This is a genomic window from Providencia sp. PROV269, from assembly GCF_028477785.1.
GTDB classification, from domain to species: domain Bacteria; phylum Pseudomonadota; class Gammaproteobacteria; order Enterobacterales; family Enterobacteriaceae; genus Providencia; species Providencia rettgeri.
Genome location: NZ_JAMPLV010000003.1, coordinates 230,686 through 287,150 on the forward strand (window position 1 = coordinate 230,686; position 56,465 = coordinate 287,150).

The window sequence follows — 56,465 nt, forward strand, 5'->3', positions numbered from 1 at the left end:
AAAACTTCAATATCACCATCAGGCCTCACCTCGTAATCAATGAGAATCATGTTTTTACCGTTATGGTCTTGAGGAATGACAAAGCCGTTATTGATACCCCATGCACCATCTGCATTAAAGCCTACAACGCCTTTAATGAGGTAATGGCCAACACCAAGGTGCTCCATTTCAACGCCTTCAGATTCGTCGTTTAACTCAATGTCATCAGAGAAGAGTTTTACTACCGGGGAGGCTGCTTTTAAGTTGCCGTTTGAGTCTTTAGTTGTGTTTGCTGTGGTATAAAACATTTGAGTAAAAGGAACTGCCTCATTGCTCGTATACGACAGAGAATACCAATTCGGATATGCTGCACTTCCGCCTTCACACGCAAATACTTTATTCGCCCTCCCTGCCCCATTAGCAGCCCAAGATAAGGTAACGCCAATTAAATTTTTATTAATCGTATTCGTTAGTGATGCATCGAATGTACGAAAACCAGTAATGTAAGGTCTTGTATTGTCTATATTTGAATACATAGATTGGCTACCAACGCCATAATCACCAACTTGCATTAATGTTCCTGATTTGTCAGGAAAATTATGGTTAGTCCAGTTCGCATCATCTTTTTTCGCGCTTAGTTGAGGTATGTTTGTATTACTAATATTCAAAACTGCTGACGCGGTTGTTCCTTGTTTTTGCGCAACAAGCTCACCACCTAATGTTTTTAATTTACCCGTTAAAGTCAATTCACCGTTTACAGTGCCGCCATTTTTATCAAACTTCCCATCTAGCAGCCTATCCCTTTCTTTCTCCGTTCTCAGTTGCATTTCAGTGCCATCAGGTAACACCACTTTAATCACACCGGATTCGGTCATGAGTCGGTTCAATATCATCATCAATTGATAGCTTTCAGTAACCATCGCTGTTGCTTTGTTAACGCCGTCTGATACTGAACCAATCATCGTGATTGAAATAACGTATTTCACATCTGTTAGCGCCACTGGAACGGGAAAGCTTAACGTCATTTGTGTATCGCTTTCCACCGAGCGAATGCTGTTTTGATATATCGTATTGCCCGACTGGATAAGGATAATTTGCCCCACAGAGACTTTCGTCACGCTGTTTTTCCATAACGTGCTTTTACCTGTGATTCTCGGGTCGTTAGCCTTTGTTGAGATAGTGCCAATTTCATAAATCATGGTGTTTCCTTGAATTTTGAACGTAAAAAAACCGCAATTAAGCGGCTTATTTGTGATTGAGTGTTTTTAGAAGCTAAAAGTAATCATTAAAATCGATGCAATAGGAGCTGGAATACACGACTTGGTTATACATATAGTTAGCGTAACTTGGGTAAAAATCGATGGTCCACATCCGGTTTGCGATTAGCTTGTTATTTTCAACTCTAAACCCTGATAAATAACAGTTAACGTTTACCCTTTCATTTTCTAACCATGTATTGGGCATATCCATGCTGAACATCGGTTTTTCAAATGAGCTTGTGGCGACATTTCCACTCATTTTGATGGTGTGCCCATTATTAAAGAATGGAATGTAATCTGAGTTGAAAACCACTTTACCCTGTTTGTTCCAAATCGTTAATCCATCGGCGGGTTGTAGATTTAAGCCGTACGAAAAAACGACGACATACACCCAACCCGCCCCCCAAGATATAATCCGGTTGTTAGGTCGGTCATAGCGAAGTACTTGGCTTGTGCTTTCTGGCCGCAGGAAAACTAACGCAGAACTACGATTGGGTATATCGTTCGGTAAGCTCCAGTACCCTCGATTGTTATTGACGTCGATATAAATTTTCTTACGATAAACACAATAAGCCACTTCATTTTCTTGGGTGATACTTCGAAAGTTATCAATTGCTGCAGACGCCCCTGCATTCAAAAATAAACCATAAGTATCAGGTGGATTATCTTTTAGCGTGCCGTATAAGAAAAAATGCGACTCACCATCACTTCCCGGCAACCAACCATCAGGGCCACCGAACTCATCATAATAGCAGTGGAAAGTATCTCCTGAGGTCCAATAGCTACCGACTCTTACCATTTGTACCGAACCATAGGCTAGAAAATGACAAAGTGCTGAGGGAATAATCACCACGTTATACCGAGAGAGCCCGGGCACATTAACGGACTTGTTTCTGTTGTCTTTTTGTGGATATCTGGGGTGGGTGGTAATTTTAGTGATGAACGTGAGAGGGTAATTATCTTTTGTTAATTCAATGGATTTTCCTCCATCTTTAGGGTTAATAAATAAGCCCAGATCACTCATGGTTTCCTCCCAACTTTAACCGCCCATCGCCCTGATTGGTCATAAATCATCAGTCCCGTTGCATCTAAAATGACACGCCCAGCATCGCCACTCACTTTAAAATCGCCATAAACTTCCAATTTATTAAACTCCGCGCTACCTGTTTCCGCATCAAGCCGATACCCAGCCTTTCCTTTTTCATAGCGTTTTGACTTAATTTCTACACCAACCAGAAGCTTTTCAATTGTGGCCTTGTTAATAAACGCTTCATTGATGAACACCTGACCATTTTCTACAAAGAAAACAGGCTCCAACTTGCCGCTGGATGGATTGAAAATACCGAAGGTATCCGCACTGAAACCAATTTGTGTAACCACTTTTCCATTCTGAACAGTTGCGCCCATGAGAAACTTAGCGTCATAGTATTGGCCGTTCCAGTTAATACCCGTCTTAATTGTGTAGATAGCAGAGCCATTTCCTTTGTGATCGAAAACGGTTTGCCCACGCAATTCAATTGCTGCCTTATTATCACCAATTTCTGATTTAATTAGCTCATTTAATTCCGCTTGTGATTTCTCATTATCAGACACTGTTTTCTTAAGTGTTGTGATGGTTGCATTCACATCATTAAACTGCGTTTCTAGCTTTTCAATAGACTGTGCAAATGATTGGAATTTGTTAGCTGTAACAGTATCGAGTCGAGTAATAGACGCTTTTATTCTTAATTGCTCAACCGATTGGTTGCCATATTCCGCTGTCAGCTGCATCCCCATTTCTGCTAGTGAGCTTTCAGCATTGGCAATTGTGCGTGACAATTGATTAATTAACGCTTCATTATCACTAAATCGGGATTCTGCTGTTTCAATATGCTTCGTCTGTGTCTCATCGATTTTAGCAATCGCCTCTGACTGATCCGTAATACGGGCATCCATCGGCCCTAGCTTGTCATCAACTTGTTTAATCTCAGCTTTAACCTGTGAAATATCTTTCGCTGTTGACTCCTCAAGTGTTGATAATGACTCTTGTAATTTTAGAACAGCGGATGAGGTTTGCTCGTAGTCGGTTTTAACTTGTTGCTGCCAACGTGCTAGTGCCTCCTGGTCTGATACTCTCACTTGTTCAAGTCGGAATATTTCAGATTTACGCGTGCCCTCTTCTTCGAATAAGCGCCATGAGACTTGATTTAACATCATTGTGTTGTTAAGTGTCGCTTCGGCTGCTTGCTCAAGTTGCAGTTGAACATTTCCTTGATTGAAGTCGATTTGCTCCTGCATTTGCTGGCCAGCTTCGGTGGTGAGGAAATTATTACCTAATTCGTCAATCATATCCTTTGGCGTTCCGTCAGCCTTTCCTACAGCTTCAACAAACTGAGACTTTCCATAGCTGTTAACTGTTCGAACATAAAACCAATAATCAGTGCCGGCTTTTAAATTCTTCTTAGTCCAGAATTGCCCTTGGCCTTGGCGATTGGCTTTTGTAGTGACTTCAGTGTCATTCGTGCTGGCCAGTTTCTTGTCGCTGAACCAGAATTCAAACGTATATCCATGTTGTGCGGTTTCGCCGCCATGCGGGATACAGGTCAGTGAGAACATGCCGCCTACCATTTCAACACTAACCGGTTTAGGTGGGGCTTGGATATCAAAATCAACAATCGCAGGGGCAGACATCGCACCAGCCGCATTGATAGAACGGACTTCGGCACGATATGAGCCACGCACAAGGCCTGATAAATCTACTCTATCTTGTGGTACCTGAATGGACTGAATTACTTTGCCGCTTTCTATAATGTTTACCGTGTTATAGCGAACATCCGCAGCAGCGGATTGCCAGCTCAAATAACCCTGAACAACCTCACCAATATTCGTGGCCACAAAAGCAAGGTTAAGCGGTGGTGCCACGCCGCCAGTGGGTAAAACAGTGAATGGAGGCCGAACAAAAGGCTTTCCGATGATATCCTCATAGATATAAGCTCCGTCTTCCTCGAGGAGAATATCAACGCCCTCTTGCGGGTGAAATTTCCACTCAGCCACACGACACTCAAAGTTCTGTATGCCAATATGTGGTAAGTTCAGCAAGCAAACATCCCCTGGTCGATACGCATAACCATCCATGTCCATTTTTAATTGAATGCGACGACCTGCGCGTTTTTTGCGTAGATATAAATTAGAAAGGCGTGCTGCTTGGTATGGGCTAGTGACAAAGCGGTAATCGATATTTTCTTTAATCTCTAACCCGTCCTCTTCAACCCATTCATTAACAATAATGGGCTCAAAGTCAGTTTTAACATATTGCTGCTCTGCATCGACAAAGGTACCGTAAATCGCATTAGTTGCATCACGTAGCGCAAGTTCAGGTGTGATATTAACGTTGTCGATGATTTGATTCGGTTCAATGCGCAATACAGCTGGGCCATTGTATGCTTGCATTAGAATTCCGTGCTTGCCAGCAACATAAGTCGGCTCTGCAGCAATGCACCGGTGCATATGATCAAGTAGTGATGACGGCGATTCGGAAAGCTCATAAGCCCCATTGATGGTATAGCGGGGTTCCGTATTCCCTTCCGGGGTTACAATCGGCTCATAGCTTAAATCTGCTGCTGTTTTAAATTCATCAAAATTTATCTCTAAATCAGGCACATTGAGATAACTACGATAGTAATCAAGCGCAAGTAATACCCCATTGTCAGTCCAAATTTCCTTGCCAACTCTCGGGTCGTATACTTCCTTCCCCCACATTTCAACTTTGACATTAGGCACACCATAAGGGAATTTTTCAGCATCGTATTTCAGTGTTAACCGCAACCACGCTAAATTTTCGCCGATCATGTCATCTTTCCATGAGGGCGCATGCTTCAATAAATATGGGTCACTTGTGGTGCGGCCGTTATGAAACTCGTAACTGACCTTGTCGCCAAAGGTTTCTATCAAATCATCATTTAACCAAATGCGGCCAATTTTATGAATCGGGTGGGCCGCAAGTGCAATGGCCATAAATAAACGTTCGCCATCTGTTTGATCGCCCTTTTCTTCTTCGGCGAAAAACAGCAAACCTGACTGAACTGTTTTACCGACAACAATGGTCTCTGGCGCCACTGCTGAACGTAACATCTGTTTGCGCTCTGACTGGTCCCGATAACGCATCGATGGCATTTTTTCTTGGAAAATAAACGTGCTAGCCGCTTGAACAGCAATTCCGGCAACTATCAAAGCGGTACCCAACCCGCCGGTTGCCATTACACCTGCGATCATTAAACCCGCAGAGACGACATTAGAGACAACTTTACCCATTACTCAACTCTCCACGCTTTAATAGGTTTATGATTAACAGGCCTTGCGCCATCTTCAGTGACAGCCCATATTTTATTCGCCCACAGCACACCAAGAGTTTTTCCGTCGTCACCATCAAACATAACAAGGTCACCACGTATCGCTTTATCGGGTTCTATTTCTTGAAAGAAACCCGATAGACCAGTTTCCAGCCCCCCGAACTCAGATTTTAAAACTCGCATAGCCCCTGATTTGGTTTTGTATCTGCCTCGAGCCTTTTCTGCGATATCAACACCACACACCGTAATTGCGCAATCAGCAGCAAACAAGCAGCAATCATGCTCCCCCCAAACAAACGGTTTTTGCATAGCTTGGCGCAAGGTTTCAGGAAGTTGAGTTGTCCAATTTGGGTGTCGCATTTGCTGATCTCCGGGCGTAAAAAAACCCGCCGAAGCGGGTGGTTAAATCTTAGCTATAGTTTTAAGGCATTAATTATTACAAAGTGTATTAACTATACCGCCATATGTTTGACTATCTTCTATCACTGGTTTATTTAGAGGGAAAAGTGAACTTCCCGATGACAAAATCAAAATATAAAATTGCTTATTACCAGTGTAAGCACCATATAAGTTTTTCGAATTAACAAAACCACAAACCCTATATGTTTTCGCTCCTGACTCATCACTCATTTTGGATACAGTTATATTGCTAAATTTAGCTGTGTAAGGATCGTAAAGTGTACTTGAAACTTCTTTTTCTGCGATTTCAGCAATTTTACCATCGGTAATCTTGAATGAACGTATTATAAAAAACACAATGAGTAAAATAATTAAAAAAGCCGAAATATATAGAATTTCCTTTTTCATGGGGCCTCTACAGATGATTTATCAAATTAAAGATGAATAACATTCACTTATAAATAAATGTCGGTGCATCTTTCTTGCTACCCCAGTATATAGCACGTTCAGCCATTTGTGGCACATACCGAAATATACGATCACCTTTATGGCGCTTTGCCCATGACTCATCCGTAAACCTATCGGGTAGCCCTTGAGACCATCGCTCAAAACGATTAGATACTGTAACTGCAACTTCGTTATTATTACCGGTAGTAACACCAATATTGGAGATTTGCCCAGCAAAAATAATTTCAGCCAATGCTGGCTTGCCGTCGAAATCTAAAGCCACCAGCATCAAGCTAACATTGCGACCACGACTTCTTTCATTCATAACATCTGCAATAAGGAGAGAGTCAAAACCAGAAAGCGATAATATTAATTGCTGTGGACTGGTTGAGTTACTTTCGGTAACTGGCTCTATACTTCCCAAAGATCCAACACCTTGATACACCTCACCCGCAATAATTAAATTACCAAGCCCGGTATGAGCTCTTGTCACGCCTGATTTGAGATCAAGTTTGGCTGCAATAACCAGTTCGAAACCATCATTAATGGCCTTTACCATTGCGTTTGAAAAAGGATGATACAACATCAGTATAAAGCCTCCTCAAATGTGATGGTGACATTGGAGAATACACCAGGGCGATATTGAAAACTTCCTTGATCATTACTTGTTAATTTAAAAATTCCAAATGGCTTCACGGATTCTATTTTCTCATTAACTTGTGGTGACAACCTAAGCATGGGTGAGATAGGAATAATTGCATTCCCATCTTTATCACTTATCACATTTTCAGTGACCATTTTTAGCTCATTACTCACCGTAATGTAATCCCCTTTGCGCACTACAACTGAATTCTTTAGCCATCCCTTTGTTTGTAGCGATTTTCCCATTTGGTTTCCTATACTAACAAGTGGTGAGCCCTTGCCTTGTAATCCCTGCCTGATCCAATTGCTAATTTTCACTCGCCCGCTTTCGCCGTCCAGTTGCGCCATTAAAACCTCTAACTCTCTAGATATGGCTTCAGTGAGATTATTGAACATTAAAGTGCAGCGCCAGCGGCTTCCAGAAAACCTCACCGTTTGACTACTCCCTGTAAATGCCGAGGTAAATGTTTTACTGTTACTGATTAACTGCCAGTTCATTGAGGAAGGTACGACATTCTCAGGCCATTCAAGTACCATTGTTTTACCTCCCAAGGCTTTTTCTTAATGTGCCATTATTTTGAAAGTCCCGCTGAATCTTAGTTAAAGCATCCTGTGAACCTTGCTTTGCTCCCATTTCTGCCGCCCGCTGAATGGCCTCTTGCAAAGCCTGATCGCCATTTCCTGTTAAATGGAAAGTTTGTTGGATGATAATATTCGGGGTTTGCTGTTGTGTATCTAAACCAAGCACCCTTACCCCCAAAGAACCATCACGCGCACGGGTTAATGGCATAATTGCTTCCGCACCAGCTTCTCCCATCAATCCCATTTTAGGTGCTCCGCCCTTTGCAAACGGAAATAATGTGGGTGATTTTACGATAGTGTTACTATATGCACTTAACCCTGGTGAATTGTATGTACCACCTTTAGCATTTGGGGTAGGAGCCGCCCCTGCACCAATAGCATCACCAAATGCAGTACCCGCAAACCCAGCCTTTAACGCATTAAATATCATCATCTGAAAAATCATTTTTGTAATTTCAGTCACAATAGATTGCGCAAAATCTGCAAAGTTTAGTTTTCCAGTGGCGACAAAATTAGCTAGCATTCCAGACATATCACTTAGTGCGCCATTGCTGATTGTGCGCATTTGGTCATACACATTCTCAGCAGAATTACCAAAATCCTGAATACCTTTCGCCATGCCAGTTGTTGCATTTCGATTCATCGCTAATTTATCGCGAGAAGATTGCCTAACAATATCTAATTGCCTTTGTTCTTCTTGAGATAAAAAGAGCGTTTGATCTGCATAGAGTTGAGTGGTTTTATCCGATACTTCTTTATCTAACTGATAACGACGCTGGCGAAAATCATCACGAACCCTTTGCTCCTCCAGCATAAGCTCATATGCAGGTTGGCTCATGGTCATTTGTAACATTTGATTTGATGAATCCTGACTTAATTTTGATGTTCGTTGCATCACTTCAAAATTCTGATCATCAAACTTTTTCCGTAGTTCCTTGTATTTTATTTCCTTTTCTAGCTCTGCATTTTTTATTAACTGTGCACGAATTTCAGATGAATGGGCTTGAATGGTTTTTTGTCGAGCGTTGAGGTGCTGCCCCTGTAATCCAATTAACTCTTGTTCAAATGAAGCAAGCTTACGTTCAGATGCTGTTAGCCCCTCAGTTTCTTCTAATTGAGCACGTAACGCTGCACCTTGTTGTAAAAGCTGTTCTATTCGTTGCTTTCCTTCGTCGATAACAGCACTGCCACCCGTTTTTTTAGGTGTCGCAAATAGCTTATCCAATCCCTTTAATGCTTGTTGATACTCCGTTGCCGAAATGGTGCCTTTATCGAGCATGTCCTTAAATTGCTTTTCTCTATCGGCGCGTTCTTTTTGCTGATCAATACCTGCAGAAAAAGCCGCATTAAAGTTAATCTGAAGCTTTAAACTATCAGTTAAGTTTTTTTGTTGTTCTACCTGTTGTTTTTGCTGGTCTTCTTGTTCCTTTCTTAATTTATCCGCTAACAAACTTTTAGTCGCAATATACATTCCCATGAATGGATCTCTACCACCCATATCAATATTGCGCACAGTCATTTGCAGTCCTACGTAGGCCTTATTTAAGTCTTTGATTTTTTCTATGTGTTGGCCTGCAAATTCTTTTGCACTCTTGTTATATCCACTTTCTGCCGCTGTTGCTGCTAGCCTTGCTGCACTAGCAGCCTCTTGTTTTTTACCCTCTCGCTCTAACTTTGCGATCCTTTCCATGGTTTGAGCATCAATGATATGTCCTGCATCAATTGCCTTTTGCAGTCCCTCAACTGGCTTTTCACCCAAAGCAACTAGCCTAGATATCAGCTCATCAACATTACCCCCTGATTTTTCCATCTGGACACCAAGTTCTGATACTTGATGTAGCAAATCACCAGAAAAACCTGCTGAGGCAGCTGCGGTAACTGATTTATAGGCTTCCGCGGTACCCCCCAATTCATTGGCAAGATTACGCAGATCGTAGGCCGTTGTTGTTAGCCCTAATCCGCCTTTTTGCAGCGCAGCATTAAAGGCCTTTTGGCGTTCTTCGGCCTGCTGGTACTGCGAATGGAGATAAGTAAAGGCTCCCGCTGACGCCATAATCCCTATACCAACAGCACCACCCATCACCCCCCATGCGCTTTTGAATAAACTCGCACTATTAGCTGCAGCACGCTGAGAAAATGTCAGTTCTTTGCTGGCTTCGGATAGTTGATTGGTTGCTGTTGTGAGGTTTTTCTTACCATCAAGTTCGCTTTTATTTGCTGAAATAATCTCAATGGATGCACTTTGCATCCGCTTTTTGGCTTCAGCCTCGGCAATATTAGCCTCTCGGATAACTCGCGCGTTCTTGGCATGTTCTTCCGCATAACTAACAGAAATACCATGTTGTTTATTAACTTCGACCTGTCGCTCTAAATATTCATCGAGCGAAAATGCTTGCTCACGCCTTGCAATAGCTTCATCACGCATTTTGGCAGCAAGGTTAATTTTTTCTTGAGCGCTTTTTCTATCAGCTTGAGCGCCTTCAATTTGTGCACGCGATAAGTTAATTGCCTCACGTGCAGCCTCTTGTGCAACACGTTGCTGCTCTGCTAAAGAAAACTTAACGTTATTCACATTTTCCAAAGAACGCTCTAAAGCGGGAATAAAGCCACCAATTAAACTACTGGTGGCAACATTAGAGCCTGCGGATACATTCGTTAATGCGGTTCTTAATTGACCAAATCCAAGCTGAGAGCTTCGCGCTATCTGGCCAGAAGCCGATAGATCAGCGCCAGCTTTTCTGGCATTAGCTGAAACCTCTAATAACCTCTCGGCTGTTTGCCCGGCATCTTTGGATGCAGACTGCGCAAACTTTTTGGATTCTTTGCTAGCAGAATCATAAGCATCAAAAACTTGGGATTTAAAAGAAGCTGCGTTGAGGTGTAACGCAACCGCTAAACTTGCAACGTCAGCCATTTATTATCCTCATGACATCATTACACTGAGCCTCGATATCAGGTTCAATTTGTGTAATATCTGGTTGAAACTCTGGCGATTCTTCATTGCCAGACATAAAAAAAGCCTGCCAATGTGTGAGAATATCGGCAGGCAATTGAGCTATTTTTCTTGGGTCGGGCTCACCCCACCTATCTGCTAATTGAAAAATGAGCTTAAGGCGAGGTGAGTTGGCTAGTTTTTTTGGGCTTCCTCCACCGTTCCATAGCTGAATTGCTGAACAAATTTCATTGCCTCAAGTAATGTCGGGGTATCATGTGCCTTGATTAACTCATCATCTGTTGGCAGCTCTTTTTCTGAAAGCGGCTTCCCTTTCTCGTCACAAATCGCCTTTAAAATTAGCCTTGCACCTGCTTTGCTGGCTTCAGAGCTAAGCCCTGTTTCTTGGGCTTGCCGCAGCTCAAGTTCATACTCATCTATTTCAGCAATTGTTAGCCGACGAATAAAAACGGTCGTGTTCAGGATTGTGTGGCTTTCAACATGAGGATTTGGTTTTAATAGTGATGATTTTAGAGACATTATTTTGTGCCCCCTGTTGCAGCCACACCCCATTTAACATTGTTTTGCTTACCTTTAACTGTGATTTGCATAACCTCACTAGCGGGCGCACTAACGTCATTCAACTCCCAACCCGCCAGCGCTAATAGTATTGTTGCTGTACGTTTATTTGGGAATTGCACATAGAATTGAACGGTTTCTCTTGCGTCAGCTGCTGTTAAAAATGCTGCGAAGTCGGCATTTTCGGGATCATCAATAAACCCGAGCGTCTTCTCTTGCCCATCGGGTAAATCTGAGATTGATTGCTTATTTAAATCAATTAACGTTGTGCAATCAACAAAACTACCTGTAGTACCTGTTGCACCAATAGATTTACAGTTAATCAGTGGTTTCAGTGCTGTTGGTAAATCACTGACTTTACCCCATTTAACAATGGTGCCAGCAGGAAGAACGGCGTACTCTGGCGAAGTTTTATCTGCCATAACTTTTACTCCAACTAAATGAATTAACGATATTTTTCGATGCTAGTGCGTATTTCAGCGGCTAGCGTGTTTAAAATAAACTGGCGGTTATAGTCCAATGCTGGACGGATGAAGGGATTAGGGATTTGTTTTATGGTGCCAAACTCTTGCGCCTTGGCTTTCATTGCGTGAGCTTTACTTGGCCCTACACGAACGGTCATGACAGATAACGTTTTTTGGTCTTTCATGCGGCTCGTTGTGCGGATCTTGATACTGTCACGCATGTGCTCTGATTCACTGGTTGCATCATAGCCTGCGTGCTGCTTCATATCCTCCAGTACAGGTGCCATCGCTTCACGTCCAGCTTGCCGAAGCACTTTTGTTGTTATGTCTTCCCCTAAACGGTTTAACTCATACTCCAATTCTTTGAGGCCTTTTATCTCAACGGTTACCCTCATTCAGCCCCCTCTGGATAAGTGATAATAAAATCACGCATCACACGCCAAATAACCCGTTTATCCGTCTGTTCTTCTCGGTTCTGCATAAAATTACCTCGCTGAACTGTTTGAACGGGATAACGGCCAATGTGACCATGAGTGATGTTTTCCCATGCATTGAGCACTACTTTTTCAAGCTTTAAGGCTTTTGAATAGTCATTAGGGATCTGAAAGGTAATTTGAAATCGCGCTTGAACAAGAGATGTTTTAGCTAGGCCAGTTATCATTTTAGGGTCACTTATTTTCTGATAAGTCACCCCCTCAAGCACATTTGAAGGTAGCGCGACAGGGTAAGCATTCAATCCCGTTAGTCGCTCTAAGTCTGCCTTGATATCAGTTTCTATCATGTCGACTGTCGACCTCCGCTGTAATAATTAAACGGTCTGGCTGGTTTCTATCTAATGCGCGTACCGTGAAATTGCGCTTTTGATAAGCAATTATCCATCCCTCATCAATATCGCTGCGAGTCCGAATAGTGAAATGGTAGGTTTCAATAACTTGTTGCTGATCTGCAGTTCGAATTTTGCGATTAGACATCGCCTCCACTTTGGCCCATACGTCAGTGACTTTTACTAACTCTGTTTTAGGCTCACCAAAATCGTTCCTGACTTCTTCTGGGCGTGATAACGCAATACGTTTATTAAGTTCACCGGCTAACATTACTTAGCCCTCATGGGTGATATTCGATAATCGCTTAACAACTCGTAAAAACCTTGAGGGATTTTTTTTAGTTCCCTCGTGTCATACCAAAAACCAACCGCCAGCATCAATGCCAGCTTAATGACTGGCGTTATTGTTATGCCATTTGGATCATTATCGGGAACGCTGTCATTATGTAACGCTCTATTTAAATAATTAGCTGCTTTTTCTTTAGCGGCTGATAAATAACCCAATAAAATGGCATCTTCATCTTCGGTATCAATACGGCATTGCAGACGTAGCTCCTCTATAGTTGGCAAAGACATTATTCCTCCGTTATATATTATTAAAGTGATGCGACTATCTTCGCATCTAAGAGGTATAAAAAAGGCGGCAACTAAGCCGCCATGGATAACATTGTAATTATTTAGCTGCTGGTGCTTTCAGCAGCTTCACAGCATTGCTATCCGTCATCATTGAACCAACACGCTTAGTGGTATAGAAATGCACAAATGGCTTGTTGGTGTACGGGTCACGCAACATGCGGACGCCAATACGGTCAAGAATGGTGTAACAACGCTTAAAGTTACCAAATGCAACAGGTGCTGAGTCTGCAACAACATCAGAAAACTGCTCATTTTCTGCGATGCCATAACCCAGTAATGCGGAAGGTTGACCTAATTGCAAGCCCGGTTGCCACAAGTAATTACCCTGAGAATCTTTCAGCGTACGAACTTGGAACAAGGTATTGTTGTTCATCATGAACTTAGAGCCCAAGCGGTAAGCTTTACGCATGGTATAAATCAGTTTCATGATTTCATCAGCGGTAATTTCTGTCGGTTTTTTCAGTAACAGATGCTGCAATTTGCCCCAATCGCGATCTTTATCAGCTTGTTCGTCACTGCCATAGGCTAATAGGCCTTTTGGCTTTTTGATACCATCACCATGAGTGAAAGCCGCCTCTTCTTGCTCAGCAAATTCAATCGTCAGCTCACCCGTAATGAATTGCTCAACATTAAAGAACGCATCATCAAGCATAACTTGTGTTGCTGCGGGATTTCCGTAAATTTCCCCCCACACTGGCTCAATAGAGGCAAGTTTTGAGGTTGTAGTTTCAGGGCGTTTATCCACCTCACCAACCCAACCACTATTTGTACCACCTTGATTCACCAAGCGTTTAAAGTGAGGCGTACCCACTGTAATAACATTACACTCCTGACGCATAACCACTTCATCGCGCAGAGCAGTAATGATGCTGCGATCTAATTCTTCTGGCACTGCGAAGCCACCGTCTGGATCAGAGCCCGTTTGCATAGCCTTACGCTCTAAATCAGCAAGACCATCTTCTTTCCCTTTACGAACAAACTGTTCAAAGGCGGCTTTGTGTTCAGTCACCTCTTTTGTCGCGCTTACACTACCATCAGGGCGCTTAATTTCAGCCAGTTCAGCTTCTAAGCTAGTTTTTAATTCATCCAGCTCCGATAACTTGCCGTTTAACGTGTCAACTTGGCCCGCAAGTTTACTTTTTTCTGCTTCAATCGCATCGATGCGCTTGTCATTTTTTTGGGTGAACTCTTCGAATTTACCTTTAAGTTCCTGCGCAACTTCACTAACGTCTTTATGATCTACAGCCATAATAGTACCTTTATTTATCAAAAATGGATTTCAATGTGTTGATAGCCTCTTGCTCTGCATCACGCAGAGAAAGTGCATCGTAGCCTTTAGCCATAAAGGCCTTAGCTTGTGTTCGCGAAAGCCCAACATCGCGCAGGACTCGCTCAATACTTTTTTGTGTGGGTAATTCGCCTCGAGCAAATGCCGACTTCACATCACTGACTCTGGCTTCATCATTTGAGGGAAATGTCACTAAACTGACCTCCCACAAATCGATTTCCTTCAATAGAAAGGCATCTTTATTGCGGTCATACTCCCAATCTTTGAGGATGTATCCAATAGAAAGGCCGGATAGTGATCCGGCCTTCATGTGTGCATGCGCGCGCTTAGATAAGGGGTCGTCATCAATGAGTAATCGCCCTTTGACATAGAGCCCCGTGCTGTCTTCCCGCATTTCGGTATAAATACCAATCGGCTCAGACATTTTGTGCTGCCAAAGCATGGCGGGTAATGACTCTTTTTCTTTCCACTGATTCAGTGAGTTAAGAAAAGCACCCGGCATCACAATATCCGCATAACTATCTTTCACGCCGAAAACTGAGCCATAGCCTTCAAACTCTCCCGAGTCGGTGACTGACTTAATTTTTAGTGGTACATCAAGCCGTTGTTTTGTCATTATCGACATGCGTTCCCCCTCCTGTTTTGAGGATTCTGGCTTTGTGGTCATGTTCATTGGTGTGAGGTAAATATCACCACCCTCACGTGGGTTTAGCTCTTCCAATTCACGACACTCATTTGGCGAATAAATCCCCCAGTTGATACCCGTTGCATAAGATTCAAATCGCGACTTCATATCACCACGTAGCAGTGCGCCTGTATTAAATTTGGCATAAAAAACACCCTGCTTACTTGATTTAACAAGCCCAGCATTAATGCGCTGTTCGATACGTGTAAGATAAGGAACTAAAGAGTAATTGATAAACCCGATCCCAAGGTTTTCAATATTATTGAACGTGGCCCTATCCGTATTTTGGACCATATGAAGCGGTACACGGAAGATACGACAGATTTCTTCAAGCTGAAATTTTCTCGTTTCAAGAAATTGTGCATCTTCAGCAGACAAGCTAATTTGCTGCCACTTCAATCCCATTTCTAGGATCATAGGTTTATGAGCATTAACTAATCCCTGATGTCTGCCAGTAAAATCTTCCCTTAACCGTTCATAAGCATCATCCTTTAAATATTGGTCTGTTTGTAAAACACCACTGGTTACAGCACCATTACCAAACAATCTCGCGCCATGCTCTTCAGTCGCCAAGCCAAGGCCAACAGCTTGTTTTGCATAAGCGATAGGGCTGAGTCCGGTTAATCCATCTAGTGTGAAAATGCGTACATGCCAAATTTCAGACTGTGTTAATGTTTCACTCTTACCATTTGGAAATGTGACGTTATATTCTGGCTCCCAATTACTGTTTAATTTTGGGGTAACTGAACCGGGGTTAAGAGGGAGTAATTCAACCACTTCGCCTAGCGCGTAGACCTTGTAAGCATAAAAATTACCCCGTAAACACAAGCAAGCGATCAGCAACTCCCAAAACTCTTGAGATGTCATATAGTTATTTGGTTTTACTGATATTAGCTTATGGACTCTTTCTCGTATTGCCCGCTGATTTCCTTTTTCTAGCTGCTCATATAAGGAACACGGCAACATCCCAACAGATTCCGCTAAAACTCGAACACAACTAAATACCGCGGTTAATTGCATCGCTAACTGCGGACTTACCCGTCTACCTGAATAGGTATCATAAGAAAGCCCAATTAACTCGCTGAGTTCATGTGAAGTCATCCCCTCATTCGATTTCCGAAATAGACCAGGAAAAAACATAGTTACTCCTTATCATCTTTCGGTTGGCTCATTGATTTTGAAACCAGATATGACCAAAATAAACATAGTCCACCCGCTGTTATATACCCCGCCGCGGGGTAAACTTGCCAAGCACCAAACGATAGTAAACAGGCACCAGCAATCCCAACCAATAAGGCTGTAATTGTTAAAAATTTCATTGAGTTTCCTTAGAGGGTTCTTAAACCTCTTGACGATAAAACAGATGAGAGCGTTTCTTCCTGTTCGTTCAGCATAGCCCGACCAACAGCCATAATAAGTGCTACAGCCCCGTCAATTTTATTTTCATTTTGCTCTTTTATAGGCCTAACGACATCATCGTTACCCGGTAAATATTTACCCACCACATTCCCCATACACCATGTCATAATGGGGTTACCGTCATGATGAAAACGCCCTGAAGCAATCGCGGCTTCAAGTTCTTTCATTGGATCAGACATATTCGTGTAGTTTTGAACAATGGTGATAGGGTTTAATCCCTCATCAGCCAGTTGGTGAGATAAGTTTGTTGCGCCGTGAGGGTCGATCGGGCTTTCTTCAATCGGGTTATTCAAGTTATCTGCCTTGGCATCTTCTAAAATAACGCGATAATCAATTTCGGCACCGTCTGTTAACTTCAGATGCTTAGTTTCAACCCACTTTCTAAAGCGTTCTGCAGTTCGTTGATTCTCAATATCTGAGCTAAAAACAGCATCATAAGGCACATAAAAGCTCGGAGAAATGCAGTAATAGTGCCGCTTGCCGTCAATTTCACGAGTAAACAGTTTAACCCGTGAGTTCATATCCAACTTTCTGGCCAAGTCGAGCGATTGAACACAAGATTGCCCTTCAAACATTTCTAATGTCAGGGTTTTATCTTCACACTCGCGCCAGCTCAACATATTGAAATACGCTGAGCGTGCTGAAACCCAGATATTTAAATGCTTTGTTTTGAAGATGCTGGCAAGTCGAGGGTTATTTTTTGCTCTGTTTTGCTGACTAATTAAAAACTCACTGTAGACTGAAACCCCCATATTCGGGTTGGCTTTCTTCAGCGTGTTAGGATCTGTCCAATCGTCGCCATCATCTACGGTATAAATGACACCAAACAATTCATCATTCGGTACCGTACCATTCAACATTTCAATCACTTCGCGGCGCTTATCGTAACAAGGCCCCTCAATGTTATAACCTGCTGTAGTGATAGCCCACATCAACGGCTGTCGCCTTGCCCCCATCCCCGTTAACATCGTTGTATAGAGCGAATCCGTATCATGTTCGTGATACTCATCGACAATAGCGCAATGTGGCGATTGACCATCCCCCGGATCACCTATGAGCGGCTCAAACCTCGCACCATCTTCAGGACGGTTCATGTTCTTGGCGTTCACTTCAATACCAAATGCTTCTGTGAGTAACGGTGTTCGCTTGCACATCAATTTTGCAGGCCTGAATACTTCCCACGCTTGCTTTTCGGTTGTTGCACCTGAATAAACCTCAGCACCAAATTCGTTATCACACGTAAAACAGTATAATGCGACACCTGCAGAAATAGCCGATTTCCCATTTTTACGGGGGATCTCAGTATAAACCTCACGGAAACGCCTGAGTTTTGTGCCCTTTTGCACCCAGCCAAACGCACAACAAACAATAAAAAGTTGCCACGGTTCGAGTGTAATAGGCATGCGCTTAAACGCCCACTCCCCCTTTGTGTGGGGTAATAACTGAATGAATTTAGCGGCTTGTTCTGCCAAGTCTTTATCAAATCGATAGCGGAATTTACGCCCTTTCTCTTGGGCCATATCATCAATGTGTCGTTGGCAAGCATCAATGACATACTGACACGCTACAACCTTGCCGCGAACCACATCACGCGCATATTGATTTGCCGCATTGACGTTTGGGTAAGATTTACGGCTCATGATGAAATAATCCTCATAAAGGGGTTATCTTGTTTCTTTTGCCCTGCCATGCCAATTAACCGCTGGCGACTGCTCGGATCTAAACCCAACATTGCGCCAGTACGATCCATTTCGCTTTCCTGCTCTTTTTTTGTCGTTAAGTCAGGGTTTTTTATTGGGCCACCCGTCGCACCTATTAAGCGAGTTCCATCTCGCATGATGGCAATAACTGCATTGCGCCAAATATGGTAAGCAACACACCAGCGCTCAAGCACAGCAAGGTCGGTAATGCATAAAATACCCTGTCCGCAGAGTTCTTTTATCGTCAGATCCCACATAACAATGGCTAGCTCTAATTCGTTCTCAGTGAACCAATCAGGTGGTGCCACACCTTTTAGTGGCGTGAATACTGGTTCATCTTTATTTAATGCACGTTTCCCCGGATTGCCGGCCAATTCTTTTCTGGCCGTAGGCTTCGGGCGACGACCAGATTTGCCCGGAGTGCCAGCCATAATAGAACCTCCAATAAAGCATTAATAATCATCAATGCCCGGTAAATAGATTTGTGCTTCAGAAACAATTCGCTCTCTTGCTGCAAGTAACAACTGCTTACGCCCACCAGATCCCCAATTAGCCATCGTTCTCGCACAACCACTGACATTTTTAGTTTCAGTGTTAATGATGTAATCCAATTTATTCAATCTCGATAACACATCGAGGCCTTTACGAGCGGCATCACGGAAAGTGTTATAAACCAAAATTTCAAATTCGGGTTTTAGCCAAGCGGCATATCGAATAACAACAAGCTCTAAAGCCCAAGTACCTTGATTTAATCCGCCTTTTATTACTTTGACCGATGCACTTTTTGTTGCATCGCTCAAAGCTTGAACAAATCGTTTCACTTGGCGGCTTTTTAGAAAGACACCAGGCCGCTGTGATTCTGTTGCTTTTCCGTCAGCAACTGCCGCGGCATGCAAATCATTGAGGTTATAACGCCCCTCACTATCAACTCTAACTGATACTCCATTGATACTTACTTTGAGGTGATTCATGGTGTGGATCCTTATAGAAAATCGAACCTGTTCACACAGAAATACCGCCCACAGAAACACCATTACGGGATTTCTCAGGCTCGACTTTCTGTAAGGCTCTGTGGTTTTTAATTTGTGCGCTGTGAATGCGCAGATACAAAAAGCCCCGCAATTGCGAGGCCAGTGATTTTCGATACATAAATTAGGCTAAACAGTCAGCCAGTTTTAATTTCATTTTTCGCGGTTATAAAAATTCACCTGAAGCGGCAGTCCTAAAGGGCGAGAGGGGTAGAGATTTTACCCGCCCCTCCCCATAGATGATAATTATCATCATTAATATAAATATTCATATATAACATCTACTTGCGTAATCTCTCTGTTGCTGTCTTCCTTTTATGGCAAGGCCAGCAGAGTGATTGCAAGTTACCATCATCATCAGTACCACCATGTGCTTTAGGTATGATGTGGTCGACAGTCTTGGCTTCTACAGCCCGAGGTAAGCAGTTTTGACAAAGATATTTATCACGCTGAAGGATTCGAGGTCGTATCTTATCCCACTTAGAACCGTAACCTCGCTCATGTCGGCTCTTGCCGGGCTGGTGGCTCTCCCACCCTGTACTCATATGTTCTTGGCAGTAACCACTACGGTCAGTCGTTGTCTTGGTACATCCGCGCTTTCGGCAAGCACGAGGGATACGTGGCGGCATCGGTAACTCCTACAGTCGCTTGTTGTGGTGCGGCATTCAGCAATCTATCAACCATCATCTGCTGCTCTTTGATATCAGAATCAATAGTTGCTCTTTGCTTTTCCACTTCAGGTGGTAACTCTTTATCACCAAACATTGTGATAGCCGTCTTTATTAAATGAAGAGCAATGAGTTTGAGCACCTCATTGAATCCCTTCGATTCACTGTTGCAAACCGATTGTCTTGGCTGTGAGTTGCTCATAATTGCCATCCAGACTTAGCTGATTGAATATCGGCATGAACTCGCTCTAGGGAAGCTGCAAATGCTCTATCTGAATCAGCTATGGTCTGTTGTATTGATGTCATAGATGACTGCAATAGGCTAAATTTAGTTTCCAACCCTTTGATTCTACGCTGTTCGTCTGTTTCTGTTTTAGTTGTAGCCGTTAAAAATCCGCCTTCAGCGCCCTCCTTTGCTGCCTGTCGCATAGCACTATCTATTGCTATGCCTTTTATCTTTAAGCTCGGAATGGGTGCCGGTGTTATATAAGAGCTATCAATAAATACCTGACCATTTGTAATAAAGAACTTATCAGCGCTAAATCCAACACTTGCTGGCTGCTTCAGTCCCGTGCTAATCATCAGCCCTTCAATACGTTTTAATTGTGCTTCCAGCTTATCTAAGTCAGTGCTATCAACTGATATCTTTATAGATAGGGTGGCTATTTCTTTTTTATCTGACATGTCTGTCTCCATAAATGAAAAAGCCACCAGTGATTAGCTGATGGCTATGAACCTTTACAAATATAAGATGGCTATTGTTTGAATAAACACGTACTGTCATTGACCTCATGCAGTACACCCAGTGTCATTGGGAATAACAATAAGATTTATGCTAACTCATTGTTTACTATCCCGTGACAAGGATATAGTGAAGATACTGTGTTGTTTGCTCATCATTGATGGGCTATTTTTTTATCCTTCCCATTTCAACGCCCTGAGTTACTTCTAATTACAATAAAAGTGACCAAAAACTGACTAATCACCATAATCCGTTATAAATATAAGCTACTATAGGAACGTATATGATGCCCAAGCTTCTACTGTTACTTTTAATATCAACACCTCAACTATCATGGGCTTCTTATATTAACTCATGCAATCTAGATATTAATATTTTAGAGAATGTCTCTGCACAAACGTCTTGTCTTGAGGTGAGTGGAAATGTTTGCAACAAAAAAGAAATATCTATTCTAGTGAGTGGAGAAATTATTAATGCAAAACCTTCTGGTCGTGCTGATAAAGGATGCCATCAATATATAACTAGAAAATATCGACAACCTTTATCAGTAGACGATCCAAAGCTAATCCTTAAACGAGGTAATATTGTTACAATTCATGAAACTATTGAAGAAGATAACCAAAATCCAATGAGTCGATTTACTTTTTTCGTTGGTATTAAAAAATAGCTATAAAACTTAATAAGCTTGTATTTATTTTCACCCCTTCTCAGAAATCTCACAGATCTTAAGCCATCCTTTTACATACCCCTAAAATAGATTTAATAAATACCCCGATTTGGATTAAGTAATAAGTAGTGATAATATCTCGCCGCTGGTCAAGGATGGCTGGCCTTACTACAATAATTATAAAGTTACATTTCCATTAGATATGCCCTTCTGTAGAGGGGCTTTTTTATGCCATTTAATAATCACCAAATATAATTGCGCATTTGAAATAACCTGCTAGGCTTAACGCTGATATTCATCGTAAAGCAACACTTTAGCCTACCGCTGTGTAGGCTTTTTTTATTTGCATACGCGTTTTTCAATATTCTTTTCCGTATTTCGGAACAATTTATACCTAGATTATTTAACCTATGTTGGTACGATGCGCACCCCCATTTGACATTTGGGCATTCACAAAACTAGTAATAACCATTCCGAATTTTTATGCCCCACGCCAACGAGGGGCTTTTTTTATTCTTTCAGAATGCTTTTATCTAACTCTTCACGGAATTGAGCTGGTTTATCGAAGCCTTGTGCTGCCATAGTATTTCTCCTGTTAATATCAACAATCCCCACTATTGCGAGACAGACATACTTTGTTAAGATTTTTTACACTTATTTATCTGTTGATATACTATTCTTAAATACAGATAATAATAAACATAGATGTGCATATAGTTATGCCCGTATTCCACTAGGCGGTGGTATGGGCTATTTTTTTACCCTTTTCCCTTCAATTTTCTGTATTGCTTTTTTGTCAAGATTGTCTTTAACTAGTTGGAAAATTCCCTATTGCCCAATTTAAGAACCCATGCACATGCATAATCAACCAATTAAAGTCTTACTCATACTCATTCCTATTCTTGTATGCATTCTACTTGTTGTTTTTAAAGACAAAAGAGAACCAAATACAATGACAATTTTTGTAAAATTCTCTATCTACTTATTAAGCGTTCTTGTCTTAATTAATTTAGTTTTTTTTGCAAGAGCGCATACGGGTTGGTATTGATAAGCCATTCACCTCAATGTAATTTTAAATTACTTCTAACCGTTTCTACTTCTCAAATGGCTTCTTGTCTAAAACATCCACTTGCAGATATAAATCAGACCTTCAATTACTCCCCAACCAAGAACTGCACACACAAGCCCAAGGGAAAGAAATGTTCCTGGTCCGGGTAAATTATTAAACATAATTCCCACCTTGTTATTTACTATGTCTAGCCGCTTCAATCTCTCTAATGGCCTTTTTATCTAAATTACATTGCTCGATAACTGTGAGTAGCAACTCATTTATCAATAAAGAGTCACCCCAAGAAAATGTCTCAGGGATGTACTCAGGCAAACAATCATTGAGTAGATGGGCTGGAATGGGTACTGATGGCGTTTGAACGTATTCTATTCGCGTGGTTGTGCAGCTCGATAGTAGCGCCACTAGGAGCATCAAGGGGAGCGCATTCATTACCCACAAGAACAGTTTTGATAATGGTTTTGACCTTTTCAGAAGCCACTGCCGCCGCATCACGTTCCCTAAGGTTATTTCGTGAGATTTCATTAAACGTTACCGAAAGTTCTAAAACGGTGGATAATATGAATTGATTTGCAGTCGCCTCATTTTCTAATCGCTCAATATCTTTTTTTACTAAAACATTGCTGTCATAAAGCGTTGTAGCCCACCAGCTCACAGCAAATAGCGCCAAAAATAACCAGAATGAATTATCTATTTTCATAAGTTCACCTGCTTACCTCGGTAGTGATCTAGGGCTTTTTGACATCGCTTTTCTAAACTTACCTTATCAATACTGCAGGTATCGTCTCTGAGTACATATACGCCAGTTGCCAAGTAGATGGGGAATCCGATAATGAAAACGGATATGCATAAGCGAACTCGCCAAGGCATACGGCTTTTTCCACTTCCCGTCTTGTCATTAACCCTTTCCATTTGATGCCCCCAGCATATATCCAGCGTTTAAGTTCATTACATGCGCCAGCTTGATCACCAGCGTTAAGCTTTTTAAGTAACGTAGAACGCGAAAAAGCCCCTACCCCTACGTTATAAGTGAAAGAGTAAAGTGCAGCCCTTGTGTAATCAGGGATATTGACCTTAATTAAGGGGTTCACTGCTTTAGCGACAATTGCCAAGTCTTTTTCTAACAGCGCATCACACTCGGCTTTTGTGTAGGTTTTTGTGGGGATAATGTCGGGGCCCGTGTGCCCATAACATACGGTAAGAACTCCCACTACATCACGGTAAGGCTTGGACTCATACCCTTCAAACTCTGCAATCATCGCAACAGTTAAGGTCATCAGCCCACCAGCTGCAGCGGCCATTTTTATTTTATTTGGTATCTTTGGCATGAGCCGCCTCCTTGCGCTTATCTTCTTTTCGTTTGAAATATAAATTTGTCAAAAATGTAGCCACACCTAAAAGTAGGCTTCCCAACACCCCAATTGCTGCCCACTGCTCAGATGAGAAACCATCTAACAATTGTTTTAGCCAATAGAATGTTGAACCCGTAGAGGCAGCATAGGAGGCGCCAGTTGTTAATTTGTCCATACGCATATACCACCCCCTACGGAGTGCCCGAAATTTAGTTAATAGAAAGCCACCAGCAATAGCAGCTAGATTTTATTTGTTGATTTAGTGGATTGATTTGAGTTTTGTGGATTAGAGCGAGAATCAACAAAGCTTACATGAGTTGGAATAACAGATCGTTCACCTATGGAGCCTTCAAGATGCCCATTTTTATCATAGCTCGCCATTCCACCATTAAAGGTTAACGAAACGCCCGTGTCTGATATATTAATCATCATAATATTTTTAAGGTCCACGCTTCCTCCTAAGGAACTGATATGAACAAGCAGATATTTATAGACAAAGTTAATGAAATTGGCGTCAATAAACTATTGATGCAAGCCATTCGAACAGAAGATGATATTGGTGCGGTTTTGCGCATTCACTTATTAAGTGAACAACTGGCTGAAGCTTGGATTTGCGCAGCTTGTGATGCCGATAATTTCTTCGGAGAAGGTAATTATTCAGTAAGAATTAATTGCAGCGATAAATTTAAGTTAGCTCGAAATTTAGGTGTTCCAGATGAATTATATAGCAGCCTTAAAATGATTAACTCACTAAGAAATAATTTAGCACATGGAAGTGGGCATAATTTAGTTTCTGACGAATCAATAAATAAACTCGTTAATTTATTAAAAGGGTTTCAATTGGAAAACCAGTCAGATAAATGGAACATAGACGCCCCCTTGCTTGTAAGAGACCAGGATGGATTGGCTGTTAATGAGTATTCAATTAACGATAAGAATACACCAAACAGGGTGAAACTATTCATCTGTTTTGCATTTTTAATGTCTAGGCTTGCATTCTATCTTGGAATAGAAGCGCTAGAGTTAGAATAAGACGGTCACAAAGCTATTGAATGAAAACGACTAATCCCATCTGAGCACACTTCAAGCGAACCGCCCTTATCTTTAACGCGGCAGACAACTTGAGTAGATTTAGTATGGTCAATTGATTCTGACTCAGAGCCGAACAACTCAATAAAGGCATTCTTAACATCCCGAGCCAATCTCTCCATTGGCTCTTTTTCCATATGAGATCTATCCATAATTAATCGAGATAAACAATTAGCAGCAACCAATTGAATATCAGCGGGTAAGTCTTCAAATTTCATAACTACCTCTCTTAAATAGAAAAAGGCCACGCAATGCGCAGCCCTTGAGTAATTATCAACTACTGAATTAATAACCTCTTTTATATATTTGTCGGTCTATTTGCACTTTCTGGCTAGCTTTAATGCTGTTTAACGTACTCTCAGCATAGGGATCATCTTTAGGTTTTTCCTTGCTGATATCCTGTCCAGAAGATGTGCAAGCAGAAAGTATTACCGCAAAAACTAATATAAACGGCCTCATGTCATACCTCATAATCATATTTATGTTAGGTTTTAGACCTGTCGAGGCTTGTAAGTTCAGTTAAGTAACTAAACTAAATCTAAACGTTAATAACATTAGAAGTATTGTGGAGGCATACGCTGAGAGTGTATGCGTTCAGGTTCCCATGGCGTGTGTGCTTCTATCCTGATAAGTACAGATAACTCATGCGAGTTAGCCAATCAGCCTTGGTATTCCTCACAATGAAAACCCTACTCGCTTTAATGCCGCTATGTGAAAGATAGAAGCTGGCAAATAGAGTTGTCATTATAAAGGCACTTGCTAAAAGGTATTCTTATTCATTCGGCTTTAATCTTTCGGAGTTTGCAAAGTATAATGCGATAACTAATATCAGTATGGTGACCGAATATATGATAAACAACTGAGGACTGTTGTGCTCAACAACAATAAGCCGAATTACCGCAGTGATCGCAATATAGATAAAATATTGTAATGGAAAATGATAATCAGACTGAAAATACTTGATAATCAATGCAATAAATTCAAAATATAAAAAATAAATGATAAGACCATCAATTAGGGAGTAAATTGAAGTTGAATTGCTAACCGCAAATAAAAGTGCGGCCAATACTATAGTTTCTTTGATTAAAAAGATAATTAATATAACTGCAAGTAGAAGCAATGCAGCGCTACTAATCCATTGCAATACTCTACTAATTAGCTTTGATTGACTCAATCCAGACATCCCCCCCCCTCATGATCTTAACCTTTAAACATAGTTAGTGGAGTGGTCCGCCATCGAGGCATCGAACCTCGACTCTTAGCCTTAATAAGGCTAAATACTCTTCCAGTTGAGTTAATGGCGGAGAAGGCTTATTTAAGCCAGTTTAGTATTGCAAAAGCCATTAAGGACATAATAGCTATAAACATAATATTCTGGGTATAACTAATTATTCGGTCGTAAATAACAAGCCAATTCATAGTTTACTCCTTGGGGTGTTTCTCTTAAAAATCTGCATCTACTTTTCAAATAAAATGTTGCAAATACGAAACGTTAAAAAAATACACCCTTATATATAATAAAACCTCGACATTGCGAGGTTTAAAATACTAGATAGCGCGAGCATTCATTATATTTTTACAAAATATACATGTGGCGCCATGTGGATTGCTAACCGAAATATCAAACTGTGATGTCCGATACTGGGATCCGTTACAACATGGGCACTTGTAATAGAAGCGAATTTTTATAATGTTTTTAAAGCGCCACTACGTTAGCTGCTGCTGGGCCTTTTGCGCCAGTCTCTAATGAGAAGCTTACTTTTTGCCCATCATATAAAGTTTTAAAATCATCACTTTGGATAGCTGAAAAATGCACAAAAACATCTTTGCTTCCGTCTTCAGGAGAGATAAAACCAAAACCTTTAGATTCGTTAAACCATTTTACTAAACCAATCATTGAATTAGACATAGAATTTCCTTTAATTTTTAAGTTTGCCATAAGGCATAGGTAAGGTTTGTTTTTTATTTTTACTTATGGGAATTAATTAGAAGGAATTCGCAATGAAGAGGTATCTTAGATAACGCTAAATGGTGAACAACTTTAAACTGACTAGCATAAATAGGCCTGTACTTCCAAACCGATGAATCCATTAAGCCACACATCCTAAGCGATAGCAAATTTTATTTTCTAGCTTACTTTATAACTACACATGTAACTCTGACCAATCATAACAGCAAGTCTTATGTTTGTTTCAGACATAAAAAAACCCCCGCATTGCGAGGTTTCATTCTATAAGTTCGATTACAACGTATTTACTCTTATCACAATAGCATCGAATTTGCGTAGCGCACTAATACTTTTTTACTATCTATCACTTTTACTTTATTAATAACATCAGAATCCATTTCTAGGGCTACACCCAACATAGCCAGACAGCCATCAACAAAGCCCTCAGCGACTTGCATCATTTGCCGAATTCGCCCTTCGCTCATTTTCCATTCCTTGGCAATACTGCGCTTAGATACACCGTAAAGGTAATGCAATACTATCAAATTTAATTCTTCTTCTTTTCGAACTTGTCTCAGCTTAGCTATAACACTGTCGATGGTTATTCCATCGTCATCGCTGCATGATTCCCTTGACGGCTCTTTATTTACGATTAAACCTTTAAAACCTGCTGCAATATGAGAATAATCAACCCCCGGATTATCACTCGCCCAACCAGCCCATTTTTGTAAAACTAACTGAATATCTCTCATGCAAAAAGTCTCCTGCGTTCCGCATAACGCATTAACCAAAAACACCCAGTGACGCAGAACGGTCTAGGAATCGAAATAACAAAACCAACTGGCTTCCGTGCTCGCGCTCCCACTCATTTGGATCTTTATGCAACTCGCTGTGGTGAATGCGACATAATGGAATAGTGAACAAATCATGGGCCTTAGTGCCCATTCCGCCCTGACCATGACCGATTAGGTGATGTGCATCGTGCGCGATAGAGTTACAAACACAACATGGCTGTGATTTAACCCACTGCAGGTAGTTATCATTAATCCAGCGCTGTAATTTTGGCTTTAACATCAAGCTAGCTGGTGGTTCGGGTTCGACGGTTAAATTTAACACAGGTTTTGATACCCGCTCACCACTCGCTATGTCGTTGAGGTATTGATCAGAAAGAGAGATAAGGCCCGATGCTTTGTGCTTTAGCTCTTGTGGCAAAGTCATCAGTAGCATTCTGCCGTTGAATGTATGCATATGTGCACCAGGCTTAAATATTATGGCTCCAATTTCTGGTACCAGTATTGGTGTTAATATCCATTGGTAACTCATTCTATTCCCCACATTTACGCAACCTTACTTGCGCTTTCATGCATACTGATTGTTATTTCAAAGCGCCCACCCTTGACTACTTCACACCACTCCATTTCAACTCGCTTAACTTGGCCGTCATCCTTCCAAATGTTGGCATGCGTTAATGCGTCGAATGGTGCTTTTAAATAGTTATCTATGTCCCGCTTGTGGTTTGTTGGCGGGTACATTTTTACTTTTACTGTAACGGGCTCTGTTATCGCTATCGGTTTACGCCTTAATTGCTCATAAATGGCGACAATCGCACTGCCACGAAATTTACGGCCTTTCTCGCTAATTAGCGTTCTGCCATTCACATTACGCCAACATGCATTAACACTTGGTGGAAATGGCAATACAAGTAATATGCTCATGCTCTTACCCCTGCCAATAATGCATCAAACTGTTGAACTAAAGCGGACAAAGCTGTCTCAGCAACAATCCCATTTGAACTCGCTGAAGTATCATGAGAACGAAACTTCCCATCCCTTAGCATTTTTTCACAATCATCAGATACGTGATAAAGACCATCTTTGCCTTGATACACCAAGCCATAGTTGATTAGAGATTTGATGATAGTTGTCGCCCCAGAGTGCTTTTTCATATTAAACTCATTGAACAAATCATCACGACTAAACGGTCGGCCTTTGAAGTGAGTTGTGAACTCGATATACCGACGTTTCTGTGAAGAAATCATACTGTCATCTCCTTTGCTGCTTGTTCTGCTGCTTGCTGCCAAATGCCTTTCCATGCAGCACGGCCCGCAAATTCATTAAGTCGACCTAAGCCGCTTTTGCTGGCCATTTCTTTGGCAATTTCTTGGAGCCTATTAGCTGGCTTCCAGCCCGTTGAGAAAATTTGAGTGAATACAGTGTCACGTTCAACAGTGTCGATACTCATAGCCGCCTCACCCGGCTTTAGCCATTTACCGTTGGCGCATTTAGGGCGACCAGCCTCATTCCATTTCTGAGCCTTTTCGAAGTACTCCATACAGTTTTCAGGGCTAAATAATGTTTTTGGCCGCAGGTAATCACACATTTTTGAATCATTTAGCCACTTGGCTGTGATGTAGTCAGTTACCAGAATTAAATCATCCGAGGTATAGTTTTCAGATAGACGGGCTCTGATGTGGCCCATAGTGGTTTTCCCATCCCGATAACTTGAATTCGTGACTTTATTGAAATGTTCTAAAACAATTTGCGCTTGGTCTGGCTCAGCATGAGCCGGACAAAAAGAGTTACTCTCTGTTGTAATCTCTTGAGTATTCTCTGTAGTACTCTCTGTAAGATCAGGGCAATTTGCCCCGTTCGATGGGGTCATTTTGATATTATTCGAACGCTTCATTTTGCGCTTATCGATATGGTCATTTTGACCTGTTCGAATGCGCTCGGCTGAACTATTCGATGGGTTCAATTTGACCTCATCGGATAACAACACATGTTCATAATTTATAGAGTAATAATTAGTACGGTCATGAGTTCGTTTATTGATTTGCTCAATATTTAAGACACCCAACTTTTTTAAATTGTTGAATGCACGCTTAATTGTGGATTCAGAAAAATATGGGAATTGTTCACGCCATTCTTCAATAGTGTTATAAATCCAGCGGTGCCCCTCATGGTCAACGCCCGACGAGGTTTCAGATAGCCAATACTGAACTTGCTGAAGCAATAAAGCCTCATTCAAGCCCAAGCGTACCGCTAGTTCAGGTATAACAATTTGTGGGCGTGTTTTAAGTAGTAATAAGCTGCTCATTCCATCACCCTTGTGAATTCGGCTTTAAATTTGTACAAAGGGGCAAAGCATTCATGTTCATAACCGTCACGCATGAATATGACCCACTGTTTGATTCGGTCATAACGTATGACGCGAACACGAATACCGCGCTTATCCAGATAAATGCGATTGAGATTATTGGCGTCTTCATTGGACATGCTCCCCTCTCCCGCAACTTGCATTAAAATCATCTACCAACCACTCAACAAACTTGTAGTTGGTCTCCTGCCGCCCTTCTGGTACCTTTAGTTCATAGACAAAACGACCATCACGGATAGAAACTCTCACTTGCGTTCTACCGCGTAAATTCGTTACACTGCTCATGCTAGTTACTCCACACAAGTTGTTATTAGCACCCGACGCCTCGGACCGCATATCTGGGGCGTCAACCTTTCTTATGTAATTTGATGAGCGCATTGATAGCTCCTCTAGTGCTTGCGATTGCTCTATCCAACATTGTCATAATTTGCTTTTCTTCATGCCTATCAACAACACCGTCTTCCAATGCTTTCCCAATGAATACAACTAACTCACCGCGAGTTGTTGATGCTCGAGTTTGTAATTTGAATAATTCTGGTTCGTCCAAATCCTCTGGGCTTATCTTTTCCACCAGCAATAGATTTCTTCTGTTTGCGTAATACCCTGCAAGAAATGATGTGTTAGATAAATCCTCCATTGCCTCAAGCTCTTCACGCTCAAAAAAACGACAGCCGTTTTTCTCGTACAAGTTGTTATTGAACGTGGTTTCTGTCATACCCAATGCACCCGCCATCGCTGAACGTCCACCGGGGTACGCCTTACACATCTCTTTCACGACTTCTTTTAATGTTTGTTTGCACATATCTACAATTCCGTTGTTTTGTTGGTAGTTAACTCAGTTAGTTGGATTTGGTACTTTATTGATAAAGTGCAGGGTCAAACCTCAATTCACCTTTCGTTCTGTAATCAGCCTCAATGGCGCGATTTTTCGGAATTAATTGATTGGGCCGTTTTTTCCACTGGTAAAAAGCTTCGGGGCTTATCCGAAAAAACTCAGCAATTTTATTAGTGGTTCCGAAGTATTTTTCGATCTGCTCTGTGGTCATAACACCTCCTGATTTCTAAGTTAGGTTAGATATTAATTGTTAATTTATATTTGGTCAATAAAAACTAAGATAACTTAGGTTTATATGAAATGGACTTAGGAATGAGTAAAACTGAAAACACCATCGGAAGCAGAATAAAGGCCTTGAGGGATATCACTAAAACCACCCAAAAAGAACTTGGGCGGTACTGTGGCGTATCTGATGTTACTGTCGGGTATTGGGAGAGAGACCTAAATGCACCACGGAGTGATGCTCTATTGAAATTAGCTAGGTATTTCAATACAACTGAAGCATATATATTGTATGGTATTCCATCTAAGCAAACATCTAACATAATCACGAGCGCACAAAAGGTGCCGATTTTATCTTATGTCCAAGCTGGCAACTTCACTGACTATGCGCCAAATCAGATTTACGATGATGATTTAGAGTTCATAGAGACAACCCTTAAAGTATCGCCTCTATCATTCGCATTGCGCGTCATTGGCGACTCCATGACAAATCCTTATGGCTTACCGTCAATCCCAGAAGGCTCAACAGTTATTGTTGATCCTGAAGCTGAAGTTGTTAGTGGTAAATTTGTTGTCGCTAGATTGCAAGGCTCTGATGAAGTTACCGTGAAACGTTATGTTGTTGATGGCCCCAATAAATTTTTAATGCCACTAAACCCACGATATGACAACATTCCAATCAATGGTAACTGTGAAATAGTTGGTCTCGTTCGTGGTGTTCAATACGAGCTATAACCTCCCTTCTTAATTTAAATCTAAGTTTTATTAGATTTTGAATTGACATAGATCCTAAGTTGAATTAGTTTATATCTAAGACAACTTAGGAGGCGTTCAATGCAAACTAATTCAAATGAACCAATCGTTACTTTTAGCGTTGCTATGTCGCAAGAAGATGCTGCAGCATGGATTATGGAAAAAGCCGCTGAACTTCAAAAGCTGGCGGCACTTAAAGCTAAGCAAGCCGACTTACAGCGCCAACTAGAAAAGCTCGATGAAGATATTTTCGACCAGTCTGAACGCTGCCAAGTCATTATTAATGCTTAACTAAATTCAATTGTGTGGAGTTCTAGCTATGTCGAATAAAGCAGATAAAACAACAGGAAATATTATTGAGTTGAAAATCAATGGCGCCACGGTTTGTTATTTGAGAACGGATGGCGCGGTAGCTGCGGATTATTTGTCATTTATCGCAAAAACCACTGAAGTCTTAATGCTGGATAGAAATTCGCTAGAACTAGAGGCTAATGCGTTCGGGAAAACTATCCAACATGGCTACAGTGCTTTTTCGACTATTAAAGATCCCAAAGGTCTTTAATAAAGGAATCAACATGAATAGTTGAGCTACCTTTTGATGCTTCTAGAAAGTGATTTACAACATTGTCTGGTAGTTGAGTGTTCCATTTTTCAAATGAATGCTTTGGAAAATAATCAACAAAAATACTTTGTACCGCATGCTCACCCCCTTTTACATCAGTGATCATGTTGCATTGGTAAAGGCATTTAGCAATTAGCGTAGATTTAAGCATTAAAAAATTCTCTTGGTTTTGTAGGGCTTCCAAGAATACCACAGCCGCCTGATGTGGATAAGTTAGTTCAGGCAATCTTATTAACTATGTGGAGTGCTTAGTATGGGAATACTTATTCTTACTCGAAAACCAACCGAAGTTGTGGTTATTGGTGATGATATTAAAGTTACAATTTTAGGAGTAAAGGGTAACCAAGTGCGGATTGGTATTGATGCCCCAAAAGATATTAGTGTCCATCGTGAAGAAATTTATAAACTAATTTTTGCTGATAATAATAAGTCCGAGTGATAGTTATTTATTGTATTTAAATTAAAACCAAATCAATAAATAAAAAAATACCGCCAATAAATTCAGCGGTAAATAATTAACACACAGGGATCAGCTCATTCTATAGGAATATAAGTAACTGTAGAATTACTTAAGCTTAGTCCAAAGATATAAATAAACAAGAAATTAGCAAAAAAAAACCGACATATAATATGCCGGCAAATAATAGCAAGTATCGCGTGTTACTTAATAAGTATAGTCAAAAATTAAAAGTCTGTATGCGGCAGAATGTGGAGGTAATTATGCAAATGCTAACTTTGGAGGAATGGGCGAGCGAACGTTATAGAAGTCGCCCTCCTCGCCTGGGGACATTACAACGCTATGCTAGGAATGGCTTGTTCTATCCACCAGCACAAAAAGAAGGTGGTATTTGGCGTGTGAGAGAAGATGCCGACTTAGTCGGTAATTTGACATCACCGGTTATCAATAAGAGTGATAACCCAAAATTACAAAGGATTTTAAACGATGGCTGCCCGACCACGTAAAAATAACGTCAACATCCCTAATCTCTACCCACTATTTAGCAGAAAAGCTAACAAGGTTTATTGGCGTTATCGTCACCCTATAACTGGAAAATATCATGCCCTCGGTGACAATGAGGCTGAAGCTCGTGAAATTGCGATTGAAGCTAATAACCGGTTAGCTGAGCAACGCAGCCGACAAGTTATGGCGATCAGCGATAGAGTAGCAAGAATTAAAGGAAAAGAGATCACCGTAAATACTTGGCTGGATCGCTACTGGGTAATACAAGAAGAGCGCCTTGCTGACGGTGATATAAAACAAAATACATACAAACAAAAAAGAAAACCTGTAGACCTAATGCGCCACTCTCTCGCAATGAAGCCTTTACCCGCTGTTGATGCGAGAGATATCGCATCAATACTTGATGAGTATAAATCTAATGGCCAACATCGCATGGCTCAGGTTATTCGATCTGTATTAATCGATGTGTTCAAAGAGGCGCAGCATGCCGGTGAAGTCCCACCAGGATATAACCCTGCACTCGCAACTAAACAACCAAAAAGACGAATTACCCGCCAGCGCCTTAATTTAGAGGAGTGGCAAAAAATATTTGATATCGCGGATAAACAACATAAGTACTTAGGCAATGCAATGTTATTGGCAGTCATTACAGGGCAACGACTCGGCGATATTTCAGCAATGAAATTTAGTGATATTTGGGATGACCATTTGCATGTAACACAAGAAAAGACAGGAAGTAAACTGGCCATTCCACTAGCGTTAAGATCTGATGCATTAAACATGTCTTTACGTGATGTTGTTACTAGATGTCGTGACCGTGTTCTCAGTCCTTATCTGATCCACTATTTTAGAACAACCTCTCAAGCAAATAGAGGCGAACAAGTTACAGCAAATACAATAACAACAAATTTCAAGAAGGCACGAAATAAAACTGATATTGATTGGGGTGAAGGAACGCCAGCTTCATTTCATGAACAACGATCTTTATCAGAAAGACTCTATCGAGAACAAGGAATTAACACTAAAGATTTACTGGGTCATAAATCGCAAAAAATGACTGATAAATATAATGATGATCGGGGTAAAGATTGGGTAAAAGTAGTTATTTGATAGTCTATATTGGGATAGGTTTTGATAATTCGTTTTGATAACTTTTTGATAACCATTTCAAATGTGACAATAAAAAACGGGAACTATTAAGCTCCCGTTATTAATTACACAATATAATAAATTACATGTGTTTAATGATTGCGTCACCGAATTCGCTACATTTCAGTAATTTAGCGCCTTCTAATTGACGTTCGAAGTCATAGGTTACAGTCTTAGCTTCGATTGCGCCTTCCATACCTTTAACGATTAAGTCAGCCGCTTCAGTCCAGCCCATGTGGCGCAGCATCATCTCAGCAGAAAGGATAATAGAGCCTGGGTTAACTTTATCTTGGCCTGCATATTTTGGTGCAGTACCGTGAGTTGCTTCGAATAATGCGCACTCAGAACCAATATTTGCACCAGGAGCGATACCAATACCACCGACCTGCGCTGCTAATGCATCAGAAATGTAGTCACCATTTAGGTTCATACAAGCGATAACATCGTATTCTGCTGGGCGTAGCAGGATTTGTTGTAAGAAAGCATCTGCGATAACATCTTTAACGATAATATCTTTACCAGTTTTAGGGTTTTTAATTTTAACCCATGGGCCGCCATCTAATAATTCGCCGCCAAATTCCTCTTGTGCTAATTGGTATCCCCAATCTTTAAATGCACCTTCAGTGAATTTCATAATGTTACCTTTATGAACTAAAGTCACTGAATCACGGCCGTTATCAATAGCATATTCAATAGCAGCACGAACTAAACGTTTTGTGCCCTCTTCTGAACAAGGCTTAATACCAATACCACAGTCTTGTGGGAAACGGATTTTAGTCACACCCATTTCATCTTTCAGGAATTTAATAACTTTATCTGCTTCTGCACTACCCGCTTTCCACTCGATACCCGCATAGATATCTTCAGAGTTTTCACGGAAAATAACCATATCAGTCAGTTCAGGTTGTTTAACTGGGCTTGGAGTGCCTTTGTAGTAGCGAACAGGACGTAAACAGATATACAGGTCAAGTTGTTGACGCAATGCAACGTTCAGAGAACGAATACCACCACCAACAGGAGTTGTTAAAGGGCCTTTAATTGAAACACGGTAATCACGGATTAAATCGAGAGTTTCTTCTGGTAACCAAACATCTTTACCATAAATTTGTGTAGATTTTTCACCGGTGTAAACTTCCATCCAAGAAATTTTGCGCTCACCGTTGTAGGCTTTTTTCACTGCCGCATCAACCACTTTCAACATTGCTGGTGTGACATCGATACCAATGCCGTCACCTTCGATAAAAGGGATAATTGGGTTGTTCGGAACGTTTAGTTTGCCTTTTGCATCAATGGTAATTTTAGCGCCTTCTGCCGGAACTACTACTTTGCTTTCCATTAACCTCTCCTTTCACTTGCGTATTTTGCTTGTTAATTTTTTGTAAGAGACGTGTCAATACTACTTCAATCTGCGTCGAACGCCAATGATTACTCATCTAAGCTTCAATGCCGATCGCATTTAACGTACTGTTTTACCTTGTAAGTTAATCGAATATCTATTTATAAATACTGTTAAATCAATAAATTAATTTAAGCATTCCATTATTAGAAATAAATCAAACCGCGATGAAAAGTTGTCAATAACCCATTTGAGGGAACGACACAACTTTTGTTAAAATACTTCCCTCACAAAAAATAATATTAGCAAGTTAACTCAAATTAAAAATACGTTTTGCTCACACTATCACCATCCAAACAAATCCATATGTACTTATTTTTAAATGGAAAATTGTTTTTATTGATTTAAATGTTTTTAAAGTTGTTAATTAAATATTACATCGCCATGAAAAATACGTTCTAGGATCAAACCGTTAAATCTCCTACACTAGATGAAATAAGTCGCCGCAAATTAAAACCAATAAATTCTCATTGAATGACCATGAACAGACCGAACAAAAAATCAGTTCCGAAGAAAAATCGTTACTCGCCACCCTCGACTGCTTTAAAGCATAACGCTAAGCGTGTTTCGGTAAGACAGCAAATATCAACTAAAATCATTTTATTTAACAAACCCTTTGATGTTCTTCCTCAATTTACTGATGAACAAGGTCGCGACACACTAAAAAAATATATTCCAATCAACGATGTATACGCCGCAGGACGTCTTGATAGGGACAGTGAAGGGCTATTAATTTTAACCAATGATGGAAAACTACAGGCACGTTTAACTCAACCACAGAAAAAAACAGGGAAAATATACTATGCTCAGGTAGAAGGTATTCCCGATGAAGATGCACTACTAAAATTTCGGCAAGGGTTAATATTAAATGATGGTCCAACACTCCCTGCGGGAATCGAGTTAGTTGGCGAACCTGAATGGCTATGGCAAAGAACTCCGCCAATACGGGAACGCAAAAATATCCCGACTAGCTGGTTAAAAATTACATTATATGAAGGACGTAATCGGCAAGTCCGTCGTATGACGGCAAATATAGGTTTTCCAACGCTTAGGCTAATTCGTTATCAAATTGGTGAATTTAATTTGGGAAATCTTTCAGTTGGCGAATGGAAGGAGGTAACTGTTGTTTAAACCTAATGTGACTGTAGCAACTGTTGTGCATGCTCAAGGCAAATTTTTAGTCGTGGAAGAGTGGATAAATGATAAACCCACTTGGAATCAACCAGCTGGGCATTTAGAAGCTAATGAAACTATTTTGCAAGCCGCCGAACGTGAATTACTAGAAGAAACTGGAATCAAAGCCACACCAACACAATTAATTAAAATTCATCAATGGATTGCCCCAGATAAAACTCAGTTTATCCGTTTTTTATTTGCCGTAGAACTTGAATCCATTTGTGAGACACAGCCACAAGACAGTGATATTAGCAAATGCCATTGGCTGACTGCCCAAGAAATTCTAAATAGCAACTGCCTGCGTTCACCACTAGTGGCGGAAAGTTTGCGCTGTTTTCTCACAGGAAAGCATTATCCTCTCGATATTTTAACCGCTTACGGCGACCATTATCTTTAAGTACTTAACTTCTGCTTGGTGAAGATTTCACCAAGCAATAATATTCCCTGCTAACTCTGGTGTAATGCGGGAACAACATGCTAAAGTATGGGGCTTGATTTTTCCGCAGTGAGATATTTCCATGTCAAATAATAGTACCATGTCAGATAACAGCCAAAAAAAAGTCATCGTCGGGATGTCCGGTGGTGTTGACTCCTCTGTATCCGCTTACTTGCTACAGCAACAAGGGTATCAGGTTGCTGGTCTGTTTATGAAGAACTGGGAAGAAGATGACGACACAGAATATTGTTCAGCTGCTACTGACCTTGCCGATGCACAAGCTGTGTGTGACAAACTGGGTATTGAACTTCATACCATTAATTTCGCTGCTGAATATTGGGACAATGTTTTCGAACATTTCTTAACTGAATACAAAGCAGGCCGCACACCGAACCCAGATATTCTCTGCAACAAAGAAATCAAGTTTAAAGCTTTCTTAGAATTTGCGGCTGAAGATTTAGGCGCAGATTACATTGCTACTGGTCACTATGTGCGCCGCCGTGATGTCAATGGTAAAAGCCAATTATTACGTGGTTTAGATAACAACAAAGACCAAAGCTATTTTTTATATACTCTGAGCCACGAACAAGTAGCTAAAAGCCTTTTCCCCGTTGGTGAACTCGAAAAACCTGAAGTACGCCGTATTGCGGAAGAAATTGGCTTAGTTACTGCAAAGAAAAAAGACTCCACGGGGATCTGTTTCATTGGTGAGCGTAAGTTTCGCGACTTTTTAGGCCGCTACTTACCCGCTCAGCCTGGCCCTATCGTCACTGTTGATGGCGAAACAATTGGTCAACATGAAGGTTTGATGTACCACACTTTAGGGCAACGAAAAGGTCTCGGTATCGGTGGTACAAAAGAAGGCTCCGAAGAACCTTGGTATGTTGTCGATAAAGACGTCGAAAACAACATTCTTATCGTAGCTCAAGGCCATGAACACCCTCGTTTGATGTCTGTTGGGTTAATTGCTCAGCAATTACATTGGGTTGACCGGAAAACCATGACTGAGCCGCTACGTTGCGTAGTAAAAACACGTTATCGTCAAGCGGATATCCCTTGTACGATCACCCCATTAAGTGATGATCGCATTGAAGTGGCTTTTGACTACCCTGTCGCGGCTGTCACTCCAGGTCAATCCGCTGTATTTTATATCGATGAAGTTTGTCTCGGTGGCGGTATTATTGAAACCCGTATTCAGGAGTAAATGTGGCAAAAAACTATTATGACATTACGCTTGCTTTAGCGGGTATCTGCCAAGCAAGCGCGATGGTTCAAAAACTCGCACATGAAGGTGTTTGTCTTGAGAAAGACACTGAAACCATGGTCAATAGCCTCACCAATATGAATCCAAAATCCACTTTGGATGTATTTGGTAATGATGCCGAAAATTTAAAGACGGGCCTCAGTGCCATGTTAGGTATGCTGACTGGCGGTAACAGTGGTTTATCGGCTGAAATGACGCGATATATGTTAAGCATTATGACGCTTGAACGTCGCCTCAATAAAAACCAAGAAGCGATGAACCAGCTGGGCCAACGTATTGAGCAATTTGAACGCCAAGCGGGTTATTTTGAACCACTTTCTGAAGGCGTGTTTAACGCACTTGCGGGTATTTATGTAGATGTAGTCAGCCCAGCTGGACCGCGAATTCAGGTCACTGGTTCCCCTGATATCCTAAAAAACACACTCGTTCAAGCAAAAGTTAGAGCCACCTTGCTCGCTGGCATTCGTTGCGCAGTGCTTTGGCAACAAGTTGGTGGAAGTCGCATTCAACTCATGTTCTCTCGCAATCGTCTGGCTAATCAGGCGAAAGATATTTTGTCTCACCTTTAAATCTGGAGTTGCTACCAATGGAATTATCCTCACTGACCGCTGTATCCCCGATTGACGGCCGTTACGGTGATAAAGTCAGCACGTTACGCACTATTTTTAGTGAGTTTGGTTTACTGAAATTTCGCGTACAAGTTGAAGTTCGCTGGCTACAAAAACTGGCTGCAACCGCTCAAATCAAAGAAGTTCCTGCATTTGACGCTGACGCAATCGCTTACTTGGATGAAATTGTCGCGAACTTCTGTGAAAAAGACGCAATGCGTATCAAAGAAATTGAACGCACAACTAACCATGATGTGAAAGCTGTAGAATACTTTCTAAAAGAAAAGGTAGCGGACATCCCTGCTCTTCATGCAGTTTCTGAATTTATTCACTTTGCTTGTACTTCAGAAGATATCAATAACCTCTCTCACGCATTAATGCTGAAAACCGCTCGTGAAGAAGTCTTGCTGCCACAATGGCGTCAAATCATTGATAAAATCAAAACAATGGCTCATGAGTACCGCAATTTACCGTTACTTTCACGTACTCACGGTCAACCTGCAACCCCGTCCACCATTGGTAAAGAGTTTGCGAACGTTGCTTATCGTTTAGAGCGCCAATTCCGCCAGCTACAACAAGTTGAAATTCTAGGTAAAATCAATGGCGCAGTCGGTAACTATAATGCACATATGGTCGCTTATCCTGAAGTTAACTGGCACGAATTCAGCGAAACCTTTGTTACCTCTTTAGGCATTCAATGGAACCCATTCACTACGCAAATTGAACCTCATGACTATATTGCTGAGTTATTTGATTGCGTCGCTCGCTTTAACACTATCGTGTTAGACTTCGACCGTGATATTTGGGGCTACATCGCATTAAATCACTTCAAACAAAAAACAATCGCAGGTGAAATTGGTTCCTCTACCATGCCACACAAAGTCAACCCGATTGATTTCGAAAACTCTGAAGGTAATTTAGGCTTAGCCAATGCCGTCTTAGGTCATTTAGCTAGCAAACTCCCTGTTTCTCGCTGGCAGCGCGACTTAACTGACTCGACAGTATTACGTAATCTCGGTGTCGGCTTAGGTTATGCATTGATTGCTTATCAATCAACCATGAAAGGTTTGAACAAATTAGAAGTGAATGAGCAACATTTACTGGATGAATTAGACCAAAACTGGGAAGTATTGGCCGAGCCAATTCAAACAGTAATGCGCCGTTATGGTATTGAAAAGCCATATGAAAAGCTCAAAGAATTGACCCGTGGTAAACGTGTTACCGCTGAAGGTATGAAACAATTTATTGATAGTTTAGACCTGCCAGAGCACGAAAAAGCACGTTTGAAAGAAATGACGCCAGCTAACTACATTGGTTACGCTGTCACTTTTATCGACGAACTAAAATAGCTTTTATGTTTTCAAATTAGGCGGCTTATAAGTCGCCTTTTTTAATTATCATTTTGAATTCCCTGCTCTATCTATCATACTAAGCTATTCAAAGCTAAATATAGATAAATTATATTTCCGCTTCGTTTGATTTATATTTACTTAATCCCTTGTCGTTATTCAGAACTCTTTTTACCATAGCGTATCTAGTGCTACTATCTGATAAGTTGTAGCTATCTCTTTTCAATATGAGGGTTTCCGATGCGTATTCTTATTGTCGAAGACAATGCGTTACTTCGTCACCATTTAACCGTCCAGCTTAAAGAGCTTGGCCATCAGGTTGATTCAGCTGAAGACGCAAAAGAAGCTGATTACTTTTTGCACGAAAGCTGTCCAGATATCGCAGTTGTCGATTTGGGCTTACCTGATGAAGACGGGCTTTCTATGATCAAACGCTGGCGTAGCGAGCACGTCAATATTCCACTATTAGTATTAACTGCTCGGGAAAGTTGGCAAGAAAAAGTACAAGCGCTAAACAGTGGTGCTGATGACTACGTGACTAAACCTTTCCAGTTAGAAGAACTGGTCGCCCGTATGCAAGCTTTGATGCGCAGAAATAGTGGTCTTGCTTCACAAGTACTCGAATTAGGCAATTTCGTGATTGACCTATCACGCAAAGAATTTACCGTTAATGGCGAAACCGTCAAATTAACCGCTTTTGAATACACTATCATTGAAACGCTACTACGCAACAATGGGAAAGTGGTTAGCAAAGACTCGTTAATGCGCCAGCTTTACCCAGATGCTGAGCTCAGAGAAAGTCATACCATTGATGTTTTAATGGGCCGTTTACGAAAAAAAATCCAACAATTTCATAGTGATGATGTAATTGTCACAGTGCGTGGTCAAGGCTACCGTTTTGATGTGAATGGCTAACATGAAGCTACGTAAATTTAAGTTCAAACCCCTTTCGCTACGAGCACGTTTTCTCTGTGCAACATCCGCGGTGATCTTGGCACTCACCTTATCCTACGGCATCGTCGCGATTTTGGGGTATTTGATTAGTTTCGATAAAACCACTTACACCCTATTACGTAGCCAAAGTAATTTAATTTATAGCCTAGCCCAATGGCAAAACCATAAAATTGACATTCGCGTCCCCCCAAATTTCACGTTAAACAACCCGACTTTGGTCATTATTTATGATGAACAAGGGCTCGTGTTATGGCGCCAACGTGATGTACCTAGCGTTGAACGGCTGATCCGTAATGACTGGCTTAAAAAAGAAGGCTTATATGAAATTGATACAGACATTCGCGAAACTCGCCAACTTCTAGATGACAACCCCGAATTCAATACAAAATTAGATGACATGGATAACGACGATGAACCGCTTACTCACTCCGTGTCCGTCAACCAATATGCAGCTAGTGAAAACCTGCCTCCGCTCACCATTGTCGTTGTTGATACACTACCACAAGACTTACAAAATACGGGTTTAGTTTGGGAGTGGTTCGGTTATGTGTTACTAGCTAACTTAATCTTAGTTATCCCACTATTATGGTTAGCGGCCTATTGGAGCCTACGGCCAATTAAATCATTAGTATCACAACTAAGTAGCTTAGAAAAAGGTGAACGAGATACACTGGATGAAAACCCTCCGTATGAGCTTCGTGGGCTAGTACGTAATCTTAATATTTTATTAACGAATGAACGTAAGCGTTACAGCAAATACCGCACGACACTTTCTGATTTAACACACAGTTTAAAGACGCCTTTAGCCGTTTTACAGTCAACACTGCGGCTTCTTCGTTCAGGTAAGCAAATGAATATTGAGCAGGCTGAACCCATCATGCTCGAACAAATTGGCCGTATATCTCAACAGGTGGGTTATTATTTGCACCGCGCATCAACGCAAGGTGATGAAAATATGATGCTGCGCGAAATTTCATCTGTTCCATCAATATTAGACAGCCTTGCGAGTGCCCTCCATAAAGTTTACCAACACAAAGGTGTTTCTATTACGGTTAATGTTTCTCCTGAAACAACTTGGCTGGGTCAACCAAATGACTTTATGGAAGTGATGGGTAATATCATGGAAAACGCGTGTAAATATTGCCTTGAATTCGTCGAAGTTAGTGCTATTGCCGGAACTGATAGCTTAACATTGGTTGTTGATGATGATGGCCCAGGCGTGCCCGAAAGCAAACGTAGTTTGATTTTCCTTCGTGGGCAACGTGCAGACACCCTTCGTCCAGGTCAAGGTTTAGGTTTGTCCATTGCAGTGGATATTATCGACCAATACGAGGGAGATATCACAATTAGTGACAGCCCGCTTGGTGGTGCTCGTTTATCCGTCACATTTAGGCAGCAATCTATGATTGAAGATAGTTAATCTGTGATATGCGTCCACTTGTCCCCTATTTTACAAACCATTTCCGGTATACTATTTATGAAGTGTTTTATAAATAGTAATTTAGGGTAATGTACTTGGTTCACTCTCAAGATAAACCTTTAATACCCGTTTCTCAGAAAGTTTATTTAACAGCATACCATTACACACATATAGGTCATTTTGCAGTATTGGAACCGGGTATATTGTAATAAACTGATTAGCAATACTTAGCAGCTCCAAGGGACAATAAGATGGATTACAAACTAAATCTCGACTGGCAGAGTTTCCTCGACAGTCACTGGCAGAAGCGCCCACTGCTTATCAAAAAAGGGTTTGCAAATTTTATTGATCCTATCTCGCCTGATGAACTTGCAGGTTTGGCGATGGAAGATGAGGTTGATAGCCGTTTGGTTAGCCATAAAGAAGGGATTTGGCAGGTTGGTCACGGACCATTTGAAAGCTATGACCACCTTGGCGAAGAGAATTGGTCTATTTTAGTTCAAGCAGTTGACCACTGGCATCATCCAAGCTCTGCATTAATGAAACCATTTCGCGTCCTTTCGGACTGGCGGATGGACGACTTAATGATTTCCTACTCAGTCCCCGGCGGTGGTGTAGGTCCTCACCTAGACCAATACGATGTGTTTATTATTCAAGGTGAAGGCCGTCGTCATTGGCGAGTGGGTGAAAAAATCCCAATGAAACAACATTGCCCGCACCCTGACTTACTACAAGTTCAACCTTTTGACGCCATCATCGACGAAGAAATGGAACCCGGCGATATTTTATATATTCCACCTGGGTTTCCACATGAAGGTTACGCCATTGAGCCTTCATTAAATTACTCAGTTGGTTTCCGTGCCCCAAATACTCGTGAGCTGCTCAGTAGTTTTGCCGATCACCTAATTTCTAATGACTTAGGCAGTTATCGTTATAGCGATCCTGATTTATCATTCCGTGATAACCCTGCTGAGATCTTGCAAGGTGAACAAATTAAACTGCGCGAAATGATGGAATCACTGATTAATGACCCTGAGCTATTTCGTAAATGGCTAGGTGAGTTTATCTCACAATCACGTCATGAATTAGACATTGCTCCACCTGAACCACCTTATGAGCAAGAAGAAATTTATGATTTACTGAAAACTCAGCAAGAAACCTTATACAAATTAAATGGTCTCAGAGCATTGCGCGTTGGCGACCAATTTTTTGTTAATGGAGAATGCTTAGAAACCGAGTGTTATGAGGCTGCTGATAGCTTATGTCGTTATGATGCCGTTAATAGCCAAATTTTAGCTGATGCCATTGATGACGTTAATTTTATCGCACTGCTTACCGCACTCGTCAATAATGGTTATTGGTATTTTGATGATTAATCAATACCTTTAATATTAAATTTGTATTTTGTGTAAGGGCTCATTAATTATGGGCCTTTTATTAAAAATAATATTCTCAGTATAATATGACAAGGCTCTCCTCCCTATTGATGAAAACCGCTAATTGCCAATTACCCCCCCCTTATTAATAACTAACTTATTTATTTTTTTATATATTTTATTTCCCAATCACATACTCATATTATGATCCTTACGTGCCCGTAAGCACGCAAAGATAAAGCACATTCTTTAATTCAACCCTAAACTGTTTTTACTTCACTATTATCATTCTCACGCAGCATTAATTATCCATTTTAAAGATGATAACAATATGAACTTAGAAACACTTTTAGCTTTATCATTGTTTTCCTTTGTAACATCCATAACGCCAGGTCCAAATAATATTATGTTACTTGCTTCAGGCATTAATTTTGGATTTAGCAAGACATTACCGCATTCATTTGGGGTATCAATTGGTTTTCTTATTATGCTGTTTGCTATCGGGCTAGGAGTCGGGGCATTGATCCAATCATCCCCTATAACTTATTCAGTATTAAAATATTTTGGAATTATTTATTTGTTCTGGCTTGCATGGAAAACGACTATTAGCCATTCAGTTGCACAATCAAATAACCAGGAAATTAAGCCGCTAACTTTCTTAGAAGCAGCATTATTTCAATGGATAAACCCTAAAGCATGGATGATGGCTATTTCAGGAATGGCGATGTATACCAATATAAACGCCCCCTATTTATCAATGGTACAGGTTGCCGTTATATTTGCGGCCATCAACTGGCCATGTGTTGCTATTTGGGCGATGTTTGGCAGTAAATTAAGAGAAAAGCTAAAACAACCTAAGACATTAAAACGCTTTAATTTAGTCATGGGTGTTTTACTGGCGCTTAGTGGCGTTTCTGTATTATTTCAATAGCAAATTTACGCGTGCTTATTGTTATAAGCACGCTTGTTTATCATGAAATATCATGATTGCCTTGCGTGAATAGCCGTTAATTCCGCAATACGCATGATCACACTAACTGCCTGCTCCATACCCTCTTGTGTTATAAATTCATGTTTACTATGGAAGTTATAGCCACCTGTGAAAATATTTGGGCACGGTAAACCACGATGTGAAAGCTGCGCACCGTCAGTACCACCCCGGACGGGTTGGATAATTGGCTCAATACCACAATCAAGCATTGCTTGCTTTGCTAATTCAATAACATGTGGGTACTTCATGACCTCTTTATGCATATTATAATAGGTATCATCAAGTGTCAGTTCGATATAGCAGCTTGGATGTAACCCTTCCCCAACTTTTTCAGCAATTCGAATGATATTTTTCTTCCTAGCTTCAAAGCCCGCTAAGTCAAAATCACGAATAATATAATTCAATTCTGCCTTTTCTACTGTCCCTTTTAACGATGTTAAATGATAAAAGCCTTCATAACCTTCGGTGTTTTCAGGTGTTTCATCAGGTGGTAACATCGAATGAATACGGTTCGCTAGCCCTAATGCATTCACCATTACGCCTTTAGCTGTACCGGGATGCGTGTTATTGCCAACAATTTTAATAGAAACGTTAGCTGCATTAAAATTTTCATACTCTAACTCACCAACACCACCACCATCGACGGTATAGGCCCACAATGCATCAAATTGTTTAAAATCGATATGACGAGCCCCACGCCCTATCTCTTCATCAGGGGTAAATGCAAGACAGATTTTACCATGAGGAATGTTCTTACCCTTTAAACGTACTAGAGCTGTAATTATTTCTGCGATACCCGCTTTATCATCGGCACCGAGTAAGGTTTTGCCATCGGTCATGATGAGGGTTTTGCCAATCATTTCATGCAGCACTGGAAACATCACTGGGGATAGCACTTCATCACCTATACCTAACGCGATATCTCCCCCTCGATAATTTTCGAGTACTTGTGGACTCACATTTTTACCTGAAAAATCAGGTGCTGTGTCTAAATGTGAAATAAACCCAATAGTAGGAACATCCCAATCAACGTTTGACGGTAAATAAGCCATCACACAACCTTGATCGCTAAGCGTTATTTTTTCAAAACCTAATTCATTCAGCTCGTTAACTAATGCACGAGCAAACTTTAGCTGTCCTGCGCTGCTAGGCACTGTTTTGGCATTTAGTTTTGATTGTGTATCGAAAGCGGTATATTCAAAAAACCGCTCTAAGAGTTTGTCCATACCCTTCCCCCTAAAATATCAATGTCCATATTATGGGAAAGATCACAGATTCAATTATTGTTTCAAATCAGCTTTCCTGTTAATGCTCTCTATTTTTTGCAGGAAATCGTTAGTGAAATTTATTTTTTAGCGTAATTTTTGTAAGCTACCTATTACACTGGCAATCAATACCTATAATAAATAAGGGTAATAATCAAATTGTATTAATTAGTAGGTTATTATTTATTTGTTACCTAATTACCTCTCATTTGGTTAAATATCACTCACCCACTACACGAATCATCAATCATTAAATTGAAATAGTATGCTATATATGAAGTCTTATTATTTTATTTATTAGCTAATTAATAAACAAAACGAAATTTTACTCGTTAACAGGAAAATTCATGTCAAAAACATGTTTAATTTATGGTGTTAGTAAAGGCTTAGGTAAAGCATTGGTCGAAGGATTTCCTGAAAAAGCAGACCATATTTATGGAGTGTCTCGCTCAAAGCCTCCTTTTGAACACATTAACTTTACGTGGATCCCTGCTGATTTAAATGATATTCATAGCGCGAATGCCATTAAGCAGATTATTCAGGATCAACCTATTCATACCTTAATTTATAATGTGGGTATTTGGGAGAAACTGGCTTTTAGTGAAGAATACCAATTTGAATCGACTGATGACATTGAGCTGCTCAATATGATTCAAACCAATATCAGTGCTTGTTTATTAAATTTAAAAGCACTATTACCCAATTTACGTTTAGCGAAAAATAGCAAGATTATATTGATCGGTTCCACATGGGGCCTAGATAACCATAATGGCAAAGAAGTCGCCTTTTCCGCCACGAAATATGCCCTCAGAGGCATAGCACAGTCATTAAGAGAAACACTGCGTGAAGATAAAATAGCAATATCAGTCATAAACTTAGGTTATCTAGCAACTGAATACCCATTAACGGTTCCTGCCGACGAAGTCATTGAAAAAAGTAATGGACAGCTAATCCCATTACAAGATGTTGTCAATGCCGTACGCTTTATCACCAGTACGAGCAATGCAACCTGCGTCAAAGAGATTACGATGCCGGCCATGATGGATACAAATGTCTAACCTATAAGAGAAAACAATACGTTTCCCCTTATATTATTATGTATTGAAAGCTTATTGCGCTGTATTTTTAACCTGTAACTCTGTAATAAGCTTATTGATATATTCAACAACGACTTTGCTGGCTAAACCATAGTGTTTCTCATCAAACTCACTTTCCACTTGGCTAGGCTCTAAATTAAGTTCGACCGTATGTGCCCCATGTAATTTAGCCTCATGAACAAAACCTGCCGCAGGGTATACATGACCAGATGTCCCAATTGAAATAAAAATAGTCGCAGATTCAAGGGATTGATAAATATAATCCATTCCAATTGGCATTTCACCAAACCAAACAATGTGGGGTCTGAGCGGCTGAGGAAACTGGCAACAATGACAGCGGTCATCGGCAGATAAATCCCCTTTCCATTCCAATACTTGATTTGACCAGTTGCAGCGAACTTTTAATAGTTCACCATGCATATGGATAACTCGCTGACTTCCCGCTCTTTCATGCAAGTTGTCTATATTTTGCGTAATTAACAAAAAGCGGTCACCAAAAAGCTCTTCAAGCTGAGCAAGTGCATAGTGAGCGGCGTTAGGCTTAATATTTTCTTGCTGTAACTGCCGACGCCGTTCATTATAAAAACGTTGTACTAATTCAGGGTTACGTTCGAAACCTTCAGGTGTTGCCACATCTTCAACGCGATGCTCTTCCCATAATCCATCCGCAGAACGGAATGTTTGGATCCCAGATTCAGCTGAAATACCCGCTCCTGTTAAAACGACAATATTGACCTTTTTCATGTTATCCAATCTATTATCTATATAAAAAGACCGATTGCGAAGTCGCTGGCGGCGTATACATTTATTCTTGCGAGCTTTTTTTAACCTATAACGAAATCGCAACATCAAAGCTTCCTTTCATCCATATAACCAATAAATTTATATCATATTAAATATTAACTGCTTTTTACCATGTCATTATGACATGAATTTAGAAATGCTGATTGTGTGAAATTATTAAAATAATCAAGCTCCAAGTACTTATTTTATTGGCAGACTAACTATTTCCTTACCATAACTGATGACATTATCTAAATGTTAACATACTAAAACGCATCATCTTGCTGAATGCAAATAAAAATATCGAAGGTATCGATTTTGTCACTTTTTATTCATAAAAATGACATCTTTATTTCATAAATACGCCATAAAACTTCCACAATGATAAAACAATAAAAAAACCTTTCTTCTTCACTCGCGCTACCGCTAAAATATGCCTCGCAGATTTTACTGTGTTATTAACTCACCACTACAAGGGATTTCATGGAAAAGTTTTTTGAAAGAGCAATGTATGCTTCACGTTGGATTTTAGCGCCTATCTATTTTGGGCTTTCACTGACACTATTGGCTTTAACCATTAAGTTCTTTCAAGAGCTATACCATATTTTGCCAAATATCCTTTCAATTCCTGAAGCAGACTTAATTTTGACGCTATTATCATTGATTGATATGGCATTAGTCGGTGGTTTATTGGTGATGGTAATGTTTTCAGGTTATGAGAACTTTGTCTCCCAAATGGATATCCCTGACAGCAGTGAAAAACTAGGCTGGCTAGGTAAAATGGACGCATCATCATTAAAAAATAAAGTCGCGGCCTCCATTGTGGCAATTTCCTCTATTCACCTATTAAAAATCTTCATGGACTTAAAAAGCGTCTCAAATGACAAACTGATGTGGTATGTCATCATCCATTTAACCTTTGTATTATCTGCATTTGTGATGGGCTATCTAGATAAAATGACCAAGAAATAAACGGTAAAATTTACACTCAAAGTGCCTAATTTAAACATCTAGGCACTTATCTATTCACTAATTTCATCTTTATCTCCCTCGTCGATTTCTGCTTTGTGTTACCATCAATAGTCTAAAAGACTAGTACCAAGGAACTCTACATGAGCCAACATTTTGTCGGTAAATATGAAGCTGAAATTAAATTTCAATTATCGGATCCCGACACCTTCTTACACAAAATAAGAGCCGATTTAGCTGAGCCATTTACGGAAAATAATACAGAGACAGATTATTTCTATGAAAACCTACATTCACCGCTGGCTGACAAGAACGTCAGTATGTGCGTACGTGAAATGGTGCCATCAGGCATAAAGTTGTGGATAGTCAAAGGCCCTGGAGCTTCTGAATGCAAAGCCATTAATATTGATGACTGCAACCATGTGCAAAACATGTTAACGACATTGGGATATCATTGCTACTTAACCACAACTAAAATAAGAAGCATTTATTTTCTGAATGATATCCACATCACAATTGATCACTTGAGTGGGATCGGCTGGTTTGCTGAGTTTGCCATTATGACTGATGAGCAGGACTTACTGGATAGTTTATATCAAACGTTGATGGCGACCGCCAAACAGTATGGTTTTACAGAAGCGATGGTAGAAACTCGTAGTTATAAACAAATGTTTTTAACAGCACAGTGATTATATAAAGAGCCAATAAATTTTTGGATTTATACCCTAAAAATCATTGGCTCTCTAACCCTAATAACTATTGCCCACTGAGAATACGTGCAGGGTCTAACTTACTCGCTCGGCGAGCAGGATACCAACTGGCTAGTAAGCTTAATACAATGGTTGTAATTAAAACATAAACCACATCCATGACATGCAATTCAGAAGGTAAAAAGTCAATAAAATAGACATCACCCGATAAAATTGGATGACCAACAATAGCCTCTATAACCTTAATCATTGGTGTTAAATTTAAAGATATGACGACCCCAAGTACAGCACCAATCAGAGAACCAACCAGCCCACCCAACAAACCATACCATAAGAAAATAGCACGAATCTGCCTATCTTTTGCCCCTAAGGTGCGCAATACCGCGATATCACTACTTTTATCTTTAACCGCCATAACAAGAGTAGAAACAATATTAAAACACGCAACGCCAATCACCAATATCATAGCTAAGTACATGATACTTCTAACCATTTGGATATCATTGTACATATAACCATAATCACCTATCCAACTTTTTACAATAACATGATGCATAGTTTTCAAGCCTGCATCATAAACGACTTGATCGGCAATAAATGGGTCTGTGGCTTTGATTTCAAATCCCGTCACACCATCACCATAGTCGAGATATTCTTGTGCATCAGCGAGAGGAACGAGTGCTAGCTGGTGATCAAGCAAGCCACTAAGCTTAAAAATACCCGTCACTTGTACACGAATACGCTTAGGCTGCTGAATCTTTAAGCTGGCATCGGTATTTGGGATCATGATTGTCACCCAATCCCCAACTTTCACATTTAATGCATCAGCCACACCTTGGCCTAAAATAATCGATTGTTTGCCCGCTTCAAAATGCTGCCAAGCATCATTAAGAATGAATTGTGGTAATGCACTGACTTGTGGCTGAGTTTCTCGTGAAACCCCCATCACTTGGATTGCTTTTAAATTTGCACCACGCTCAAGTAACCCTGTAAAGTTAATGTAAGGGCTAACGCCTTCAACCCCTGGCGTTTTCCGGATAACTTGTTCAGCAAACTCCAAATCCTTATAGGGTGGTTTAACAGCATAAATTTGCCCATGGGGAACAACAGATAACACACGGTTATTTAATTCGCGTTCAAAGCCATTCATCGCGCTCAAACCAATAATTAACACCGCAACCCCAAGAACAATACCCAACGTTGAAACTATCGAAACTAACGAAACCATCCCTGTTCGGCGGCGACCACGGCTGAAACGCAGCGCTGTGAGTAGTGAAAGAGGCAACTTAGACATTACCGCGCCCCCAAGGTAATATCCTGCTGCAAATGCCCATCACGCATTTCCAATTGGCGAGATAACCGGCGAGCCAGTGTCATATCATGGGTGACCACTAAAAATGCAGTCCGCTGTGTTCGGTTTAATTCCCCCAACAATTCAAAAATGGCATCTGCATTACGTAAATCAAGGTTACCTGTAGGCTCATCCGCTAAAACCAGTGCAGGCTCATTCACTAACGCCCTTGCAATAGCAACACGCTGGCGCTCCCCTCCTGATAATTCAGAAGGACGATGCCCCGCCCGATGCGCTAGTCCAACTGCTTCTAGCATTTCAGTGGCTTTCGAAAATGCAGTTTCTTTCGCAATACCACCAATTAATAAAGGCATCGCCACATTTTCAAGGGCGGTAAAATCCGGTAAAAGGTGATGAAATTGATAAATAAAACCTAAATCTTTATTACGAATAGCAGCTCGCTCATCTGAAGATAATTGATTAATATGCTGGCCACGAAAGATAACATTCCCTTCTGAAGGAGTATCTAACCCACCCAGTAAATGTAATAAGGTACTTTTACCCGAACCAGAACTTCCCACGATGGCCATCATTTCCCCCAGCCCCATGGAAAAACTGACATTTTTCAACACTTGCGTCGACAATGTCCCTTCCTGATATGTTTTACTTAAATTTTCACAGACCAGAAGTGGTTGTTTATTCATAACGTAACGCCTCAGCAGGTTGAACCGCTGCTGCACGCCAAGAAGGATAAAGCGTTGCCAGCAGAGAAATCAGCATTGCACTAAGTGCAATAATTAAAATACCAGAGTAATCAAGCACAATCGGTAAAGAGACACCTTTTGGTAATAAACCAATCAGCGGCATAATGACATTCAGTTGGCTAGAAAGTATCGTACCTAATATTGTGCCAATGAGTGAACCAATCACCCCCGCTCCAGCGCCTTGGATCATAAAAATCATTAAAATTCGCCAACGTTTGAGGCCAAGGGTTTTTAAAATAGCGACTTCACCTTGTTTTTCCATCACTAACAATGATAGTGAAGTAATAATGTTGAATGCCGCCACCGCAATAATTAAACTGAGCAATAAGCCCATCATATTTTTTTCCATGCGAACGGCTTGGAAAAACTCCCCTTTACGCTCTCGCCAATCTTTCCATACTAAGCCATTCGGCAACGCTTGCTGACTTAGAACATCAACCTTTAGGGGCTCATCCAAATATAAACGCCACCCAGTAATATGCCCTGTAGGATAACGTAACATGCGTGCGGCATCTTGTTGTGCTACGACAAGTTCACTTGTATCCGCTTCCCCATTTGTTTGGAAAATACCCGCCACAGTAAATAGGCGCTGGCTAGGAATGCGCCCCATTGGTGTTAGTTGACTCACCCCAGGTATAATTAAGCGAACTTCATCACCACGTTTTACCCCGAGCGTTTCTGCAAGTTTATTCCCCAGAAAAACATTATAACTGCCTTCTTTAAGGTCACTGCGTTGCCCAACAACCAGTTTATCCAATAACAGAGAAGGTTCTTCAGGTTCAATCCCCCCCATGACGCCAACGCCAACATTGGTTCGGCTTTGTAATACCACGTCAGATTGCACAATAGGTGCGATATGGCTGACACCGTTTAAATGTTGTAGACCAGTTATTGGATACTTTGCTGGGTCTATATTTCCAGAGGCAGATGTTAAAATTGCCTGCGGCATATAAGCAAGTATGCTATCTTGTAAAGATCGCTCGAACCCATTCATCACTGAAGTGACGGTTATCAATGCCGCCACCCCCAGTGTGATACCAATAGCAGATAAACTGGAAACGAAACGCCCAAATTTATCCGCAGCACGCCCACGTAAATAACGTAGGCCTATAAATAATGAGACAGATTGGTGCATGAAATCTATGATGCCCCTGTTGCCAAAGCGAAGTGTTCAGCGATAATAAAGGGTACGATTGATGAATGGAACCACTCGATGGTTTTTTTTCTGTTTTGAATGCCTTTTTGTCTGACTTTCAGACGAATTACGAGTTAAAACTGATTGTTTTGTTACGAATTTTGTAGTTTAACTATCCATTAATTAACTTAACTATTTTTCGTACAAAAATTGGCTATATTTGTGCTAACTCTTGTTTAACTGCTTACTAACCGCTGTGAGATACCGAAGATTTCTATGTTGTCAAAATTTCGTTATGAACTCCCTAGTCGTAGTGGCGATGTTCGCCATTTAGGTTGCCTTATCGGGGCGGCTGGTGCACTTGAATGTGGAGAAATAATACAACGTCATCAAGGGCCTGTTATCATCGTGACACGTGATATGCAAAATGCATTACGTTTAAGAGATGAAATTCAACAGTTTACAAAACACCCTATAGAGACACTTTCTGACTGGGAAACATTGCCATATGACAATTTCTCTCCCCATCAGGAAATTATTTCTCATCGTTTATCGACACTGTACCGCTTATCCAGTTTACAAAAAGGCACGTTAATTCTTCCCGTCAATACACTGATGCAAAAAGTCTGTCCTGCTGACTTTTTAACCAGCCATGCCTTAGTGATGGCAAAAGGTGACAAACTTTCCCGAGATAACTTACGTAATGAACTCGATAACGCTGGTTATCGCCATGTAGAACAAGTTTTAGAACATGGTGAATATGCCACACGTGGCGCTTTACTCGATTTATATCCTATGGGAAGTTCATTGCCATTTCGTATTGATTTCTTCGATGATGAAATTGATAGCTTGCGAACTTTTGACGTTGACTCGCAAAGAACACTCGAAGAAGTAGAACAAATTAATTTACTGCCAGCTCATGAATTTCCGACCGATAAAGACGCTATTGAACGTTTTCGCAGCCAATGGCGCGAGCGCTTTGAAGTTCGCCGTGATCCAGAACATATTTACCAGCAGGTCAGTAAGAATACCTTACCAACAGGTATAGAGTATTGGCAGCCTTTATTCTTCGCGCAGCCACTGCCATCGTTATTTGAGTATTTACCACCATCAAGTTTAATTGTTTCGCAGAGCTTACAAGAAGCGGCTGAACGCTTTCAGGTTGATACTCAGCAGCGGTATGAAAGCCGTGGTGTCGACCCAATGCGCCCATTGCTCCCACCTTCAGAGCTATGGCTAACTGTTGAACAACTGAATCAATCGTTAAAAAAATGGCCTCGTATTCAATTATCACCCGAGTCTCTGCCCAAAAAAGCGGCAAATACCAATTTAGATTACCTGCCATTACCGGATATCAGCACACAGGGGCAAAGTAAAACACCGCTCGAAAAATTGCGGCAGTTTACTGAACAGTTTGATGGAACTATCGTCTTTTCTGTGGAAAGTGAAGGCCGGCGTGAAACTGTTACCGAGCTCTTAGCACGTTTAAAAATTCGGCCTGATATTATTCAAAGCTATACTCACCCTACTGTCAGCCGATTTGCCATCACGATTGGGGCCGCTGAGCATGGCTTTATTCAATCCGATATCCATAGGGCATTAATTTGCGAAAGTGATTTACTTGGGGAGCGAATTGTTCGCCGCCGAACAGATAATCGCCGCACCATTAATACAGATACCCTCATTCGCAATTTAGCTGAATTGCGCCCTGGGCAACCCGTTGTTCATATTGAACACGGTGTAGGTCGTTACCAAGGTTTGATTACCTTAGAAGCGGGTGGTATTAAAGCTGAATATTTAATTTTAACCTATGCAGGCAATGATAAACTGTATGTTCCAGTTTCTTCACTCCATTTAATTAGCCGTTATGCGGGTGGCGCTGATGAAAACGCCCCATTGCATAAATTAGGTAGTGATAGCTGGGGGCGAGCCCGTCAAAAAGCCGCAGAAAAAGTGCGCGATGTTGCGGCTGAACTTCTTGATATCTATGCACAACGTGCAGCTAAAGCGGGCTTTGCTTTCAAGCATGATAAACAACAATACCAAGAATTTTGCCAAGGCTTTCCTTTCGAAACGACACCTGACCAAGAAGTCGCTATCAATGCCGTTCTCAGCGATATGTGCCAACCCTTAGCCATGGACCGATTGGTTTGTGGCGATGTAGGCTTTGGTAAAACCGAAGTGGCAATGCGAGCCGCATTCTTGGCGATTAATAATAACAAGCAAGTTGCCGTTTTAGTGCCCACGACACTACTTGCCCAACAGCATTACGATAATTTTAAAGATAGGTTTGCTAACTGGCCTGTCCGCATCGAAATGTTATCACGCTTTAAAACAGCGAAAGAGCAACAACAAATTATTGCACAAACTGCTGAAGGTAAAGTTGATATTCTAATTGGTACCCATAAGTTACTGCAAAGTGACTTAGTATGGAAAGATTTAGGCTTACTCGTCGTCGATGAAGAGCACCGCTTTGGTGTCCGCCATAAAGAACGCATCAAAGCTATGCGTGCAGACGTTGATATCCTAACACTGACAGCCACACCGATCCCTCGTACTCTTAACATGGCCATGAGTGGCATGCGTGATTTATCGATTATCGCCACACCACCAGCTCGCCGTTTGGCTGTGAAAACCTTTGTTCGCCAATATGATGACTTAGTTGTCCGTGAAGCAATTTTACGAGAAACTTTACGTGGCGGCCAAGTTTATTACCTTTACAATGATGTTGAAAATATTGAAAAGGCAAAGGCACGCCTTGAAGAGTTAGTTCCTGAGGCACGCTTTGTTGTTGGCCATGGTCAAATGCGCGAACGTGAATTAGAGCGCGTTATGACGGATTTCCACCATCAACGTTTTAATGTATTGATATGCACTACAATTATTGAAACGGGTATTGATATACCAACAGCGAATACTATTATTATTGAGCGTGCTGACCATTTCGGGTTAGCTCAACTCCATCAACTGCGTGGCCGAGTAGGACGTTCTCACCACCAAGCTTATGCATACTTGCTCACACCACATCCAAAAGCGATGACCACTGATGCTCATAAACGCC

68 protein-coding genes, 1 tRNA gene and 2 pseudogenes (2 of these 71 only partly in view) are annotated in these 56,465 nt (G+C 40.9%); 21 read left to right on the forward strand and 50 right to left on the reverse strand.

The annotated features are described in order from the left end of the window. From PR683_RS05525 to PR683_RS05640, 24 genes and pseudogenes are all read right to left on the reverse strand, one after another. Positions 1-1,178 carry the 5' portion of a phage tail fiber protein gene (locus PR683_RS05525; protein WP_272581710.1) on the reverse strand. The gene continues 259 nt to the left of window position 1, outside the view, so 1,178 of the gene's 1,437 nt are visible here — the first part of the coding sequence; the start codon lies at positions 1,176-1,178; its stop codon lies beyond the left edge, outside the window. A gap of 73 nt (positions 1,179-1,251) precedes the next feature. After that, entirely contained in the window at positions 1,252-2,262 is a 1,011-nt protein-coding gene (locus PR683_RS05530; protein ID WP_196719464.1) for a DUF6453 family protein, read from the reverse strand. Next, complete coding sequence (locus PR683_RS05535) at positions 2,259-5,528, reverse strand: phage tail tip protein J-related protein (RefSeq protein WP_272581711.1); 3,270 nt, start codon at positions 5,526-5,528, stop codon at positions 2,259-2,261. The genes PR683_RS05530 and PR683_RS05535 overlap by 4 nt, the downstream gene beginning before the upstream one ends. Continuing rightward, positions 5,528-5,926: a DUF6950 family protein gene (locus PR683_RS05540; RefSeq protein ID WP_238562731.1), complete on the reverse strand. Its 399-nt coding sequence runs from the start codon at positions 5,924-5,926 to the stop codon at positions 5,528-5,530. The genes PR683_RS05535 and PR683_RS05540 overlap by 1 nt, the downstream gene beginning before the upstream one ends. A gap of 69 nt (positions 5,927-5,995) precedes the next feature. After that, a complete protein-coding gene (locus PR683_RS05545; protein WP_238562732.1) occupies positions 5,996-6,373 on the reverse strand; it encodes a hypothetical protein in 378 nt (125 codons plus the stop codon). 43 nt (positions 6,374-6,416) lie between these two features. Then, on the reverse strand, positions 6,417-6,998 hold the full coding sequence (locus PR683_RS05550) for a hypothetical protein (RefSeq protein ID WP_238562733.1): 582 nt from the start codon (positions 6,996-6,998) through the stop codon (positions 6,417-6,419). Then, a complete protein-coding gene (locus PR683_RS05555; protein ID WP_238562734.1) occupies positions 6,998-7,591 on the reverse strand; it encodes a hypothetical protein in 594 nt (197 codons plus the stop codon). The genes PR683_RS05550 and PR683_RS05555 overlap by 1 nt, the downstream gene beginning before the upstream one ends. Positions 7,592-7,595: 4 nt before the next feature. Next, positions 7,596-10,550, reverse strand: coding sequence for a phage tail tape measure protein (locus PR683_RS05560; RefSeq protein ID WP_238562735.1), 2,955 nt, complete (start codon positions 10,548-10,550; stop codon positions 7,596-7,598). A gap of 213 nt (positions 10,551-10,763) precedes the next feature. Then, complete coding sequence (locus PR683_RS05565; protein WP_196719460.1) at positions 10,764-11,108, reverse strand: phage tail protein; 345 nt, start codon at positions 11,106-11,108, stop codon at positions 10,764-10,766. Further along, the gene (locus tag PR683_RS05570) at positions 11,108-11,569 is read right to left on the reverse strand and encodes a phage tail protein (RefSeq protein ID WP_210786530.1); all 462 of its coding nucleotides are present in this window, start codon (positions 11,567-11,569) and stop codon (positions 11,108-11,110) included. The genes PR683_RS05565 and PR683_RS05570 overlap by 1 nt, the downstream gene beginning before the upstream one ends. A 23-nt stretch (positions 11,570-11,592) precedes the next feature. Continuing rightward, positions 11,593-12,006 (reverse strand): HK97-gp10 family putative phage morphogenesis protein, encoded by a 414-nt coding sequence (locus PR683_RS05575; protein WP_238562736.1) that lies wholly within the window; start codon positions 12,004-12,006, stop codon positions 11,593-11,595. Then, complete coding sequence (locus PR683_RS05580; protein WP_187710567.1) at positions 12,003-12,392, reverse strand: hypothetical protein; 390 nt, start codon at positions 12,390-12,392, stop codon at positions 12,003-12,005. Before PR683_RS05580 ends, PR683_RS05575 begins: the two co-directional genes overlap by 4 nt. Further along, positions 12,379-12,705, reverse strand: coding sequence for a phage head closure protein (locus tag PR683_RS05585; protein WP_238562737.1), 327 nt, complete (start codon positions 12,703-12,705; stop codon positions 12,379-12,381). Before PR683_RS05585 ends, PR683_RS05580 begins: the two co-directional genes overlap by 14 nt. After that, entirely contained in the window at positions 12,705-13,010 is a 306-nt protein-coding gene (locus tag PR683_RS05590) for a head-tail connector protein (protein WP_196723626.1), read from the reverse strand. The genes PR683_RS05585 and PR683_RS05590 overlap by 1 nt, the downstream gene beginning before the upstream one ends. Before the next feature lie 97 nt (positions 13,011-13,107). After that, positions 13,108-14,319: a phage major capsid protein gene (locus PR683_RS05595; RefSeq protein WP_196723627.1), complete on the reverse strand. Its 1,212-nt coding sequence runs from the start codon at positions 14,317-14,319 to the stop codon at positions 13,108-13,110. A 10-nt stretch (positions 14,320-14,329) separates the two neighbouring features. Next, positions 14,330-14,977 (reverse strand): HK97 family phage prohead protease, encoded by a 648-nt coding sequence (locus PR683_RS05600; RefSeq protein WP_196723644.1) that lies wholly within the window; start codon positions 14,975-14,977, stop codon positions 14,330-14,332. A 6-nt stretch (positions 14,978-14,983) separates the two neighbouring features. Continuing rightward, positions 14,984-16,183 (reverse strand): annotated as a pseudogene (locus PR683_RS05605) (phage portal protein); the annotation flags it as partial. 2 nt (positions 16,184-16,185) lie between these two features. Then, positions 16,186-16,362, reverse strand: coding sequence for an ABC transporter ATP-binding protein (locus tag PR683_RS05610; RefSeq protein WP_162598872.1), 177 nt, complete (start codon positions 16,360-16,362; stop codon positions 16,186-16,188). Positions 16,363-16,371: 9 nt separating this feature from the next. Further along, positions 16,372-18,102, reverse strand: a complete 1,731-nt coding sequence (locus PR683_RS05615; protein WP_238562739.1) for a terminase large subunit — start codon at positions 18,100-18,102, stop codon at positions 16,372-16,374. Then, on the reverse strand, positions 18,099-18,593 hold the full coding sequence (locus PR683_RS05620; protein WP_004911637.1) for a phage terminase small subunit P27 family: 495 nt from the start codon (positions 18,591-18,593) through the stop codon (positions 18,099-18,101). The genes PR683_RS05615 and PR683_RS05620 overlap by 4 nt, the downstream gene beginning before the upstream one ends. 21 nt (positions 18,594-18,614) lie before the next feature. Next, on the reverse strand, positions 18,615-19,133 hold the full coding sequence (locus tag PR683_RS05625) for a KilA-N domain-containing protein (RefSeq protein ID WP_196723630.1): 519 nt from the start codon (positions 19,131-19,133) through the stop codon (positions 18,615-18,617). Between the two features lie 338 nt (positions 19,134-19,471). Beyond that, on the reverse strand, positions 19,472-19,819 hold the full coding sequence (locus PR683_RS05630) for an HNH endonuclease (RefSeq protein ID WP_109913118.1): 348 nt from the start codon (positions 19,817-19,819) through the stop codon (positions 19,472-19,474). Continuing rightward, entirely contained in the window at positions 19,761-20,060 is a 300-nt protein-coding gene (locus tag PR683_RS05635) for a hypothetical protein (RefSeq protein WP_238562740.1), read from the reverse strand. The genes PR683_RS05630 and PR683_RS05635 overlap by 59 nt, the downstream gene beginning before the upstream one ends. Continuing rightward, positions 20,057-20,542: a hypothetical protein gene (locus PR683_RS05640; RefSeq protein ID WP_164564167.1), complete on the reverse strand. Its 486-nt coding sequence runs from the start codon at positions 20,540-20,542 to the stop codon at positions 20,057-20,059. The genes PR683_RS05635 and PR683_RS05640 overlap by 4 nt, the downstream gene beginning before the upstream one ends. Before the next feature lie 341 nt (positions 20,543-20,883). Here PR683_RS05640 and PR683_RS05645 point away from each other — a divergent pair, with 341 nt between their 5' ends. Further along, on the forward strand, positions 20,884-21,267 hold the full coding sequence (locus PR683_RS05645; RefSeq protein WP_109913120.1) for a hypothetical protein: 384 nt from the start codon (positions 20,884-20,886) through the stop codon (positions 21,265-21,267). Positions 21,268-22,510: 1,243 nt separating this feature from the next. On the opposite strand, the gene lysC is transcribed toward PR683_RS05645, so the two are convergent. From lysC to PR683_RS05665, 5 genes are read right to left on the reverse strand one after another with little or no spacing between them, the layout of a single operon-like run. Beyond that, complete coding sequence (lysC, locus tag PR683_RS20390) at positions 22,511-22,765, reverse strand: Rz1-like lysis system protein LysC (protein WP_419179489.1); 255 nt, start codon at positions 22,763-22,765, stop codon at positions 22,511-22,513. Beyond that, the gene (locus PR683_RS05650) at positions 22,653-23,033 is read right to left on the reverse strand and encodes a hypothetical protein (RefSeq protein WP_162598874.1); all 381 of its coding nucleotides are present in this window, start codon (positions 23,031-23,033) and stop codon (positions 22,653-22,655) included. Before PR683_RS05650 ends, lysC begins: the two co-directional genes overlap by 113 nt. A gap of 58 nt (positions 23,034-23,091) precedes the next feature. Beyond that, entirely contained in the window at positions 23,092-23,661 is a 570-nt protein-coding gene (locus tag PR683_RS05655; protein ID WP_109913121.1) for a lysozyme, read from the reverse strand. Next, positions 23,642-23,866 (reverse strand): class II holin family protein, encoded by a 225-nt coding sequence (locus PR683_RS05660; protein WP_004911666.1) that lies wholly within the window; start codon positions 23,864-23,866, stop codon positions 23,642-23,644. Before PR683_RS05660 ends, PR683_RS05655 begins: the two co-directional genes overlap by 20 nt. A gap of 59 nt (positions 23,867-23,925) precedes the next feature. After that, a complete protein-coding gene (locus PR683_RS05665) occupies positions 23,926-24,135 on the reverse strand; it encodes a hypothetical protein (RefSeq protein ID WP_109913122.1) in 210 nt (69 codons plus the stop codon). Between the two features lie 21 nt (positions 24,136-24,156). On the opposite strand from PR683_RS05665, the gene PR683_RS05670 reads away from it, so the two are divergent. Continuing rightward, a complete protein-coding gene (locus tag PR683_RS05670; protein ID WP_109913123.1) occupies positions 24,157-24,717 on the forward strand; it encodes a hypothetical protein in 561 nt (186 codons plus the stop codon). A 5-nt stretch (positions 24,718-24,722) separates the two neighbouring features. On the opposite strand, the gene PR683_RS05675 is transcribed toward PR683_RS05670, so the two are convergent. The 14 genes and pseudogenes from PR683_RS05675 to PR683_RS05740 all read right to left on the reverse strand — a co-directional run bounded on the left by PR683_RS05675 (position 24,723) and on the right by PR683_RS05740 (position 30,924). Further along, a complete protein-coding gene (locus PR683_RS05675; RefSeq protein WP_109913124.1) occupies positions 24,723-24,992 on the reverse strand; it encodes a hypothetical protein in 270 nt (89 codons plus the stop codon). Positions 24,993-25,546: 554 nt separating this feature from the next. Further along, on the reverse strand, positions 25,547-25,957 hold the full coding sequence (gene psiE / locus PR683_RS05680; protein WP_109913125.1) for a phosphate-starvation-inducible protein PsiE: 411 nt from the start codon (positions 25,955-25,957) through the stop codon (positions 25,547-25,549). 43 nt (positions 25,958-26,000) lie between these two features. After that, positions 26,001-26,078: transfer RNA gene (locus tag PR683_RS05685), tRNA-Asn, on the reverse strand. A 262-nt stretch (positions 26,079-26,340) separates the two neighbouring features. Further along, a pseudogene (ymcF, locus tag PR683_RS05690) lies at positions 26,341-26,463 on the reverse strand (cold shock small protein YmcF); the annotation flags it as partial. Positions 26,464-26,470: 7 nt separating this feature from the next. Then, a complete protein-coding gene (cspE, locus tag PR683_RS05695; protein ID WP_004911672.1) occupies positions 26,471-26,683 on the reverse strand; it encodes a transcription antiterminator/RNA stability regulator CspE in 213 nt (70 codons plus the stop codon). A 353-nt stretch (positions 26,684-27,036) separates the two neighbouring features. After that, positions 27,037-27,474: an antiterminator Q family protein gene (locus tag PR683_RS05700; protein ID WP_004911675.1), complete on the reverse strand. Its 438-nt coding sequence runs from the start codon at positions 27,472-27,474 to the stop codon at positions 27,037-27,039. 31 nt (positions 27,475-27,505) lie between these two features. After that, a complete protein-coding gene (locus tag PR683_RS20395) occupies positions 27,506-28,045 on the reverse strand; it encodes a DUF968 domain-containing protein (RefSeq protein WP_109913343.1) in 540 nt (179 codons plus the stop codon). A gap of 14 nt (positions 28,046-28,059) precedes the next feature. Further along, a complete protein-coding gene (locus PR683_RS05710; RefSeq protein WP_109913342.1) occupies positions 28,060-28,437 on the reverse strand; it encodes a RusA family crossover junction endodeoxyribonuclease in 378 nt (125 codons plus the stop codon). Continuing rightward, on the reverse strand, positions 28,434-28,760 hold the full coding sequence (locus PR683_RS05715) for a hypothetical protein (RefSeq protein WP_109913341.1): 327 nt from the start codon (positions 28,758-28,760) through the stop codon (positions 28,434-28,436). Before PR683_RS05715 ends, PR683_RS05710 begins: the two co-directional genes overlap by 4 nt. Continuing rightward, on the reverse strand, positions 28,757-29,818 hold the full coding sequence (locus PR683_RS05720) for a conserved phage C-terminal domain-containing protein (protein ID WP_109913340.1): 1,062 nt from the start codon (positions 29,816-29,818) through the stop codon (positions 28,757-28,759). Before PR683_RS05720 ends, PR683_RS05715 begins: the two co-directional genes overlap by 4 nt. Further along, entirely contained in the window at positions 29,815-29,997 is a 183-nt protein-coding gene (locus PR683_RS05725) for a DUF4222 domain-containing protein (RefSeq protein WP_115167084.1), read from the reverse strand. The genes PR683_RS05720 and PR683_RS05725 overlap by 4 nt, the downstream gene beginning before the upstream one ends. Then, entirely contained in the window at positions 29,987-30,163 is a 177-nt protein-coding gene (locus tag PR683_RS05730) for a hypothetical protein (protein WP_196723636.1), read from the reverse strand. Before PR683_RS05730 ends, PR683_RS05725 begins: the two co-directional genes overlap by 11 nt. Before the next feature lie 61 nt (positions 30,164-30,224). Then, positions 30,225-30,680, reverse strand: coding sequence for a YmfL family putative regulatory protein (locus PR683_RS05735; RefSeq protein WP_109913327.1), 456 nt, complete (start codon positions 30,678-30,680; stop codon positions 30,225-30,227). A gap of 55 nt (positions 30,681-30,735) precedes the next feature. Continuing rightward, positions 30,736-30,924 (reverse strand): Cro/CI family transcriptional regulator, encoded by a 189-nt coding sequence (locus PR683_RS05740; protein ID WP_109913337.1) that lies wholly within the window; start codon positions 30,922-30,924, stop codon positions 30,736-30,738. Positions 30,925-31,025: 101 nt separating this feature from the next. Here PR683_RS05740 and PR683_RS05745 point away from each other — a divergent pair, with 101 nt between their 5' ends. The 3 genes from PR683_RS05745 (at position 31,026) to PR683_RS05755 (ending at position 32,250) form a co-directional block, all read left to right on the forward strand. Beyond that, entirely contained in the window at positions 31,026-31,670 is a 645-nt protein-coding gene (locus PR683_RS05745) for a LexA family protein (RefSeq protein WP_109913345.1), read from the forward strand. A 99-nt stretch (positions 31,671-31,769) separates the two neighbouring features. Continuing rightward, complete coding sequence (locus PR683_RS05750; RefSeq protein ID WP_102140687.1) at positions 31,770-31,979, forward strand: hypothetical protein; 210 nt, start codon at positions 31,770-31,772, stop codon at positions 31,977-31,979. A 28-nt stretch (positions 31,980-32,007) separates the two neighbouring features. Further along, positions 32,008-32,250, forward strand: coding sequence for a hypothetical protein (locus PR683_RS05755; protein ID WP_109913336.1), 243 nt, complete (start codon positions 32,008-32,010; stop codon positions 32,248-32,250). Here the strand turns inward: PR683_RS05755 and PR683_RS05760 are convergent. Then, the gene (locus PR683_RS05760; protein WP_109913344.1) at positions 32,228-32,461 is read right to left on the reverse strand and encodes a hypothetical protein; all 234 of its coding nucleotides are present in this window, start codon (positions 32,459-32,461) and stop codon (positions 32,228-32,230) included. The genes PR683_RS05755 and PR683_RS05760 overlap by 23 nt on opposite strands. A 108-nt stretch (positions 32,462-32,569) precedes the next feature. Here PR683_RS05760 and csrA point away from each other — a divergent pair, with 108 nt between their 5' ends. The 3 genes from csrA (at position 32,570) to PR683_RS05775 (ending at position 34,381) form a co-directional block, all read left to right on the forward strand. Next, positions 32,570-32,749, forward strand: coding sequence for a carbon storage regulator CsrA (csrA, locus tag PR683_RS05765; protein WP_004911707.1), 180 nt, complete (start codon positions 32,570-32,572; stop codon positions 32,747-32,749). Positions 32,750-33,030: 281 nt separating this feature from the next. Beyond that, complete coding sequence (locus PR683_RS05770) at positions 33,031-33,273, forward strand: excisionase (RefSeq protein WP_004911710.1); 243 nt, start codon at positions 33,031-33,033, stop codon at positions 33,271-33,273. Continuing rightward, positions 33,254-34,381, forward strand: a complete 1,128-nt coding sequence (locus PR683_RS05775; protein ID WP_109911615.1) for a site-specific integrase — start codon at positions 33,254-33,256, stop codon at positions 34,379-34,381. The genes PR683_RS05770 and PR683_RS05775 overlap by 20 nt, the downstream gene beginning before the upstream one ends. 121 nt (positions 34,382-34,502) lie before the next feature. Here PR683_RS05775 and icd read toward each other — a convergent pair whose 3' ends face one another. Then, a complete protein-coding gene (gene icd, locus PR683_RS05780; RefSeq protein WP_004911741.1) occupies positions 34,503-35,756 on the reverse strand; it encodes an NADP-dependent isocitrate dehydrogenase in 1,254 nt (417 codons plus the stop codon). A gap of 534 nt (positions 35,757-36,290) precedes the next feature. Between icd and rluE the strand changes: the two genes are divergently transcribed. From rluE to PR683_RS05825, 9 genes are all read left to right on the forward strand, one after another. Next, a complete protein-coding gene (rluE, locus tag PR683_RS05785) occupies positions 36,291-36,947 on the forward strand; it encodes a 23S rRNA pseudouridine(2457) synthase RluE (RefSeq protein WP_004911743.1) in 657 nt (218 codons plus the stop codon). After that, the gene (locus PR683_RS05790; protein ID WP_117162357.1) at positions 36,940-37,389 is read left to right on the forward strand and encodes an NUDIX hydrolase; all 450 of its coding nucleotides are present in this window, start codon (positions 36,940-36,942) and stop codon (positions 37,387-37,389) included. Before rluE ends, PR683_RS05790 begins: the two co-directional genes overlap by 8 nt. A gap of 139 nt (positions 37,390-37,528) precedes the next feature. Then, positions 37,529-38,632, forward strand: coding sequence for a tRNA 2-thiouridine(34) synthase MnmA (gene mnmA / locus PR683_RS05795; protein WP_004911747.1), 1,104 nt, complete (start codon positions 37,529-37,531; stop codon positions 38,630-38,632). Positions 38,633-38,634: 2 nt separating this feature from the next. Continuing rightward, positions 38,635-39,261, forward strand: coding sequence for a high frequency lysogenization protein HflD (gene hflD, locus PR683_RS05800; protein ID WP_004911750.1), 627 nt, complete (start codon positions 38,635-38,637; stop codon positions 39,259-39,261). Between the two features lie 17 nt (positions 39,262-39,278). Next, the gene (gene purB, locus PR683_RS05805; RefSeq protein ID WP_004911751.1) at positions 39,279-40,649 is read left to right on the forward strand and encodes an adenylosuccinate lyase; all 1,371 of its coding nucleotides are present in this window, start codon (positions 39,279-39,281) and stop codon (positions 40,647-40,649) included. Between the two features lie 240 nt (positions 40,650-40,889). Then, positions 40,890-41,564, forward strand: coding sequence for a two-component system response regulator PhoP (gene phoP / locus PR683_RS05810; RefSeq protein WP_004911754.1), 675 nt, complete (start codon positions 40,890-40,892; stop codon positions 41,562-41,564). Position 41,565: 1 nt separating this feature from the next. Continuing rightward, positions 41,566-43,023 carry a two-component system sensor histidine kinase PhoQ gene (gene phoQ / locus PR683_RS05815; protein ID WP_181937042.1) on the forward strand — a complete coding sequence of 486 codons (1,458 nt, stop codon included), beginning with the start codon at positions 41,566-41,568 and terminating at the stop codon, positions 43,021-43,023. Positions 43,024-43,274: 251 nt separating this feature from the next. Then, positions 43,275-44,399 (forward strand): ribosomal protein uL16 3-hydroxylase, encoded by a 1,125-nt coding sequence (locus PR683_RS05820; protein ID WP_004911758.1) that lies wholly within the window; start codon positions 43,275-43,277, stop codon positions 44,397-44,399. Between the two features lie 331 nt (positions 44,400-44,730). Next, on the forward strand, positions 44,731-45,330 hold the full coding sequence (locus PR683_RS05825; RefSeq protein ID WP_164528742.1) for a LysE family translocator: 600 nt from the start codon (positions 44,731-44,733) through the stop codon (positions 45,328-45,330). A gap of 50 nt (positions 45,331-45,380) precedes the next feature. Here PR683_RS05825 and pepT read toward each other — a convergent pair whose 3' ends face one another. Further along, positions 45,381-46,616 carry a peptidase T gene (gene pepT / locus PR683_RS05830; protein ID WP_004911762.1) on the reverse strand — a complete coding sequence of 412 codons (1,236 nt, stop codon included), beginning with the start codon at positions 46,614-46,616 and terminating at the stop codon, positions 45,381-45,383. 386 nt (positions 46,617-47,002) lie between these two features. On the opposite strand from pepT, the gene PR683_RS05835 reads away from it, so the two are divergent. After that, complete coding sequence (locus PR683_RS05835) at positions 47,003-47,713, forward strand: SDR family oxidoreductase (RefSeq protein ID WP_110731988.1); 711 nt, start codon at positions 47,003-47,005, stop codon at positions 47,711-47,713. A 51-nt stretch (positions 47,714-47,764) separates the two neighbouring features. Here the strand turns inward: PR683_RS05835 and cobB are convergent, their stop codons facing one another. Beyond that, entirely contained in the window at positions 47,765-48,598 is an 834-nt protein-coding gene (gene cobB / locus PR683_RS05840; protein WP_042851854.1) for a Sir2 family NAD+-dependent deacetylase, read from the reverse strand. Between the two features lie 420 nt (positions 48,599-49,018). Between cobB and PR683_RS05845 the strand changes: the two genes are divergently transcribed. Together PR683_RS05845 and PR683_RS05850 are read left to right on the forward strand one after the other, a co-directional pair. Further along, complete coding sequence (locus tag PR683_RS05845) at positions 49,019-49,507, forward strand: TIGR00645 family protein (protein ID WP_004911769.1); 489 nt, start codon at positions 49,019-49,021, stop codon at positions 49,505-49,507. Positions 49,508-49,647: 140 nt separating this feature from the next. Continuing rightward, positions 49,648-50,193 carry a class IV adenylate cyclase gene (locus PR683_RS05850; protein WP_004911771.1) on the forward strand — a complete coding sequence of 182 codons (546 nt, stop codon included), beginning with the start codon at positions 49,648-49,650 and terminating at the stop codon, positions 50,191-50,193. Between the two features lie 67 nt (positions 50,194-50,260). Here the strand turns inward: PR683_RS05850 and lolE are convergent, their stop codons facing one another. Genes lolE through lolC form a run of 3 tightly spaced genes read right to left on the reverse strand, consistent with a single transcriptional unit; the run spans position 50,261 to position 53,404 of the window. Continuing rightward, positions 50,261-51,508: a lipoprotein-releasing ABC transporter permease subunit LolE gene (lolE, locus tag PR683_RS05855; protein ID WP_117162358.1), complete on the reverse strand. Its 1,248-nt coding sequence runs from the start codon at positions 51,506-51,508 to the stop codon at positions 50,261-50,263. Next, positions 51,508-52,209, reverse strand: coding sequence for a lipoprotein-releasing ABC transporter ATP-binding protein LolD (lolD, locus tag PR683_RS05860; protein ID WP_004911778.1), 702 nt, complete (start codon positions 52,207-52,209; stop codon positions 51,508-51,510). The genes lolE and lolD overlap by 1 nt, the downstream gene beginning before the upstream one ends. Continuing rightward, complete coding sequence (lolC, locus tag PR683_RS05865; protein ID WP_004911780.1) at positions 52,202-53,404, reverse strand: lipoprotein-releasing ABC transporter permease subunit LolC; 1,203 nt, start codon at positions 53,402-53,404, stop codon at positions 52,202-52,204. The genes lolD and lolC overlap by 8 nt, the downstream gene beginning before the upstream one ends. A gap of 276 nt (positions 53,405-53,680) precedes the next feature. Between lolC and mfd the strand changes: the two genes are divergently transcribed. Beyond that, positions 53,681-56,465: the 5' portion of a transcription-repair coupling factor gene (gene mfd / locus PR683_RS05870; RefSeq protein ID WP_272571708.1), read on the forward strand. Its footprint extends 659 nt past the window's final position; the window shows 2,785 of its 3,444 coding nt (coding positions 1-2,785); it begins with the start codon at positions 53,681-53,683; the stop codon falls past the right edge of the window.

Coding starts and splice junctions, on each gene's coding strand:
- PR683_RS05530 (WP_196719464.1), bottom strand. CDS start 2,262: ATGAGTGATCTGGGCTTATTTATTAACCCTAAAGATGGAGGAAAATCC.
- PR683_RS05535 (WP_272581711.1), bottom strand. CDS start 5,528: ATGGGTAAAGTTGTCTCTAATGTCGTCTCTGCGGGTTTAATGATCGCA.
- PR683_RS05540 (WP_238562731.1), bottom strand. CDS start 5,926: ATGCGACACCCAAATTGGACAACTCAACTTCCTGAAACCTTGCGCCAA.
- PR683_RS05545 (WP_238562732.1), bottom strand. CDS start 6,373: ATGAAAAAGGAAATTCTATATATTTCGGCTTTTTTAATTATTTTACTC.
- PR683_RS05550 (WP_238562733.1), bottom strand. CDS start 6,998: ATGTTGTATCATCCTTTTTCAAACGCAATGGTAAAGGCCATTAATGAT.
- PR683_RS05555 (WP_238562734.1), bottom strand. CDS start 7,591: ATGGTACTTGAATGGCCTGAGAATGTCGTACCTTCCTCAATGAACTGG.
- PR683_RS05560 (WP_238562735.1), bottom strand. CDS start 10,550: ATGGCTGACGTTGCAAGTTTAGCGGTTGCGTTACACCTCAACGCAGCT.
- PR683_RS05565 (WP_196719460.1), bottom strand. CDS start 11,108: ATGTCTCTAAAATCATCACTATTAAAACCAAATCCTCATGTTGAAAGC.
- PR683_RS05570 (WP_210786530.1), bottom strand. CDS start 11,569: ATGGCAGATAAAACTTCGCCAGAGTACGCCGTTCTTCCTGCTGGCACC.
- PR683_RS05575 (WP_238562736.1), bottom strand. CDS start 12,006: ATGAGGGTAACCGTTGAGATAAAAGGCCTCAAAGAATTGGAGTATGAG.
- PR683_RS05580 (WP_187710567.1), bottom strand. CDS start 12,392: ATGATAGAAACTGATATCAAGGCAGACTTAGAGCGACTAACGGGATTG.
- PR683_RS05585 (WP_238562737.1), bottom strand. CDS start 12,705: ATGTTAGCCGGTGAACTTAATAAACGTATTGCGTTATCACGCCCAGAA.
- PR683_RS05590 (WP_196723626.1), bottom strand. CDS start 13,010: ATGTCTTTGCCAACTATAGAGGAGCTACGTCTGCAATGCCGTATTGAT.
- PR683_RS05595 (WP_196723627.1), bottom strand. CDS start 14,319: ATGGCTGTAGATCATAAAGACGTTAGTGAAGTTGCGCAGGAACTTAAA.
- PR683_RS05610 (WP_162598872.1), bottom strand. CDS start 16,362: ATGAAATTTTTAACAATTACAGCCTTATTGGTTGGGATTGCTGGTGCC.
- PR683_RS05615 (WP_238562739.1), bottom strand. CDS start 18,102: ATGAGCCGTAAATCTTACCCAAACGTCAATGCGGCAAATCAATATGCG.
- PR683_RS05620 (WP_004911637.1), bottom strand. CDS start 18,593: ATGGCTGGCACTCCGGGCAAATCTGGTCGTCGCCCGAAGCCTACGGCC.
- PR683_RS05625 (WP_196723630.1), bottom strand. CDS start 19,133: ATGAATCACCTCAAAGTAAGTATCAATGGAGTATCAGTTAGAGTTGAT.
- PR683_RS05630 (WP_109913118.1), bottom strand. CDS start 19,819: ATGCCGCCACGTATCCCTCGTGCTTGCCGAAAGCGCGGATGTACCAAG.
- PR683_RS05635 (WP_238562740.1), bottom strand. CDS start 20,060: ATGAGCAACTCACAGCCAAGACAATCGGTTTGCAACAGTGAATCGAAG.
- PR683_RS05640 (WP_164564167.1), bottom strand. CDS start 20,542: ATGTCAGATAAAAAAGAAATAGCCACCCTATCTATAAAGATATCAGTT.
- PR683_RS05645 (WP_109913120.1), top strand. CDS start 20,884: ATGATGCCCAAGCTTCTACTGTTACTTTTAATATCAACACCTCAACTA.
- lysC (WP_419179489.1), bottom strand. CDS start 22,765: ATGAATGCGCTCCCCTTGATGCTCCTAGTGGCGCTACTATCGAGCTGC.
- PR683_RS05650 (WP_162598874.1), bottom strand. CDS start 23,033: ATGAAAATAGATAATTCATTCTGGTTATTTTTGGCGCTATTTGCTGTG.
- PR683_RS05655 (WP_109913121.1), bottom strand. CDS start 23,661: ATGCCAAAGATACCAAATAAAATAAAAATGGCCGCTGCAGCTGGTGGG.
- PR683_RS05660 (WP_004911666.1), bottom strand. CDS start 23,866: ATGCGTATGGACAAATTAACAACTGGCGCCTCCTATGCTGCCTCTACG.
- PR683_RS05670 (WP_109913123.1), top strand. CDS start 24,157: ATGAACAAGCAGATATTTATAGACAAAGTTAATGAAATTGGCGTCAAT.
- PR683_RS05675 (WP_109913124.1), bottom strand. CDS start 24,992: ATGAAATTTGAAGACTTACCCGCTGATATTCAATTGGTTGCTGCTAAT.
- psiE (WP_109913125.1), bottom strand. CDS start 25,957: ATGTCTGGATTGAGTCAATCAAAGCTAATTAGTAGAGTATTGCAATGG.
- cspE (WP_004911672.1), bottom strand. CDS start 26,683: ATGTCTAATTCAATGATTGGTTTAGTAAAATGGTTTAACGAATCTAAA.
- PR683_RS05700 (WP_004911675.1), bottom strand. CDS start 27,474: ATGAGAGATATTCAGTTAGTTTTACAAAAATGGGCTGGTTGGGCGAGT.
- PR683_RS20395 (WP_109913343.1), bottom strand. CDS start 28,045: ATGAGTTACCAATGGATATTAACACCAATACTGGTACCAGAAATTGGA.
- PR683_RS05710 (WP_109913342.1), bottom strand. CDS start 28,437: ATGAGCATATTACTTGTATTGCCATTTCCACCAAGTGTTAATGCATGT.
- PR683_RS05715 (WP_109913341.1), bottom strand. CDS start 28,760: ATGATTTCTTCACAGAAACGTCGGTATATCGAGTTCACAACTCACTTC.
- PR683_RS05720 (WP_109913340.1), bottom strand. CDS start 29,818: ATGAGCAGCTTATTACTACTTAAAACACGCCCACAAATTGTTATACCT.
- PR683_RS05725 (WP_115167084.1), bottom strand. CDS start 29,997: ATGTCCAATGAAGACGCCAATAATCTCAATCGCATTTATCTGGATAAG.
- PR683_RS05730 (WP_196723636.1), bottom strand. CDS start 30,163: ATGAGCAGTGTAACGAATTTACGCGGTAGAACGCAAGTGAGAGTTTCT.
- PR683_RS05735 (WP_109913327.1), bottom strand. CDS start 30,680: ATGTGCAAACAAACATTAAAAGAAGTCGTGAAAGAGATGTGTAAGGCG.
- PR683_RS05740 (WP_109913337.1), bottom strand. CDS start 30,924: ATGACCACAGAGCAGATCGAAAAATACTTCGGAACCACTAATAAAATT.
- PR683_RS05745 (WP_109913345.1), top strand. CDS start 31,026: ATGAGTAAAACTGAAAACACCATCGGAAGCAGAATAAAGGCCTTGAGG.
- PR683_RS05750 (WP_102140687.1), top strand. CDS start 31,770: ATGCAAACTAATTCAAATGAACCAATCGTTACTTTTAGCGTTGCTATG.
- PR683_RS05755 (WP_109913336.1), top strand. CDS start 32,008: ATGTCGAATAAAGCAGATAAAACAACAGGAAATATTATTGAGTTGAAA.
- PR683_RS05760 (WP_109913344.1), bottom strand. CDS start 32,461: ATGCTTAAATCTACGCTAATTGCTAAATGCCTTTACCAATGCAACATG.
- PR683_RS05770 (WP_004911710.1), top strand. CDS start 33,031: ATGCAAATGCTAACTTTGGAGGAATGGGCGAGCGAACGTTATAGAAGT.
- PR683_RS05775 (WP_109911615.1), top strand. CDS start 33,254: ATGGCTGCCCGACCACGTAAAAATAACGTCAACATCCCTAATCTCTAC.
- icd (WP_004911741.1), bottom strand. CDS start 35,756: ATGGAAAGCAAAGTAGTAGTTCCGGCAGAAGGCGCTAAAATTACCATT.
- rluE (WP_004911743.1), top strand. CDS start 36,291: ATGACCATGAACAGACCGAACAAAAAATCAGTTCCGAAGAAAAATCGT.
- mnmA (WP_004911747.1), top strand. CDS start 37,529: ATGTCAGATAACAGCCAAAAAAAAGTCATCGTCGGGATGTCCGGTGGT.
- purB (WP_004911751.1), top strand. CDS start 39,279: ATGGAATTATCCTCACTGACCGCTGTATCCCCGATTGACGGCCGTTAC.
- phoP (WP_004911754.1), top strand. CDS start 40,890: ATGCGTATTCTTATTGTCGAAGACAATGCGTTACTTCGTCACCATTTA.
- phoQ (WP_181937042.1), top strand. CDS start 41,566: ATGAAGCTACGTAAATTTAAGTTCAAACCCCTTTCGCTACGAGCACGT.
- PR683_RS05820 (WP_004911758.1), top strand. CDS start 43,275: ATGGATTACAAACTAAATCTCGACTGGCAGAGTTTCCTCGACAGTCAC.
- PR683_RS05825 (WP_164528742.1), top strand. CDS start 44,731: ATGAACTTAGAAACACTTTTAGCTTTATCATTGTTTTCCTTTGTAACA.
- pepT (WP_004911762.1), bottom strand. CDS start 46,616: ATGGACAAACTCTTAGAGCGGTTTTTTGAATATACCGCTTTCGATACA.
- PR683_RS05835 (WP_110731988.1), top strand. CDS start 47,003: ATGTCAAAAACATGTTTAATTTATGGTGTTAGTAAAGGCTTAGGTAAA.
- PR683_RS05845 (WP_004911769.1), top strand. CDS start 49,019: ATGGAAAAGTTTTTTGAAAGAGCAATGTATGCTTCACGTTGGATTTTA.
- PR683_RS05850 (WP_004911771.1), top strand. CDS start 49,648: ATGAGCCAACATTTTGTCGGTAAATATGAAGCTGAAATTAAATTTCAA.
- lolE (WP_117162358.1), bottom strand. CDS start 51,508: ATGTCTAAGTTGCCTCTTTCACTACTCACAGCGCTGCGTTTCAGCCGT.
- lolD (WP_004911778.1), bottom strand. CDS start 52,209: ATGAATAAACAACCACTTCTGGTCTGTGAAAATTTAAGTAAAACATAT.
- lolC (WP_004911780.1), bottom strand. CDS start 53,404: ATGCACCAATCTGTCTCATTATTTATAGGCCTACGTTATTTACGTGGG.